The organism is Methanobrevibacter cuticularis (genome assembly GCF_001639285.1).
Lineage (GTDB): Archaea > Methanobacteriota > Methanobacteria > Methanobacteriales > Methanobacteriaceae > Methanobaculum > Methanobaculum cuticulare.
In genome coordinates, this window is sequence record NZ_LWMW01000136.1 from 1 (window position 1) to 57,671 (window position 57,671).

Below are 57,671 nucleotides of genomic sequence, written 5' to 3' on the forward strand. Positions count from 1 at the left end.
TTGTTTCATTAACAGTTGCATTTGCAGTATTGTTAGATCCTTCGATTGTGAAGTTTCCAGTAGCATTAGTAATGTTGTATTGTTCTAAATCAGCACGTATGTTGTATGTTCCTTTATTTGGTGCAGTGTATGTGAATATTGCAATACCGTTTTCATCAGTCACTTCAGAACCAATTAACTCATTATTAGTATAGAAATTAATTGTCTCACCAATAAGTTTTTCACCAGTACGTTTGTTTGTAGCTACTACAACAATAGTTACTTTATCTTTAGAAACACTAATAGATAAAACAAGATCAGATTGATAATAAATCCTACCACCAATAGTAGTATTACCATTATCAACGAGATTGTTAACAGTATTATTAGTGCCTAAGTCAGCATTGCCATTATTAGTCAAATTATCGATAGTATTATTTTCACCACTAGTAGACAAATCACCATTATTAGTAGCATTACCTATGGTGTTGTTATTGCCAATAGTAGCATTACCATCGTTAATAAAATCCCCACCAACATTATCAGTGATAATATTATTATCTAAATCAACTGTACCATTGTTGTAAATTCCTCCACCATTAGTTGCACTATTATTAATTATAATATTGCCAGAAATAGATATATTATCCTCATCTGAATTAGAAATAGCTCCACCATTATTAGTTGCAGTATTATTGGTGAAAATAGAATCAGTTATATTAGCAACAACTGAACTATTATCTCCATGATATGCATGAAGTCCTCCACCATTAGTTGCACTATTATTAGTGAATATAGCATTAGTTATATTAAAGTTAGAGTTAGAATCATTCCAAGAAGATAGATATAATCCTCCACCATTATTATCTGCTCTATTATTAGTGAAATTAGGGTTTATTAAATGAACATAAGTTGTAGCATTAAGTCCAGTAGTTAAATAAGCACCTCCACCATTATTAGCTGCTTTATTATTAGTGAAAATAGAATTTGTAACAGTAATATTCATAATACTTCTAGTTCCACCATTTACTTGAAATCCTCCACCATTAATTGCACTATTGTTAGTGAAATTACAGTTAGTGACATTACCAGTAGTTATGCCATCAGTTCCAGAAAGTACAAGGAATCCTCCACCATTACCAGTGCTAACTGCATTATTACCAATGAAAATAGAATTGGTTACATCAACAGTGGTTGTACCATTAGCTCCATTGATTATCATGAGTCCTCCACCAGAAGATGCATTGTTATTAGTGAAAGTAGAATTGGTTACATCAACAGTGATTGTACCATTAGTTCCAGTGGTTATCATGAGTCCTCCACCATTACCAGTTGCACTATTATCACTGAAAGTTGAATTAGTTAGACTAAAACTAATCATACGATTAGCTCCGGAAGCTACATAAACACCTCCTCCACCAGAAGATGCATTGTTATTAGTGAAAGTAGAATTGTTTATTGATAAATCACCAACAGAAAATATTCCTCCACCACTACTAGTTGCATAGTTTTTTGTAAATATACAGTTTATAAAAACCATTTGAGTACTAGTGTGTTGGTTCCAAATTGCTCCACCGTTACCTGTACTATTTCCATTTATGAATGTTATGTTTATGAAAGTAACATTCCGGTTGTTATTTATTGTGAATATTCGGCTATTTCCTTGTGCATCGATTATTACTTGATCTGTAGGTCCATTACCTTGTATAGTGATGTTTTTGCTGATTGTTATGTTAGTATCTTGATTAGTTTTGTTGTATGTTCCGGGAGCTAAATTAACTGTATCACCATCACCTGCATTAGTTATACCTTGTGCAATTCCACCTGTGCTGGTGTCATTGATGTTTTGATCAGCTGCAAAACTAGCTTGTAAACTAAGCATTACAAATAATGCAAGTGTTACTAGCAATATCATCTGAACAGATGTTTTTTTAAATTTGTTCATAATATTTTTCACCTCTTTTTTTGAACATTAAATTATTACTTTTTTTATGTTGAGTCGTGTTTTTTCTTAATTAATGTTCATATGATTGCCAGCTATTAATTAAAAGACTAAAAATATTTAATAATTCTACTAAAGTTATTTTTTCATGATACATGAAAAAACTTGTTAGTTACTAAAAGAACAGTTTGTGTGCTATTAAACTATTAATCTTTAATCACTGGACAATTATACTTATAGTAATTACCCATATATAAAGATATCAATTCTACAAACTCCATTACTAATTTACGAATAAATTAGAACTTAGATACAATTCCATGAACTCCCCCCCCCCCCCCTTAAAGTTTTAAGAACTTAAAACCATTATAACAAAAATTAAACACAAAAAATTGTCATGATCATGAAAATAAGCTATTTAACTCTTCATTTAATTTTCCACACATTTTCTTATTCAAGTGAATATCATGAAAAATCTTAAAAAAGAAATTATAATAAAACATTATAATCTTTAATAAAAATGATCAAAAAAGCACTAAAATCATTATATCAAATAATAATAGAATAAAAATAAAGAAAATATAATACATGAAAAAAAGAATAAATTAAAAATGAAAATTGAAGTAAAATTAAGTGAATTAAAGAAAAATTAAGTAAAATCAGATATTTTGTATATAATATCGATCATAATAGCTATTTTTTTTTATCTAATCCAGTAATATTCGTATTCCATCAAAATGAGTTTTATTTCTAAATAGTTAAGTTAATTAGAAGAGGTGTGATTTTTTCAACTATTCTTGCTTTTTCTATTGATCCACAATTCAATGCAATTTATCCTTGGAATCTTTTCAATTATTCAAAGAACACAGAAAAACAAGAGTAAAAAAAACTAAAAAATTAGAAATATGATAAAAAAATTAGAAAAAAATAGGATAATTAAGGTATAGATAATCTAAAATTAATTATTTATTAGTTATAAAAGCTCACCCAAATCATATTTATCTAAATCAATATCTTTTGCTAATACATCAGAAATTTCCACCCCAAAATTCTTAAAATGGATAGTTTCAAAATGTTCATTTAAAACTTTCTCATCCTGCCAATACTCAACCATAACAAATAAATCCTCATTCTCAACATCAGAATACAAATTATAATTTATTCAATATTGTTATAAGAAATTTATAATGTTATATTAAAAATTATAATTTATTCAATATTGTTATAAGAAATTTATAATGTTATAGTCAATTACTTAATAAATTTCATTAAATTAATAGTTTATATATAAGCAAATTGGATTCAATATGCAAAAAGTTTAGTAATAGACAATATATTAAAAATTATAATTTATTCAATATTGTTATAAGAAATTTTTAATTAAAGAATTTCTAAAAAATTTTTAAAGACTCTAAAGTTTAAGTTTGTGCCAATTTTTAATTGAAAAAAGTATAATTTAAGAATGTTATTTTTGATTATGAATTAATTATTGTTCTATGATATAAGTTATTATTTTGACATTAAATTAAATTTTAAATTGTTATTTTACAAATTAATTATTGTTTTAAATATTTTTCAAGTAAAATTGCAGTTCCAATAGCTGGGGCTACAACACATTCTTCATCAGTTAAAATGTCATTCATTGATTTAATATTGAGGTTGAGTTGTTTTGCTGCCTTTGATCCCAAAATGTCTTTTCCTAGACCTGTTGTTATGATCAGATCTAAGTTTTCTCTTTCTGATACTTTTTTTAATCCAATAGCTATTTGTTTAACTTGTTTTTCATGAATGTATTTTGAGATTTCTATTATTTCATCCATTGATAACATCTCTAAATCAGCACATAAAATACGAGATATTCTTCTTGCAGATTCTTTTATTGATTTTCCTTTACCATCACATGTATTACAAACATAATCTTCTTCAGTAATTTTTCCTAAAACTCTGAAAACATCGGCAGAGATAGCAAAAAGTTCTGAAGCTACTGTATAGTTATTTTTTTTCAAAGGAATTTCATCTACAAATGTAGCTAAGTCAGTTCTAAGTGTTCCAGTATAAACAAGTTCACCAGTGCCTAATCTTTCAAAATCAGATCTACCTTTAGCACATTCTTTTCCATTTTTTATGGGGATAATATCAGTAGTTGTGCTTCCAATATCTATAAAAATACAGTTAGAGCTTATTTTACTAGCTATTTGAGCAGTAGCTATCCAATTAGCAGCAGCTATTTCAAGAGGATTATTTTTAAGTTCATTGAAAGAAAGGACACCATTTATTCCAATGAAAGCTATTGGAAGATCAAAAATATCTTTAACTTTTTTAGCTATATCTAAAACACCTTCTTCCTTGGTGCTATAAGCATCTACAAGTTCAGCAGTCATAGAAATTCCAATCCCATCCAATGAATCTACATTATCTAACCTTTCAATTAAATTTAGTAATGTGTCTCCTAAATCCTCTTTATTACTCCACATAGGAAGATATTCAAAATCGGAAGTAATATTTTTTATTTCACCCTTGTGATCAAAGTCAACAATAGCTAAATCAGTATTTGCTCCACCGATATCAAAACCAGCAATCTTCATAAAAACATTTCCTGTATAAAAACAATAATAATTACTATAAAATTTCTATATCCAATTCATAACCATTTTTTTTGAACTTAACAATATTATCCAATTCAATACTATCCCTTATTGAATCAATAATTATTTTATTATCTAATAAATCAATTATTGCTTTTCCTATATTAAATTTAGTAATTTTATTCAACCCAACATATGGAGTTGTGAATCTTGAATTAATTTCTAAAAGATAAACATCATCATTTAAAATTAAATCAACACCAACAAATCCTTTGATTCCTGGAATTGATTCAACCGCCGTTTTAGCTATTTGAAAAGCTTTATCTTTTAATGGATGATCATAAGGAAGTTTCCCTCCAAGATATCTATGATCTTCGCCGTCCAAAAGATTATACTGTTTATTTAAACTAATAGGAATAGCTGTTTTTCCATCAGACAACAAACTAACACTGACTGCATCCCCGATTATAAATTCTTGAACTACTACAACAGAATTAACTGGATAAATATTTTTTAAATTGTTTACACCCTCCTCAGATGAAATAACAATTACATCTTCGCCATCTACTCCATTTAAAGGTTTAGCTATTATTTTAGCTCTGTTTTCATCATTATGATCTTGAACAGACTTTAAAATATTTTTAATAGCTATTTTCCACTTTTCTTCATTAGTAAGAGTGAATTTAAATGTTTTTGGCTGATTTACAATTCCTTGAAGATGTCTAAAAGTTTCATATTTATCAGAGCATAACATAGTAGCATAAGAATCAGAGCCATATACCTTAATTTTTTTATCCTCAAAAAACTTAGTAAAGTTATATAAGTGCATATCTTTTTCAGAAGAAATGAAAATTACTCCATCGAAATTATTTGCATTGTTAGATAGCCAATGATAAATATTTTTATTAACAAGAAGATTCTCATCAGTAATATTAGTATTGATCACATCATTATCAATAACATTATTATCCAAGACATTATTACCAATAATACCATCATGAAATACTTTATTATCAATAACATTATTATCCAAGACATTATTATCCAAGACATTATTATCCAAGACATTATTATCCAAGACATTATTATCCAAGACATTATTATCCAAGACATTATTATCCAAGACATTATTATCCAAGACATTATTATCCAAGACATTATTATCCAAGACATTATTATCCAAGACATTATTATCCAAGACATTATTACCAATAATACCATCATGAAATACTTTATTATCAATAACATTATTATCCAAGATATTATTACCAATAATACCATCATGAAATACTTTATTATCAATAACATCGTCGTCCATTAGATCATTATTAATAATAAGTGGTTTAAAACTATTATATTTATTAGTAATCCATTCAAAATCTTTAGAAACAAGAAAATGAAAATCAATGAGTTCTGATTCAGAAAAAGCACTCAAATCATCAAGAAGAGAATCAATCATAGTTACTGCTTCTGAAATAATTTCCTGATCAGTTATTCCTGAAGCTGTATAGTATTCAAATACTAAAATAGATTTAAGACTTTTATTATTCATAAAATCGCCATTAATAAATAAATTAACTGAATAATTAACTAGAACAAAGTTAGATAACGTTCAACCATATAATTAAGAAAATTAAATTAAATAATTAACAAACTAAAGTAATTAAATACTAAGCTAAATTGAAGAAAATAATTAAAATTATTAAAAAACTTATTATTACAATTAATAAAACTTATTATTACAATTAAGTATAATAAATTTTAAGATAATTTAACTTTAGTAAATAACAGTACCTTAAATTAAGTTGAATTAACTTAATTTATCAAATAAAATATACATTCCTTTAATATTCAAATCATCAAATGGAAATTTCATATAATCATTATCATAAGCTACTTTAATCAGTGAATTGTTTTTATTTTCAAACTCAGACACAGTTATATCTTCATCGATCATTTTTATTTCTGTAGTGAAGCTCTGCATGATAGTATCTGGACTTTTAATAGCTAACATATTATTATGATAGGTATTTTCAATTATATTTAGAATTTGCTCTCCAGAACTGCCATCCCCATAAGGATTTTTAGCTGATTTCATTTTATTAGAGAATTTTTTATCATTTAAAATAAGATTTGCTGTTTCAACTATTTCTTCTTTATCTGATCCAACTAAAATATTCCCCCCTGCAGTTACCGTTTCTGGACGTTCTGTGTTGTATCTTAGAGTTAAAGCAGGGATATTTAGAGTAATAGCTTCTTCTTGAAGACCCCCTGAATCAGTCAGAATCAATGATGATTTAGATAGTAATAGCAAGAATTCAAGATAACCAAGGGGTTTAATAAGATACACATGGTCTAAATCATCCAATGCATCATAAAGATCAAAATTCATTAAAGTTTTCTTAGTTCTTGGATGGATTGGGAATACAACATTGAATTCCTTTAGTTTAGCTATAGCATCGATTACATTTTTTAATCTCTCTTTATTATCTACATTTTCTGCTCTGTGCATGGTTAAAGTAAGAATGTTATTTAAATTAAGCAATTCCTTAAATTCCCTCAAATTCCTTTTTTTAGCTATTTTTAAGTTCCTAAAACAAGCGTCCACAATAGTATTTCCAGTTATAAAGATCTTTTTTCGTGCTATTCCCTCTAAAGATAAATTAATAGCTGATTTTTCAGTTGGAACAAAATATAATTTAGAACAAACATCTGCAGCTTTTCTATTAATTTCTTCAGGCATAGTTTCATCAAATGAACGTAATCCTGCTTCAACATGACCAACAGGAATGTGTAATTTTGAAGCTACAAGTGCCCCAGCTAAGACTGCATTGGTATCTCCTTGAACAAGTAAAATAGCTGGTTTTTCATCAATTAAAACTTTTTCAATTCCCTCCATCATTTTACCAGTTTGTGTACCATGGAATCCAGATCCAACACCAATATTGTAATTAGAAGATGGTAATTCTAATTCTTCAAAGAATTGATCTGACATTTCATGGTCATAATGCTGGCCTGTGTGAATAAGAATAAGCTCGTGTTCTCTTAGTCTAATTTCATCAATAATTGAAGCCATTTTGATAATTTCTGGTCTTGTTCCAAGTACAATAGCTATTTTCATCTAAATCTTCCGTGAATATTTATTATATTAATAATTTACACTAACTAATTTAAAATATCATAAACTTAATAATTATTTTCTACTTAAATATTCTCTATTTATATTGTTCATAATATTTAACATCTGATTTTCTATTGAGAATTCCATCCTATACTTAAGAAGATTTTGGATCAAAATTCTTCTAAATCCTTCACAAGCGTATTCATCATATTTAAAATTGATATTGTGATATTGTGTATCCATTAAAATAAGATTTTCTGAAGATAATGTCTTAATATTGAATTTTTCATTTGGATTGAAAAATTTCTCTACTTCTCCTACTTTCATTTTACCTTTTCCAACAGAATAGAAAATTCTCATTATCTTTCTAATCATGTTCCAGAGAAAACTTTCTCCATAAAAATCAATAAAAATTGGAGTGTGACTAAAATCATTAAAATTTTGAATATCAATTTCTTCTTTTGTCTTAGAATGATTTGAATCTTCCAAAACAAGTGAAGGATCAAAGCTAGTTGATTCATTAGGGACAATTAGATTAATCTCATCAATTGTTCTTATTGGGGTTTTTTGATCTCTTTTTGAAAAATTAGTGAAATCATGTTCTCCAACAAAGACCTTAGTTAATTCTTTCATAGCCTTAATATCTAAATCTTCCTCAAATAACATATAACGATAATATCTCCTTATTGCATATCTTGGCTTAAACCCATACCTAACAGGAGCTTTAGCTAATATCTGAATATCATCAGGCAACTTATGATTTATTTGATTGATTAAGATATCTTTTTCACTCATAAAACTGATTACATTACCCAAACTATGGACACCTCTATCAGTTCTTCCAGCTATTCCAAATTTAGAACTCTCCAAATCTTCAATATAACCTAGTTTTTTTAGAACATATATGATTTCTCCTTCAACTGTTCGAAGATTAGGTTGTCTTTGAAATCCATAGAAATTAGTTCCAATATAACCTATTTTTAAAGCTACTTTCTTCATAAAACCAACAATGAATCAAATTTAAAAAATGTAGAAATAATTATTGTAGAAATAATTATTATTTCTAATTAAGTAACATCTCATTATTTATAATCAGCTTATTATTATTTTTTATGACTAATATTAATTAGTTTATATGAATAACATTATTATGAATTATGAATTTATTTTATTATAAAATTATTATAAAAATATATATTATACTTAATAAATAAATAATTTGATTATTAAAATATTATATACTTAAAAAGTAATTCATGATATCTTATAAATGAGAATTATTAAATTTCTATTTATTATTTAAACCATTCTAATAAATAATTCATTTATTAATTCATAAACTACATAAAAACATTCATTTCATTAAATTCTAAAAAATAATTCATTTATTAATTCATAAACTACATAAAAACATTCATTTCATTAAATTCTAAAAAATAACTCATTTATCAATTCATAAACTACATAAAAACATTCATTTCATTAAATTCTAAAAAATAATTCATTTATTAATCCATAATCTATACAAAAACATTCATTTCATTAAATTCTAAAAAATAATTCATTTATTAATCCATAATCTATACAAAAACATTCATTTCATTAAATAAATGTTAATTTATTAAATATTGGGGATTATAAGTAAATATGATCCATTATTAAGTATATTATTCAAAACAATATGTTAGGAGAACCTTCTTTATAATTTTGGTGCTACTATGTCCTTTGAAGATAAAAAAATGTTAATTATGCCTGCTGTAGATATAAAAAACGGAAAATGTGTTCAATTGGTTCAAGGGAAACCAGGAACAGAACAAGTAATAATAGAGAATCCTGAAAATGTAGCTAAATCATGGGAAGATAAAGGTGCTGAAATAATCCATGTTATTGATTTAGATGGTGCTATAGAAAGTAAAGATAATCTTGAAACTATTAAGAAAATATTAAATGAAGTTTCAGTTCCTATTCAATTAGGAGGAGGAATAAGAAGTCCAGAATATGCAAAACAACTACTGAATCTAGATATAGACAGGTTGATTATAGGAACTATGGCTATTAAAAACCCTGAAATAATAGCTGAACTATCCAAAGAATTTGGAAAAGATCGAATTATGATTGCACTTGATAGTAAAGATTCAAAAGTAGTTATAAAGGGTTGGAAAGAAAAAACCGACAAAAAAGCTACTGAAATAAGTAAAAAATTTCAAGAAAAGGGTGCAGGAAGCATTCTCTTTACGAATGTGGATGTTGAAGGACTATTAGAAGGGTTTGATCTTCAACCTGCCATAGATCTCGTTAAATCTGTAGATATTCCTATCGTATATTCTGGAGGAATAACCACATTAAATGATATTAAGAAATTGTCCACAACAGGAGTTAAAGGGGTAGTAATTGGTTCAGCATTATATAAAGATAGAATTGATATTAAAGAAGCATTAAAATATCAAACAATAAAATAAAATCAAAGAATAAGATAATATCAAACAATAAAATAAAATCAAAGAATAAGATAATATCAAACAATAAAATAAAATCAAAGAATAAGATAAAATCAAACAATAAAATCAAACATCAGAACAAAAATTACAATAATGGTGGAAAAATGAAAGTGGTTATGGCGACTGGAACATTTGATATATTACATCCTGGACATGGATTATATCTAGAGGAATCTAAAAAATTAGGAGGAAAAGACTGTAAACTAGTTGTCATTGTAGCTAGAGATTCAACGGTTCGTGACAGAAAAAGAATTCCTATAATTGACGAAAATCAAAGATTAGAGATGATAAAAATGTTAAAACCGGTTGATAAAGCTTATTTGGGTCACAAAACAGATATGTTTAAAATAGTAGAAGAAATAAATCCGGATATCATAGCTATTGGTTCTGATCAAAGTTTCAATTTAGAGAATATAAAAAATCAGCTTGAAAAAAGAAACATAGAAGCCGAAGTTATTAGAATTTCAGATTATAGAAAAGCTAAATTAGATAGCACCTGTAAGATTATTAGAAAGATAAAGCAGACTGATTTCGAAGAAAAAAATTTAAAAGATTGTTAACTTAAAAGATTGTGACTTCAAAAACTTTCAAAATGTGTTTATTATTAATTTATTAGTATTTTACAGCAACAGAGAAATACTGTAGATTAGTTTCAATAATTCACCTTCCTAAAATTGATATTTTATATTATAAAACTTCAAATTTCCTATATCTCCTTTATAAGATATCTTAAATTTTATATATTTCATTTAAAAAATACATTGAGTTTCATAAGATTTCGAATTTTTTTGATTTTCATATTATAAATTAAAATTATCATAAGTTTTTAAAAAATAGCTATCTAGTTATAAATACATAGCAATAATTTAATAATAAACTTTAATAATAGTAAATGTAGTGATTATTTATTATAGTAATAACATAAAATAAGTAAATACTTTATAATTAATAAAATGATATGACATTGAAAATAAATTAATACTGCTAACTTAATTATCAAAGTAATATTTAATTATTTTCTTATTGAAATTCTATAATAAATTATTAAGTAATTAATTATTATCAATTAATTATTAAAACTTATTAAAAACCATTATTTAAATTACAATTAAAAACTTATTAAAAACCATTATTTAAATTACAATTAAAAACTTATTAAAAACCATTATTTAAATTACAATTAAAAACTTATTAAAAACCATTATTTAAATTACAATTAAAAACTTATACTGATTTATGGTGTTAAAAATGACAGAAATAGCTATTGTGGGCGGAAGTGGATATACAGGTGGAGAATTAATTAGAATATTAGAAAAACACCCCCATGTAGACATAAAATATATAACATCAAGAAAATATGCAGATGTACCTATAGAAAAAGTACATCCAAATATTAGGGACTTAAATCTTATATTTCAAGACTTAAATCCAAAGGAATTAGATGTAGATGTTGTATTTACAGCTACACCTCATGGAGCATCTATGAAAATTGTTCCTGAAATTTTAGAAACTGGAGCCAAAGTCATAGATTTAAGTGGAGATTACAGATTTAAGGATATGGCTACCTATGAAAAATGGTATGGTATGGATCATATAGCTCCATTAAAAGCTGTTTATGGACTTCCAGAGATATATAGGGAAGATATCAAAAAAGCTGATTTAGTCGCTAATCCTGGATGTTTTCCAACTGGAGCTATTTTAGCTACATTGCCCCTATCTAAAGAGAAATTGGTAGATAATGTAATAATTGACTCTAAAACTGGTATTAGTGGGGGAGGAGTCACTCCTGCAGAGAATTTTCATTTCCCTAATTGTAGTGATAATGTCATACCATACAATTTAACAAGTCATAGGCATATGCCTGAAATTCAGCAAGAATTAGGATTATATTCCAAGATTAAAGTCTCTTTCACTCCTCATTTAGTTCCTGTGATCCGAGGAATATTAACTACAAGTCATAGTTTCTTAAATATTTATGACAGTAGTGATATTGAATCTAAGAAGGAATATCTATTAAATCTTTACAAAAAACAATATAAAAATGAACCATTTGTTAAGGTACTTGAAAATGGGGAGATTCCAACCTTAAATGCTGTTCGAGGTTCTAACTTCGGCCATATTGGTGGTTTTGAAATTGATGAAAATGGAAGACTTGTAATAATATCAGCTATTGATAACCTTGTTAAAGGAGCTTCAGGTCAAGCTATTCATAACATGAATTTGATTTGTGGTTTTAAAGAAAATGAAGCCTTAGAGAGCTATGGAATGAGGCCATAAATGCCAAAATGAAGTGATTATAAAATTTGTTTATTATAATAATTAGTAAAATATAATTACTAATATAATTACTAATATAGTTAATAATTAAAATGATTACAGTGGGATTCTAATGAAAACAATTATAATTTATTATTCAGAAAGTGGAAACACAGAAATAGTTGCAAAAATACTTTCTAATAATTTAAATACTGAGTTAATTAAAATAAAAGATTTAAAACCCAGAAAAGGGTTTAGTGGTAGAATATTTTCTTCCATAGATGCTTTTAGAGAAATTAAAACAGAGATTAATCCTCCAAAGATTGATCTTAGTGATTATGGCCTAATATATTTTGGTACTCCAACATGGGCAGGTAATCCAACTCCGGCAATCATAACAATGATAGATAAGTGTGATTTGCAAGGAAAAGATATAGTTTTATTTGCTACCATGAAAAGATCTGGAGGAAAATCCACTATTAAAAGAATGCAAGAAAAAGTTGAAGCAAGAGGGGCTAGAGTAGTTGAATCTTTTACTATAAGAACAAAAGATAAAACTCCTAAAAAATTAGAAGAAGAAAGTGAAAATATAACCAAATTATTAGATTTAAGCTTATTTAAGCCCTAATTAAAATTCTCTACAAATAATTTATATACTTAATTCTTTAGAAATAAGTTATTCTTTAAAATAATTAAAATAATTGTAATTTCTTTAGAAATAAGTTATTCTTTAAAATAATTAAAATAATTGTAATTTCTTTAGAAATAGATTTATATATTTAAAAAATAATTGTAATTTCTTTAGAAATAAGTTATTCTTTAAAATAATTAAAATAATTGTAATTTCTTTAGAAATAAGTTATCATTTGATTGTTTAAATTGGATTGATTAAAAGTAATTTTGTATTTAATTATTTGAAAATAGATCATTCTTTAATTTATTATATGATGAATTATTATTTAGTAATTAGTTAAAAATAATATATTATTAAATTTAAAAATTAGCCAAAAATATGAAAAATAGAAATATGAAAAATACGGTGTTTTAATGTTAGAAAAATTTATGGAATCTTATAAGCTATTAATTATAATTCCAATGATAGTTGTGATTTTATCAGTTGGATTGATAGCTTTCAATGGATTAAATGAAGGGATAGAATTGAAAGGAGGTTCAATAGCTACAATAAAATTGAATGAACCTATTCCTTCTCCTGTTTTAGAAAATCAATTGAAAACTGCTTTAAATGTAGATGAAGTTGATATTTTAAATAATAATGGTAATGATGTAACCCTAGAAATAGGTACTGAAGTGAATCCAGCCTCATTTGCTTCGGCATTAAGTGGAAAAGGACAAGTGATTAGTTATAACTCAATTGGACCTGTTTTAAGCGATGAAGCACTGGGCCAAGTTTATTGGGCCATGTTATTTGCTTTTATATTTATGTCAATAACTGTTTTCATAATATTTAGAGAGATTGTTCCTTCAATCGCTATAATATTAGCTGCTGCTTCTGATATAATAATAGCTATTGGTGGAATGTCTTTATTCAACATCCCATTATCTATAGCTTCAGTTGGTGCAATTCTTATGTTAATTGGTTATAGTGTAGATACCGATATCCTTCTCACAACAAGAGTATTGCGAAGAAGAGAAGGAAAGGTAGTGGATCGTGCAAAGGAAGCTATGAAAACTGGACTGACCATGTCTATTACAGCTATTGCATCAATGGTAGTTTTATACGCAGTGACTGTGATTTTTATTCCCCAAGCCTCTACTTTAAGTAATATAGCTGCTGTTTTAATTTTTGGTTTATTGGCTGATATTTTAACAACATGGTTTATGAATCTTGGAATGATTAGATGGTATATGGAGTGGAGAACATGAGAAAAAGAGATTTATCCCAATTTTTCAAAGATAAAAGAGTTATATTATTAATAATATTAATTCTAGCTAGTGTAATTAGTATCTCCACAATTGGTATTCAAGAAGGTCTTGATTTAAAAGGAGGATCATTGTTACAGCTGCAACTTGAAAAGCCTGTTGATCAAGATACGATGAACGTTGTGACAACTGTTTTAGATAAACGTTTGAACATTTATGGAGTTAAAGATGTAAAGGTCAGAGCAAGTGGAGATCAAATTGTAATAGTTGAAATGGCAGGAGTTACGCCTGAAGAAATCGAGAGACTTATTGGATCTCCTGGAAAATTTGAAGCAAGAATAGGTAATGAAAGTGCAGAACCTGCATTAACGGGCTCTGATATAACAAATGTTGATATGTATGAGATAACAGGTACTTCCTGGACAGTCCCATTTAAAGTTTCACCAAGTGGAGCTCAACATTTTGCAGAAGCAGCTGAAGGGAAAGGTGGAGAAAAAGTTTACATGTACTTAGATGGGAAACTTATTGATGAAAATCCTCCAACACTCTCACCAGAGTTAGCTAACGGTAAAGGAGCCACTGAATTAACCGTTACAGGTGGAGCAAATACTGTAGAAGAAGCAGAAGCTCAAGCTATGGCAGTTTACACTGTTTTAAAAACAGGTACTTTACCTGTAAAACTTACAGTTATAGGTTCAAACACTATCTCCGCAGAATTAGGAGAACAATTCTTGAATGGAGCAATAATAGCAGGATTATTAGCAATTCTAGTTATTTCTCTCATCATATTCATTAGATATAGAAGACCTATTTTAGTTATACCTATCATAATAACAAGCGTTTCTGAAGTATTGATTGTTATGGGAATTGCTTCTATTATCCATTGGAACATAGATCTTTCAGCCATTGCAGGGCTTATTGCAGCAGTCGGTACAGGTGTAGATGATCAAATCATTATTACTGATGAAGTTCTAGGAAAAAATACAGATAACACCAAAAGAAGGAAAACTAGAACTAGAATGAGTGTAAAAAATGCATTATTTATAATATTTGCTTCTGCAGGTACATTAATTGCTGCAATGTTACCTCTTGCTTATGTAGGATTTGCAAGAGGAAGTAGTGGTATTGGAACTATATCAGGTTTTGCATTTACCACAATAATTGGAGTTTTAGTAGGAATCTTCATTACCAGACCTGCATTTGCTAAATTTTTAGAAATATTTATAAAGTAAATTCTTATGAATATTTCAATTTATTTTATTAAAAATCATTAAATCTTATCAAATTTTCTTTATTTTTATTTTCTATTTCTCAATATTAAAACCCACCCAAAACAACAATTTATTACATAATTTATAGTCTAAAAATTAGTTTAAAATTCTTAAATAAAATGAAAAAAGATGATAATCCTTCAATTTCAACTATTGAAAAATTAATAACCATATCTACAATCTTCAAAAGATAAACCAAGTTTTTTTTAATTAAAAAAAAATATTAAAGTGGCGAAAATATTGAGTGGGAAATAATTCCAAAATTAAAATTTTAAAAATCAGTAAAATCACGTTATTATTATTTTAAAGCATGAAAAAATATTATTATTTTAAAAAAATTAATTATATAAATTTAAATCATGACTTAAATCTTATAATAATATCAATATTCAAATAAATGAATTATAACATAGAAAAAATTTAATTTAATTAATTGATTTTAATATCAATCTTAAGGTCTATTAGAATTTTATCTAAAATTTAACTACTTAAATATATTTAATTCTAATAAATTAAGAAATAATATATGTTTATATTAGATTTAAACTCATAATATTAAGAATAAAATTTTATAAAAAATAATTATTTCCCACCCACTTATAAAATAAAAAAAATTTTAAATAAAAAATAATAGAAACCTTATCAATTCCATAAAATAAAAAATTTTAAATAAAAAATAATAGAAATCTTATCAATTCGATAAAATAAAAAATTTTAAATAAAAAATAATATATAATTTAAATTATGAAAAAACCTGAAATGAAAGTTGAAGCAATCAAAAATGGAACAGTTATTGATCACATAGCAGCTAATAAATCACTTCATGTTTTAAAGATTTTAAACCTACCAAATGGAGATACTAACGTTACAATAGCTATGAATGTCTCATCACATGCTGCTAAGAGAAAAGATATTGTAAAAATAGAAAATAGAGAACTTGATTCAAGTGAACTTGATCAAATTTCTTTGATTGCACCTGATGCCACAATAAATATAATAAGAGATTATGATGTGGTAGCTAAGGATAAAGTCCATTTTATGAAAGAATTAAATTCGATTATTAAATGTAGTAATCCTAAATGCATTACAAACACGAAAGAACCGATAAACTCCAAGTTTTATCTCTTAAAAACTTCTCCAATACTTCTAAGATGTCACTACTGTGAAAGATTAATTGGTGCTGAAGAACTAGATAAGCAATTTTAAAATCAAAAAATTCTCATTATTTTAAACTTTTATAGTCTATTAAGATTAGTTGATTTATTAATTCAACCATTATTTATATTAAAATAATTAAAAATAACTATTATTCAATCGACATATGTAATAACAGCTAATAATATTTATCATTCTGAAATATTATATCAATTAAACTATTTTTAAATATTTTTATTATATTTTAAAAAAGCAATCATCTGTTTATAAGATGAAGTTATACTTCCTTTAGCTATTTTACCATGGGGAGTTTTGACTTCACATGTGACTGACGGTATCTTCTTTAAGTTTAGAACATCTTCAAGAGCCCCAGGATATGATTTTCCAGCTTGATATTCATTTTTATAAGGATGCTTTGTTAATTTTGAAATAGCTATTGCCATCTTAGCACTTTTAAGTGTTGGGTTCTTAGTGCCTAAAATTATATTCTTACCAGGGAGTCCTCCAGGCATTGTGCAATGGAAATCCCCTACAGCTTGTATATTTTTAGATTTTGCAAATTTAACAACTTTGTTTGTAATACTTCCTTTTTTATTAGCTATTTTATTTAAGTTATTACCATTATAAAATCTAATATTTGCTGAAGTTGCCTTTGGTGCAATGAATGGGATAACATATATTGTTCCTTTTATTACCTTCTTTTTATTCAAATAATTAATAAGTTTCATGGCCGAAACTTGAGAAGATAGTTCAGATCCATGAACACCTGCAACAATAAGTGTTCTAGGCCCATTTCCATTCCCAAATTTTACAATTGGAGTTCCTGTTTTTGCAGCTTTAAGAACTTTGTTTGTGATATTAGATTTAGGGATATTTTTTTTGATTAATGAATTTTTAGTGACATCTGCTCCTGTACCCCATTTATATGAATAAACAGTGCCTGATGCGTGTGATACAGATGCAAATGATGTTTGAATAGCTATTAAAAGGATAGCTATCAAAATCAGTACAGTTACAATTTTTTTAAAATTAATCTTGAAAATAATTAGTAATGCCTCCTTTTATTATAATATTTAAAAACTTACTAATATTTATGAATTAAAAAGTATTTATTATTTTGCTAAAAGCATTGAAAACTATATTGAAAATAACTATCTAAAAATAAAATAATTAAAATAAATAAAAAAATAATTTAAATCAAAAATCAATATAAAAATAAAATAATTAAAATAAATAAAAAAATAATTTAAATCAAAAATCAATATAAAAATAAAATAATTAAAATAAAAAAAAATAATTTAAATCAATATAAATAAAAAATAAAATAATTTAAATCAAAAATTAATATAAAAAATAAAATAATTTAAATCAAAAATCAATATAAAAAAATAAAATAATTAAATAATAAAATTTCTAATTATTCAATTTTCTAATTCAGAAAGTAAATGTTTAGAAAGTCTTAAAGAAAGAGCTAAAATTACCAAAAGAGGAGGTGCTCCTGGAGCTTTCGGTATCACACTTGCATCACCAACATAAAGACCTTCGATTTCAGTTTTTAGATTATTATCAACAATTTCCCCAATAGCTGCTGTCCCTCCAGGATGAGCTCCTCTAAGGTTGGTTGAAACAATTGTCTTTGGATCCACTCCTGATTCAACTAAAATAGCTCCAGCTGCTGCTGATCCTTCAGCTATTAAACTAACATCTTTTATTGAGTTCTGTTTTATTACTTTTCCGTCTTTTACTTGACCAAATGTATCATCAGGTATTTTAACCATTATACTTAAAATATCTCCATCTTCTGCCCCATATTTTCTAAGTTTTTTAGCTACAAACTGAGAAAAATGAGGTGCGAGGACATAATTTTCTCCAACTACCAATCCTGTCATTAAAACATCTTTATTGAAACCTATATTCTTTAATACTCCACCTACAGTGACAAAAGGATCCAAGAACAATTTTTCCCCAGCAGGTAATCCAATTTTTTGAAGTAAAATAGCTGAATTAATAGCTCCAGCAGATAATACAACCAAATCAGAGCCTATAAATTTAGTCTCATCACTATTTTCTGATTTAACATAAACTCCCTTAATTTTATTGTCTTCCACAGATAGATCTACAACTTCAGTGCTGTCCAATAGCTCAGCTCCATTTTCAACAGCTATTTTGACAAAGTCAGCAGAACTCCATTTTGCATTCAATGGACAACCATAAGCACAGCTTCCACAAGGAACACAATCTTCATTTCTAATAAATTTTGGCATTTTAATAGGATTTAAATTGAGTTTTTCTGCTGCATCCATAAATTTTTGACTTCCTTTACCAAAATGATCATCATCCAACTCATGAATTGAGAGTAATTCTTCCACTTCATCAAGTTCCTTTGAAATTGGAATTCCTAGTGATTCAAATTCATCTTCCAGCAGCCTAACACCATTTCCAGCAGCCACAATAGTGGAACCTCCAACACAAGTAGTCTTTAATAGATCTACTCCCTCATCTGACTCATCATAATAATCAAAAGCATCTTTCGAATCTATTAGTGGACCTTTTTCAATCAATGTAACAGGAATATTAGCTAAAGCTAGTTTCATAGCTATTATAGCGCCACCTGCACCTGAACCAACAATAATTACCATTTTTACATCTCCAACTATGAATAAATGAATAAAAATATAAAGTAATGAATGATATAACTATTGTTATATAATCCCCTATTTAAATATATCGACTATCAATTAATAAATATTTATAATTATTAATTTATATTAGATAATTATTAATTTAATATAAAATTATAATTTAAAAAAAATGATTATAGTTTTAATTATTATAAGTTATTATAAATTATTTGAGTTATTATGAGTTATTGATTTAAAAATCTAATTAATTAATAATTTCTAAAAGCTACTAAAAATGAAAAATACGGTAAAAACTGAAAAAATAGAAAAATGAAAGCAAAGATTAAAATATTCTCTTCAAAAATAAAAATTAATGAATAAAGTTAGTTATTCAAATTATTCTGCATCCATCATTTCACCAGAAGTGATTTCGATTTGGCATCCTTTAGGACCACAACAAAAATGTTGTAAATCAAGAGTAATTTGCATATATTTCACCTCCTACAAAAACATATGTATTAACTATTTAATTAATATAAATAAAAATAAATAAAACTTTTTATTATATCTATTAAAAAATAAATAAAACTTTTTATTATATCTATTAAAAAATAAATAAAACTTTTTATTATATCTATTATTTTTTCTATTTCATATTATTCATTATAATAATTTTATAATTTTAATTGTAATAAATTAATATAATTAAATTAATATAATTAATACACTACTTAAATACAAATATTTTATATATTTATATTTATATAAATAATTTTTGATTTTTAGAGATTAGGATATTCAGATAAATTCAAAATCATATCTTATAATTTCATATATTGAAGGTTATATAGTTCTCATTAACACATGAAAATTTTAAATGATACTATTAAACCTTCATAAATTAGATAATCTATAACTAAGCCTATAAAATTATATTTGAAATGGTTCCTATTGTTAGTTGCAAATAATTAGCTGAACTTTTTAAAAATGAAGGGGTTGAATCTATATTTTCTGTAGTTTGTTTTTTGATCTCTTTAAAAGGTATCAATTCAGCTCTTGATCCATGAAAAGATTTATCTTTACCAGTAACTCCACAATAGTCTGCACCACAGTTAGAACAAGTTAATTCACCTTCATATGTTTTCTTTGGATTAAAAACTAGTGTTCCATGTGAATGACACAACGGACAATAGTTTTCCCAAGTTTTTGTATGATCCTTATAAGGAAGATTGTTAGAAGCACTTGGTTTAGCTATTACTGTGATAGTGCTGGCTGAAACTACTGATATGGATATCATAGACATTATAAATATTAGTGTGATTCCAAGAAATAATTTTTTGGAAATATTCTTCAAATTATCAAACTCCTTTCTTTTATTCTAATAATATTGAGAGTTTAGATTTTTTGCTTTGCAATAAAAATCAAACAAAATCTGCCACGATTTTTGAAGATTGAAACATTATAATCCCCTCCGACAAGGAATTTTTTTATATTAAAATAAGATAAAATAAGATTAATAAAATAATAGTTATAAATCATATAAATGAGTCATATGTCCATGGAACTATTAAGTTCTTGTTATAACTTATAACAGCCTCCAGATATCCTTAGTATTATCTTAATAATAGTTTAATAAGTAATTACTAATATTTAAATTTTGCCACAAAAATGGCTATTTAGACCCCTATTAAGTTATAACTTATACTTTTTAATTTGTTAATCAATATAATCTTAAATGATACTTTAAAAAAATTAAATATTAATAATTAGTGAACATACTGATATATCTAAACAAAATTTAAGGAAAAAGTTCAATAGATAACAGTGAAAATTATCATTATTCCAATATCATTAATTATTCCTGCAAAATCTACTAAAGAATTAATTAACCCCTTACAAAATCTACTGAAGTTAAAACTTTTAAGAATAAAAAGTTTGATAAGTTTTAAAATATATAAACACTATCAACGATCATTTGCATAATAAGCAAAAATATAAAAAATAATATGAAAGTTATATACAAAAAATGATACCAAAAAAATAATTAATTAATATGAAAACTACGAAAAAGGTAATTGATAGTAGAATTAAATAATAAACTAATTTGATAAGAAAATAACATAAAATATTACACTATTAATAAAAAAAATCAGGTAGGATAGTCATGGAAGAAAATTTAGATCTTTTTGAAAAAATAATCAATAAGGTTTCACCGAAAGTTGATTATGTAGATATTAGAGCAGGAGAAGGAAATAGTACCAATATAGTAATGAAAGATAATAAAATTCAAGAAATAAATACTGGTATCGATATTGGTGCAAGAATTAGAGTACTTAAAAATGGTGCTTGGGGATTTGCTTTCACTAACGATTTAAATAAGCTAAATGAAATATCTGAAACAGCTATTAGATTATCTAATGTTTTATCAAGTGATGTGGAATTAGGTGAAACAGAGATAGTTGAAGATAAAGTACAAAGTAAAGCAAAAATCCCAGTATCAGAAGTAACCATTGATGAAAAAAAAGAAATCATCACAGACGCAAGTAAAGCAGCCAATATTGGAGATGTTGTGAGTACAACCGTTAATTACTCAGATAATGAATCTCAAAGTATTTTTCTCAGTAGTGAGGGTAGTTCTATAGTCATGAATGAAACCAGAATTGGGTTATTCTTAAATGCAGCAGCATCCTCTGAAGATATTATTCAATTTGGTCATAGTAGTATTGGTGGTGCAAAAGGTTTTGAAGTTTTAAAAGAAGCAGATATCGAAAAATTTGGAAGAAAAATTGGAGAAAAGGCTACAAGGCTTTTAAAAGCAAAAAGCCCTCCTTCTGGTAGATTTCCAATAATAACTGATTGTGAACTAACTGGTGTTTTCATACACGAAGCATTAGGCCATGCTGCAGAAGCTGATTTAATATTACAAAATGATTCTATTTTAAAAGGGAAAATGGGAGAACAGATTGGTTCTGAAATTGTAAATATAATTGATGATGCAAGTTGTGATGGTTTTGGTTATTATGCTTACGATGCAGAAGGAGTAAAAAGTAAAAAGAACCAATTAGTGAAAAATGGAAAATTGGTATCTTTACTTAGTTCAAGAGAGTCAGCTTCAAAATTAAATATGACATCCTCTGGAAATTCAAGATCAATAATAAGTGAGCAACCCATTGTTAGAATGAGTAATAGCTATTTAGAACCAGGAGACATGAGTTTTGAAGAATTATTAGAAGATATAAATGAAGGAATTTATCTTAAAGGCTCAAGGGGAGGGCAAGTAGATACAGGGAAAGGAATTTTCCAATTCAATGCAGCAGAATCTTTTAAAATAGATAATGGGGAAATAACAGACCATTATAGAGACGTTTCTTTATCAGGAAATGTTATGGAAACATTGAAAAATGTTGATGCTTTAGGATCTGATTTTAAATTAAATACTGGTTTTTGTGGAAAATCAGGACAAACTGCTCCAGTTGGAGATGGTGGTCCCCATACGAGAATTTTAGACGCTACAGTAGGTGGCAGTAATTAATTCATAATGTCCAATTTTAATTTGATACTCAGAAAAATAATGATTTAAAAACATATAGAAACAATTTTAAAACATATATGGGAAAATAAGTAGTAAAATAATAATAATCATCAAATTTGTTATATAAGATTTATATCAATATATTGGAGAAATTATTATGCTAAAAAAAGAAGATGGAGATTATTTAATAAAAACAGCGCGATTAGCTATTGAAACATACCTCAAAAAAGGCATTAAAATTGATGTTCCAAAGGATTGTCCAGATTATCTAAAGAATGAAATGGGAGTTTTTGTAACTTTAAATAAAAATGATCAACTAAGAGGATGTATTGGATATCCTGAGCCAATAGCTCCATTAATAAATGCAACCATAGATGTAGCTATATCGGCAGCAATGAATGATCCTAGATTTCCTAATTTAAATTTAAGTGAATTTAAGGATATTGATGTAGAAATAACTGTTCTAACAAAACCAGAAGTTCTTACTGTAGCTAATCCTTCAGAATATCCAAATAAAATAACTATTGGAAAAGATGGTTTAATTGTTGAAAATAACTTTAATAAAGGATTACTTCTTCCACAAGTAGCTATTGAACATGAAATGACTAGTAAAGATTTTTTAGCTAATACTTGTATCAAAGCAGGTTTAAATCAAAATTGTTGGCTCGAAGAAAATACAAAAATTTCTACATTTAAAGGTCAAATTTTTAAAGAATAAGGATAAATCAATTGTACTGAAAAAAATAAAGATAATAAAACACACTATGAACAAAAATAGTGAAACACAAAGACGAAAAAAATAGAAAAAAGTAAAAAATAAATGTAAAAATAAAAGTAAAAAATAAATGTAAAAAATGAATGTAAAAATAAAGGTAAAAAATGAATGTAAAAATAAATGTAAAAATAAATGTAAAAAATAAATGTAAAAATAAAAGTAAAAAATAAAGGTAAAAAATGAATGTAAAAATAAATGTAAAAAATAAATGTAAAAATAAAAGTAAAAAATAAAGATAAAAAATAAAGGTAAAAAATAATAGTACTTTTTAATAAGCTTATATTTAACAAGATATATTTAATACATTTTAAGTTAATATGTGATAATATGATTATACCAACAATCCCTACTCCTGATGAACTTTTAGATAAAGGATTTAGACGAGGGAAAAAAGCAGCAGACTTAGCTAGAACATCAAAAATTCCAAGAAGATTAAAATCCAAGAGAATCGAAGAAATTAGAGTTATAACTGCTTGTCAAGTAATAAAAGATAGATTAAAAATGATATTGGATCGGGTTCCAGATATTGAAACTCTTCCAGAATTCTACCAAGACTACATAGATATAACCGTTGGTGTAGATGAGATGAAGAAATCTCTTGGTGCATTAAATTGGGCGTATGGAATTATAACTCAGCTAGAAAAAGATTATGCTAGTAAAATTAGACGATCTTTACCAGAAAATGCTTCATCATATCAAAAACAAGCATATGGTAGAATAGCTTCTGTTGTAAACAAAATCAAAAAAGATCTTGATTTTTTAGACTTTGCAAAAGCTAATCTTAGGAATATGCCCACCATAGACTTTGAAGCAACCACAATAGTTATAGCAGGATTTCCAAATGTAGGAAAATCAACACTGCTTCGCCAAATCACAAATGCTTCTCCAGAAGTAGCTGATTATCCATTTACAACCAAAGGTATTCAAATTGGACATCTTGAGAGAAACTGGAAAAAAATACAAATAATCGATACTCCTGGCCTTTTAGATCGTCCAATATTAGATATGAATGAAATAGAGCTAAATGCTATGGTGGCTCTTGAACACTTAGCTGATGCAATTCTATTCATAATTGATGTTTCAGAAACCTGTGGATATCCTATTGAAAATCAATATAACCTATCTGAAGAAATTAAAAGGATATTCAATGTGCCAATGATTTATCTCTTCAATAAGATGGATATATCCCAAATGAATAAAAAAGAAAATGATAAAAATACTGATAATGAAATTGAGTTAAAAAATGTCATTGATAGTTCTAAAAATGATTACGATGCGAATATCAGCTATTTGAACCAATATCTTAATAAAATCGATGAATATTTATTTATATCTGCTTATGAAGGAAAAGGAATCGAAGAAATATTAAAAAAACTAGAAAAAGTTGAAAAAATAGAAGAAGATAATTCTCAAATGGAAAACGAATATGAATATTGATTTAGAAAAAAATAATTTGATTATAACCATAATTTATAATAACATTGAATAATAAATATAATTAATACGATTTTTGTTAATTTAAAAGATATTTATATTAAAATAGAATATTATAAAAAATGGCTTAAAATCATAGAAAAAAGATAGATAAAAATGTAGATAATAAAAGATAGATAATAAACATAGGTATGAACAGATACATAGACAAAATTAAAAATTATTTCAGGAGAGAATTTAAATGAGGGATAAACGTACTCTAGAAAAAGGAGTTGCAGATAGTAAAGAAATGATGGATAAACATATGGAAAAAGGAAAAAATGTTGCTGGAAAAATGGCTAATGATTTTGGAAAAACAATGGACGATATTTTAGTAAACTTAAAATCTTTCCAAAAAGATTTTGACTCTAAAATAAGTGAATATAGAGAAATAACTCCTAGTAAAATAGATTTAGATCTTATTGACGGAGGAGAAAATTTATATGTGAAAGCAGATCTTCCTGGTGTTAATAAAGAAGATATCGATGTTGAAATTGTAGAACAAGAATTAACTATCATTGGATTATTTGGTGATGGTAATCAAAAAGAGGATTCAGCTTGCAATAAAGAAAACTGTGAATTCTTAATAAAAGGAAGAAAATATGGCCCAGCTAGAAGAAGTATTAGGTTACCTACTAAAATCAAAGAAAATGAATGTAAAGCCGAATTCAGTAATGGTGTCCTGTTATTAGAACTTCCTAAAGTTGAAGTCAAAAAATTAAAAGTTGATATTAAATAATATCCACTTAGAAAACTAAAATTATATAATAGTTGTAAATCTAACTATTATTTATATTATTTCTTTTTATAATTCTTTTATATTATGCCATTAATGCTTGTTTTTAATATTCCAGTAGTCCTTACTCTTAATATTATATTCTTAATAAAACATTGATTACTATATAGAACATTGACTATTATATCATAATTAAAATACTACTTTTTACAATACTTCATTATTAAATCAAAATAAGGCAATATAATAGATGTTAATGAATCAGTATCTTACTTTACCTATATGTCTTGTACTTCCCGGATCTTCACCATTATAATGAGCCAAATAATAAACAAACCATTCTAAAGGAATTACTAGAATAAATGGAGATAAAAGGTTGTTAATGTTAGAATAATCTTGTAATTTGAAAACAATAGTTTTTGCACTTAAATTTTCAGAAAAATCAATAGCTTTTTGAGTTATTTCATCAGAATCATAATCAGAATCTAAAAAAATTATTGGAACATCTTTTTCTGCTCTTTCTATTAATCCATGCCTAAATTCAGAAGAGTAAATGGGACAGGAATGTTTTAATGCTCCTTCCATTAACATAGTCATAGCTAATTTGTAAGCTAAACCATAATTTGGACCACTTCCTAAACAATAAAAAACATCCTCATCCTTTAAATCTTGTGCCAATTTCTTATTTTCTTCCTCTGTTTTTTTAATAATATCTTCCATTAAATCAGGAATAGAATGTAATTCTTCTAAGAGTTCATCAGCACGATCATAATCAGAAGCTGAAAATAATATTTGATAAAGTGAAGAAAGCTGAGTTACATACGTTTTTGTTCCAAGTATTGCTTCTTCACGGCCACATCTAGTTACAATAGAATCATTAGCCTCTTTTATCATAGAACTATCTCCTTCATTAGAAATAGCTATGGTATAAATTCCCAATTCATTAGCTTTTCTAAGAGCTGCTAAGGTATCAGCAGTTTCACCAGATTGAGAAGTAAAAATAGCTGCAGAGTTTTCATTATCAAGTTTTTTATTGTAAAAAAATTCATATCCTGTGAATACATCAATATTTAAACTAGTTACCATTTCAAGTGCATCTTTAGCAGTATAAGCTGTTGAAAGAGAACTTCCACATCCAACTAAATAGATTCTATTTACTGCAGTTAATCTTTCAGAAATTTTTTCCATGTTACTTAATTCTAACTGAAAAGTTTTTCTAATTGAATCAGGTTGTTCAAACAACTCACTATACATTTTATAATCCATTGTACCCCAACTAGTTACTATTTATAGATAATCTAAATTACTTTTAATAATATAAGTAATTGAAAAGATCTTTTAAAAAATATGGATAAATAAAAAGAAAGTTAGAAAATATTCTAAGAAATTTGAATAATCTTTTAAAACTTATAATATCCATTGATCTTATAAAATATTGTCTTTTATTATATTTAAATTATACTTGTTCATATATAATGATATTTTAGTAAACTTTAGAATCATGGCAATAATGAATTTATATAACAAAATTTAAAAGTATTGAAATAATTAATTCTAAAATAGTCTCATCTAATCCGAAATCATATTAGTATTAATTAATAATAAATTTTTGTTATTCTAATGTATAAATAATTAATAAATCATAGTATTAATATTAATAGTTAATGACTAATTATAAAAGCAATTATAAAATACCTAATTATATAAAATCATCCACTATTATGAAAGTATTCATTATTAATTCTTATTATATATTATAATCATTATAAAAAGATATAAAGAATATTAAAGATATTAAAAAGAAATATTATCTATCTTTATCAAATAGTTGATTAAAAAAATATGAAAATATATTAATTAATATTCTTTATTAAAAATCAGCTGAAAAAATCTAAGTTAAAATACTAAAATCATACACAAATCTAAGTTAAAATAATAATATCATATACAATAATAAATAATTGTTAGAAACTATTAAAAGGAGATATAATGAGTATTGATTTAAAGTCAATTGGTATGGAGAAAGGACAACAATATGAAACAATAATAACCACTGAAAATGCAGAAGGAATAAAAAATTCTGCACCCATTGGAGTTATATGTAAGGATAATGATGAATTTCTATGTCGTATATTTAAAGGTAGTGATACATTAAATAATATCATCCTAAAAAAGGAATTCGTTGTAAACATCACATTGAACCCCATTTTATTTACTTTATCCACAATCAATAATGTTCCTCAAGAATACTTTACAGAAGAATCAGGAATAGCTATTTTAAAAGATGTTGATGCTTATTTAAAATGTGAAGTAAAAGATATAAAAAAGGCCATTAAAGATACTGATCCTGTTAGAAAGTCTGAAATAGGAATAATAACATCTAAAGTGAAAGAAATTGTACTGAATAACAAATGTGCTAAAGCTCCAAATAGAGGATTTTATTCACTAATAGAATCATTAGTAAATTTTACAAGAATAGATATAGTGGATAACCAACAACAAGACTATTTTTTAGGAAAATTAAAAGAATCTACGAGAATCATTAACAAAGTTGGAAGTTCAGAGGATAAAAAAGCTATTGAATTATTAAGGAAAGCATTGAAGAGTAAAGGTTATAATATTAAATAGCTTACTCAAAAAACAAAAACCTAAAAAAATTATAAAAATACTAACCTACTCAAAAAACAAAAACCTAAAAAAAAATTATAAAAATACTAACCTACTCAAAAAACAAAAACCTAAAAAAATTATAAAAATACTAACCTACTCAAAAAACAAAAACCTAAAAAAAATTATAAAAATACTAACCTACTCAAAAAACAAAAACCTAAAAAAATTATTTTAAAAAATATATTTTAATCTTTATAATTATTTTTAAAAATATATCTAAAGATATATAGTTATAATATAATAACAATTACTAAAAAAATAATTACTAAGAATAATTGATTGAAAGAATGTTTAGGAGCCATTAGCTTTATGAAAGTTCGAACAAGAGATTTTATCTATACAAATGATGATTTATTCTTCGCATCTACTAATTACATACATCCAAAAGAGAGATTTATATCATTTTTAAGATATATTCCCAATAAAAATGGAGATAGAGAAAAAAATGGAAAAAGATATTCCAAAGTCACATCAGATAAAGCATATGAATATCTTCGAAAGAATCATCCAGAATACCTTTATTTTTGTGATATTAGTCAAGTAGAAATGATGGGAGTTCCAGTAGATAAAGTTAAAGAAATTATAAAACCTGAAGAAAGATTAAAAGAAATTAGGGAGTTAAATAAAAAAATTCCCTCAACCAATGTCCTAATAAAGAAATTATTGGATTTGGCAGATTTTTTTCATTATAAAGCTAGGATACCCTATGATCATCTTGGAATTTCGGGTTCTATTCTTCCAAATCTAGAGAAAAATCCCATTTCAGACATAGATTTCGTTGTATATGGCTTAAATAATCATAGAATAGCTATGAAAACCTTTAAAAAATTTAAAGATAAAGAAGTAGAATTAAAAATTCCCAATATGCAAACAAGCACAAAAAAGATAACTTTAAACCAGATAAAAGATAGCTATTGGGAAAAAATTTATCAAAAAAGAATGAAAGATTCTAGCCTATCAAAAAATGAATTTTGTTGGTATGAAAATCGTAAAAATAATAGAGGAATAATCGATGGAACTTTGTTTGATATATTAGCTACTCGTAATTTAGATGAAATCCATGGAAAATGGGGAGACACTAGATATGAACCTATTGGAATAGCTGAAATCGAAGCTACTATTAAAGATGCAATAGCTTCATATGATAATCCTGCTAAATACAAAATCGAAGATGTGAAGATTGTTAATGGTCTTGCTGGTAAAAAAGTTCTTATAAATGAAATTGACTCATTTACTCATACTTATGCAGGGCAAGCAGGAGAAAAAGAAAGAATCATTGCCAAAGGAAAAGTTGAAAAAGTTATAAAGAAAAATAAAAAAAATAGCTATCGATTGATTGTTGGAACAACAAGAGAATCCATTGATGAATTTATTAAATTGAAAGATAATCCTTTAGGATAATTATTTTAATAATATCCATATAATAATCATTAACATAATAAAGATTCTACTTAATCATTATAAAATTCTTCTATAATAAACCTTATCATAATAAAGATTCTTAATCATTATAAAATTCTTCTATAATAAACCTTATCATAATAAAGATTCTTAATCATTATAAAATTCTTCTATAATAAACCTTATCATAATAAAGATTCTACTTAATCTAATTGTAGTAATTTTTTATATCATTTTTATATTGTATTTTTATTTATTAATTTAATATGTTCTATGAATAGTTATGTAACAAGACTATCATTATAAAGAATAAATACCAAACAATAGAAATGTAATATAAAGATAATATAAAAATATAATAACAATCAACTATATTAATAGCATTAATAAATAATAAATAAAATAAATGTCAGAAATAGGAAAATAACATTACAAATTATAGTATTATGTCAATTATTTTTCACATAGAGGAGATTTAATGAGTGATAATGAAATAAACATTGGACTTATTGGTTTTGGAACAATAGGTGCTGGAGTAGTAGAAATATTTAATAAAAACCAAGATATAGTCAATCAAAAATGCGAAAAACAAGTGAACCTTAAAAAAGTAGCTGATTTAGATATAACAACAGACAGAGGAGTTAAAATAGATCCTGAAATCTTAACTACTGATGTTAATGATATATTAGAAAATGATGATATTGATATTGTTATAGAGCTTATGGGAGGATATGAACCTGCTCGAACATTTATATTAAAAGCATTTGACAATAAAAAACATGTTATCTCAGCAAATAAAGCGTTAATAGCTAAACATTGGGAAGAATTAATATCTACTGCAGATAAAAACAATGTTAAGTTTTCATTTGAAGCAAGTGTTGGGGGAGGAATTCCTGTACTTCAAACTCTAAATGAAAACTTAGCTGCTAATAGGATTGAAGCTGTTTATGGAATCATGAATGGAACAGCTAACTATATATTAACAAAGATGAGTGAAGATGGATCTCAATTCGCTGATGTTCTAACAGAAGCACAAGAAAAAGGATATGCAGAAGCAGATCCTACATTTGATATAGAAGGACATGATACAGCTCAAAAATTAATCGTACTTACTAAGCTTGGTTTTGGAGAATATGTTGAACAATCAAAGTTCCATGTTGAAGGAATCAGTAATATAACTCCTGAAGATATAGAATTCGCTAAAAACGAATTAAATTATGCTATAAAGCTATTAGGAATAGCTAAACAAAGCAATGGTGGATTAGAAATTAGAGTTCACCCTACTTTTATTCCAAAAAGTCATTTATTAGCATCAGTTGATGATGTGTTCAATGCAATATACATACAAGGTGACTTTGTAGGTCCAGTTATGTTATATGGTCAAGGAGCTGGAAGAATGGCAACAGCAAGTGCAGTAGTTGGTGATTGTATTGATCTTATATTAAACAAAAATAAGAAAATTAGCTATGGTCCTAATATTTCCCAAGTGGAAAAAATCAAGAAAATTTCCGAAGTTTCATCAAAATACTATATCAGTCTTAAAGCTCTTGATAGACCAGGAGTACTTGAAACAATAACTGGAATATTAAACAAGAATGGAATAAGCATTGAATCAATAGCACAAAAGACGAATTCAGAAACACAAGCTGTTCCCATAATTATTGTTAGCCACGAAACTAAAGAAGAAAATATGCAACAAGCAATAGCTAAAATCAATGATTTAACTGATGTAAAAGAAAAAATTAGATTAATTAGAATATTAGAAGAATAACATTATTAAATTAATTTTAGCTATTAAAATTCAATAGTAATTTTTTTACTTCTAAACATTCATTTTTATTATATTTTAAAGTTTGACTCATTACAAAAAGTAAAATTTTAAAAAATTTTAACAAAAACATTACTCAAGATTCTTTATATTAGTAAAAATTATTATGTAAAAATTATTACTAAGAACTATTGGTAATCATTAGTTAATAATTATTATAAAAATATTTATTAATTGCTGCTGTAGTTCCAGTATAATTATAAAAAATGATTATTGTATAATCAAGGATATTATTAGCAAAAAAGAAAAAGTAAATCATTTAAATAAGCTTACAAAATTAAATTTGTCAACATCAAAGAGTCCCTTATCACTTAATTTTAAACTCGGAATAACTAAAAGGCTCATGAATGATAAAGTCATGAAAGGGGCTTCTAAAGTACAGCCTAGTTCATTAACTGCCATAGTAATTTCTTCAAGTTCACTTGAAACAGTGACTAATTCTTTATCACTCATGAGTCCAGCTATTGGAAGTCTTAGTATTTTTTCAACTTTTTCTTCCTTATTACCAGATACAACAGTTAATCCACCTTGATTTTCATGAATCAAGTTAACTGCCTTAGCCATATCATCACCATTTGTTCCAACCACTACTATATTATGAGAATCATGAGCTACACTTGAAGCTATTGCCCCAGTTTTTAGATTAAACCCTCTAATAAATGCATTAGCTATGTTATTATTCCCATATCTTTCAACAATAGCTAATTTTAAGATATCTTTATCAATATTTTCTTTAACAAGATTTTCTTCAATATTTAAACTTTCTTCAAGTTTGTTTGTTACAATCTCTCCATCTATTGCTTCAATAATTCGAACATTTACAGAAGATTTGAATTTATCAGAAGTTTTAGATTCATCAGGAGATATAGGATCATCTAAAGCAATATCAAAATCACTGGGAAGTGTTTCATTTAAAATAAAAGTATCTTTTAAACTCGGCTTTTTAGCATTAATAAAAGAGATTCCTTCTTCAGCCACCAATTTTCCATCTATAAATGTCTTTTTAACATCTAAATTTTGAATAGTATCAATTAAGACAAAATTAGCTTTTCTACCAGAGGCTATTATCCCAGTATTAAGATTATAATGCTGTGAAACGTTTATTGTGACCATTTTAATAGCTTCAATTGGATCAATTCCTAAAGAAATAGCTTTTTTGATTAATAGATTTAAGTGTCCCTTTTTAAGATCTCTAGGATCTTTATCATCACTTACAAGGAAATCGAATAGAGGATTCTTTAAAATGTTTTCAAAATCCTCAGCAGAAACAGAACCAAAAAAATCTTGATTTGTAAAGAGATTAATTCTATCTTTTATACTGAAAAGAGCCTCCATATTCTTAGCAGAAGATCCCTCTCTTACCATTATTTTCATACCAAGTTTCTTTTTTTCAATAGCTTCATCAAAATTCATACATTCATGATCTGTGGATATTGTTACTCCTTCAATCCCATTTTGAATATAATTTTCTAAATCCTTACCTGATAACATAGGAGCATGACCATCGATTGGTTTTTGATGTTTTTTAGCTATTTTTAACTTTTCCATTACATTATCATCATTATTTATAACTCCAACATAATTCATAACTTCTCCTAATGATACAATTTCATCTTTTAACATGATTTCATCAAGAGCTAAGTTATCAATAGAAAATCCTGATGTCTCAAATGATGTAGCAGGAACACAAGAAGGAGCAGAGAAATAGAAATCAAATGGAACTTTAGATGCATCATTTATCATGAAATCAACACCTTCAATTCCCATTACATTAGCTATTTCATGAGGATCAGCTATTACAGAAGTTGTACCATATGGAACTACAGCTTTAGCAAAATTAGAAGGAGTTAGCATTGTACTTTCAATATGAATATGGGCATCTATAAAACCTGGAACTATAATTCCATCAAAGTCTAGTTTTGAATTCCCATCAATTCTATTAACTTCTTTAAAATAGCTATTTTCTATAATGATCTCAGCAGGATAAATTTCATTACTTTCAACATCTAGAATATTGGCTTTAAAATTTTTAATTCCTTCACTATCAATAATATTCATTTTATCTCAAATAAAAAATTGTTAAATTAAAAAATTACGATGCTATTTCTCTAATTCAGAATATAAAGTTGGTAAAAATGCCCCTATATCTGTTACAACACTTACAACTTGGGCACTTCCCCTATCTGAAAGCTTTGTAACTGTAGCAGGGTTGATATCAACACATATACTTTTGACTCTAGAAGGCAATATGTTTCCAGTAGCTATTGAATGTAACATAGTAGCTATCATTATAACCATGTCTACTTCTTGAGCATATACTCGCATAGCTTCTTGAGCTTCAATAACATCAGTTATAACATCTGGAAGTGGGCCATCATCACGTATAGAGCCTGCAAGAATATAAGGAACATTATTCTTAACACATTCATACATTATGCCTTTTTTTAATATGCCAATTTCAACAGCTTTTTCTATAGAGCCTGCATTATTTATTGTATTAATAGCTCTCATGTGATGAGTATGACCTCTACTTACAACTTCTCCAGTCTTTATGCAAACTCCTAGTGATGTTCCATAAAGAGCATTTTCAATGTCATGAGTAGCTAATGCATTACCTGCAAAAATAATGTCAATGAACCCTTCTTTAATCATTCTAGCCAAAAGATCTGCAGAACCAGTATGTACAATAGCAGGTCCTCCAACAATAGCTATTTTCCCACCATTAGATTTTATTTCTTTTATTTCGGAAGCTATATTCTTGATTATATTCATCAATGGTTTTTCTGAGGAAACATCACTGTTCATGAATTCAAAAACCCCTTGTTTACCTCTTGGACGTTCTGGAGGAGTTACACGTATTCCTTCCCTACCAACAACTATTAACTCTCCTTTTTTAATTTTCCCAATTGCTTTACATGATGCTTTATTATTTTTTTCATCAACAACAATCATACAGTCCATTTCAATTTCATCAACAAGTAACCAAACACCTTTATAAAGAACATGAGTTACATGGTTAGTGGTTGAATAGAAATTATCTGGAGCAACCTTATCTTTTGGAGAAGCTACAATTTTCACTTCTTTTATTTCTGATATTGATGCACCAATTTCGCTTAATTCATCTAATATTTGATTTAATAAAGAGGGTGAATCTGCTGAGACAATTATCTTAGCTCTACTTACATCTGATTTTTTTTTCCCTATGTCAAACTCAAGTATCTTAAAATCTCCACCTTTATCCATAATTATGTCCAAAGTCTTTGGAAGAATTAGAGAATCGATAATATGACCAGAAAGTTCTATTTCTCTTTGATTCATTAGGTATACCTCCTTAATAATAGCTATTATAAATATGCATCAATAATCAATATTAATTAAAATATATTGAATGTAATATTTAAAGTTTTGCTAATTTAGATTCTTATTTTAAAGTACTTGACTAAGTACAATTATTAATTAATTAAACAGATGATTAATATTTATAATAAAAAATAAAGAATATTTATTTTTAAATTTGGATAAAAATTATTAAAAGAACCTTATTTTCAAAAATATAAAGAAAATTATTAATGAATTCAAATATATTGGCTTAATTAAATATTTGATTAAATACAATGCCTATATGAATTTTAATAGTTATAAAAAATTTTTATTTTTATAATATTAAAAATCTTTAATTTTTTAATATTTATAATAGTTATCTTAATTATTTTAATTATTTTAATTAAAGAATATATTATCCAAAATAAACTAAATAATATCTAAAAATTCTTAATATGATATTTTAGTCTAATGTATTAATTAAAAAAGAGATTATCCAAAATAAACTAAATAATATCTAAAAATTCTTAATATGATATTTTAGTCTAATGTATTAATTAAAAAAGAGATTATCCAAAATAAACTAAGTAATATATAAAATATTTACTATTTTAATTAATTAAAGTTAAAAAATCATAAACTATTTTAGCTGCTGTTATTGCTGATCTATCCCCAAGTGTATTAGTAGATAACTCTACTAAATCAAAACCAATAATTTGTTTTTTAGTTAAAATTCCAAGGAGTTGATTCATATCATTTGGAGAAATCCCATTTGGAATAGGATTTCCAACAGCAGGGACATAAATAGGATCAAAAACATCTAAATCAATACTAAGGTAAATAGGCCCATTAATAGATGCTAATTCATCTTTTACATGTTCATTTGCATAATTTAGGTAATTTGATGTGAAAACTTCAATATTATCATTAGAAAGACCATAATTATCTTCTTCAAGAGAAGCAGAGCGGATTCCAATTTGAACTATCTTTTTTGGAGAAAGTTCATGAATTCTTCTCATTACTGTTGCATGAGAACATTTTTCACCCTGATAAGTATCAATCATATCCATATGAGCATCAAAATGGACAATTGTAATATCATTAATGTCATACTCTTTTGATAGAGATTTAAGTGGAGATAAACTAATACTATGTTCTCCTCCTAAAATAATAGGGAATAATCCTAGAGATAATAATTCATCAACAGCTTGTTCAAGATTTTCAGATGTTTTCCTGCAATTTCCATGCACAACATTTAAATCTCCAAAATCATAAAAATTAGTAATCAATTCGCGATTATAAGAAATATCATATTTTTCAAAGCTATTAGAAGCTTCCCTTATAGCTATTGGGCCTAAACGAGATCCTGAATGATAAGAACTAGTACTATCAAAAGGAACTCCAATAATTCCCCAATTAGATAAATTATTAGGATTAGCCTTTGTTAAAGCTTTAATATCTTCCAAATCATAGTAATGTTTTGAAAAAGCAAATTTTCCAGGATCATGTGTATTAAATAGCATCAAAAAACCTTTAAAATTATATAGATGGATATATTTTTATATTTATTTCATGTATTATCTATTCTTATATATTTTGATATTATTATAGATTCCTACTATTCTTTATATTTCTATAAGATATTAACTATCAGTAGTTCGCAAAGTAAAGTATTATATTGTGTGGTGTAGTATTATTAAGTTATGAAACAAAAAAACACACCACATAAAATACTATTGAATGATGAGGTATTGAATCTTTCGGTGAATGTGATTAAAGATATGTTAGAGTTGAAATCAGCTCCTAATGCTATGTATAATGATAAAACGATTGTTTATCATCTTTTTAATGCCGATACTTCTCGAACTAGTGTTAATAATGTTAGTAGTTTTTGTATTGATGCTCCTTCAGAAGGAATAATTAGCTATAAGCTTCATAATATTAATTCAGATAGAATTCAAGATGAATTTAAATGAAAATTTAAAGATTCATGAAATTAAAACCATACATAAGAAACAAAACACCTTTGGTATTGATTTTGTCGATATTCCTTATTATGGTGAGGAAAAAGGGAGTTGAAATACCATAAAAAGGAAACCTAAACAAGGAACTAGTCGATTTTACGCTTATACCCCCATATAAATAATATTAAGAAACAAACGCTACACCTTAGCTGTGAAACATGTTAAAAAGGAGAAACTTTAAAGGACACAACAAATTTTTTAATAAAAGAAATTGAAACTATCTGATTTAAAATTAAAGCACTTTATCTTGACAAAGAGTTCTATACTGTAAAAGTGATAAACTATCTTTAAAATAGATTTTTACAAACCAAATGATCAAAAAAACCCTCAAATACCTATTTATTATAACTTTTAGCTAACTTTTTAGGTTTATGAAAGTTAAATATACTAATTGGATTTATTAGTTATTAATTAACTATTATATATTGAAAATTATCAATAATGAAATACTAACTACAGAAATAATACCTAAAGCTAACCCATAATAAGATTTAATAAAAAAATGAATAAAAAAAAGAAAGTTGAGTAAAAAAAAGATTTATAAATATATAAATCATATTTTCTACTCATAACAAAGGCCTAATTATAACAAAGGATCTAAAATATTATTAGCATCGTCTAAGTTACCAATAGCAGTTTCTATGTCTACTCCTGTTTCGCTTGCAGTTATTACAGCATTTGTTACAGCAGTTACATTACCACTTAAAGTAGAATCTGAAGTTCCTGCACTACCTGCATCAGTAGATATATCAGTTAATGCAGTTTCTACTGGAGTATGATACCTATTAGCAGCATCTACTGCTCTTTCTGCTTCATCATGTACAATGGTTGCATTACTTAGTGCTTGATTGTATGATGCTAATATGTCAGCTATAGTTGTTGCAGAATCTGCTAATGATTTTGCACCTGTTACATTATCGGCTGCTGCATTTAAACTATCATAGCCAGCATTTACATCAACTGCAGTAGTTGTTGCTTCATCCAATAATTGATTTGCTGTGTCGTTTGCTGATATTGCATTTGATTGCCCTGATCCTGTACCTGCAGCAGTAGCTAATGCATCTGTTGCATTATATATAGCTTCGAAATTAGTTAATAATGTTCCTAATCCAGTCATCACTATGGATGCATTGCCTTTTACATTATTTACAGCGTCAAGTAAAGCATCTATAAGTTCTTGTCCTTTAGCTATTGTTGCATTTGTTGCAGAAGCATTACTACGATTAGTAGCATCATTTACAAATGCCCCATAACCTTTATTGTAAGCTTCAGTAACATTACCTGTTATAACATCAGTGATATAGTCAGTAATAGCAGTATTATCCCACTCAAAATAACCAGAATTAGCATAGTCACTATCTGCGAAGTAGCTGTTCATAACTACATTTGTGTAATTAGTTAGGTATGTGTCACTAGCTATTTTAAAGAAAGTATCATTACCCATGTTTGTACTGTTTTCTTCAGCTAAAATTTTAGTGAAATTACTAACAAATGAGTCGATAAAAGCATTGTACAAATCAGTATTAGTATTAGGATCGTTAGGATCGAGTCCTAAAGCTATTGCAACATTTTCAGCTATTGTTTGAGGATCTATAGCATTAACATCGTTTATATTACCATTAAATAATTCTGTGTTGTATATGTCATAGATAGATTCTGTGAAGTTCCCTAAAATACCATCTACAACAGATTTAGCGTTATTATAAGATCTATTAGCCAAAGATTCCTTCCATAAAGCATCGCCAAGAGCATATTCTGCTTTTGTGAGTCTATTTTGGTAGTAGTTTAAGAGGTCGATTGCTGAACTTAATTCAGTGTTCAGTTGTGTAACACTGCGTTTACTACTTTCATAGTTATATCTTGCATTGTTGTATTCATTTTTAGCAGATCGTGCTTTATTTTTATAGGTTTTAGCTGTTTTTTTAGCTTTCAATGCTTTATTTTTATTAGTTTTTGTAGGTTTTGCTTTATATTTTTTAAGAGCGGTCACATATTTATTATATGCACTCTTATACTTTGTAAAAGCTTTTTTATAAGCATTGTATTTAGCTGTTCTTGTGTTAAGAACTTTTTTCTGATCAGATAATGCATTAGCCTGTTTTTTTTCTAAAGTTTGAACATTTTTATCTTTATCAGCTAAGGTCTTATTTTCCTTTTGAACAGTTTCATTTGCTTTCGTTGAATCCTTTTCCGCAATGGTAAGGTTATTTTCTAAATCTTCATATGTACTATTCCATTTATTAGAGGTATCATAGGTTGTATCTGCTGCCATTACACTACCAGAGATAGCTACAGTAGCTATCATTGTAAACAACACAGCGAGGATTAGTAACATAGGACGATTCTTAAGTTTAAACTTATTCATTTTATACATCCCTCACAATTTATTGATTTATTTAATCTATGTTTTTTTTACATGAGTGATGGAAGAATAGTTGTCATACATGCTTAATGCTATAAACAAGTTTTTTAAACAAATTTCTTCCATCACTTTTTTAGCTACAAAATAATAAAGAGTCATCCCTTATTGTTATAAAATTTTAAAGTTGTTATAAAGATGGAATACTCAGTTTGTAACTGAATATTCCCTTTGTAATCAAACATATAAAAAGTTAACTAAAAATGAGTATATATAAAAAAATAATATATATATATATATATATATATATATATCATAAATAAGTAAATAAAAAACCATTAAAAATAGATATTGTAATAATTACCAAAGTTTTGCAACAGATAATATGATTGGAATATCTTCCAATATTCCATATAAACTCTTTAAATTTTATTTAATTGTTTTTTAATAGTTTTTTATGAAAGTTTAAAAATGAGTATACCTTACAATTTTTGAGTTAATACACTTAATATACTATGAAAAAAAATAAATTGGGTAGGAAATAATTATTTTTGTTTAGAGAGTATATATACTAAAATATACAATGTTTAAAAATATTTGATATAAAAAATTTTGTATAATTATATTAACTAAATTCTTAATATTGTTCAACAATATTAGAATTATTTCCCATACAATAAAATACTAAAAAGTAAATAATAAAAAATATAATTAAAAAATAATTAAATAAAAAAATGAAACCCCAATGAAAGAAAAGAATAAACAATATTAATAATTAATGTATTCTAACTATCCCATTTTTATTGTCAAAATGTTTATCAAAGGTAGCTATCTCTTCTATTTCCAAATATTCCATCAACACAATATATATATATATATATATATATATATATATATATATATATACAATCATTAAAAGGGATTCTTTGGGGATAATATGATTTCAAATATTTTAAAGCTACATCATGATAGTCACCATCATATAAAATCTTTAGATTATTAATCATGAAATTATAAACTTTTTCTGTCAATTCTATATTTTGTTTTAATCTAACATTCAAAATATTCAAAACTTCAGTTACAACTAATTTAGAAGTCACTTTCTCTTTATTTTGAATATCTTTCCATATATTAACTGCTCTATTGTAATTATCATGTTTTTTTAAAGATAAAGCTATTATGAAATTCGCATCCAAGAAAATCATTATTCCCACTTTCTAATTCTAGCATCATTAACAGCTTCAACTACATCAAATCCTTCTGGTGCTTCCATTATTCCAACTATAGAATTTAACTCTTTTTTCGTGGGATTAGAATTATAAGTATCTTTATTAGCTATAAAATGCTCAGGTATTTTATTTTTCCTTTTAGATTCTATTCCTTTTTCTATAATATCATTTAAAACCTTGGTTTCAGTCATATTTTCTCTTTTAGCTATCCTACTAATAGCTTTTAATAAATCTGGTTTAATTTTAATATTATTTGTTGTAATTACCATATTATCTACCAATTATATTTTATAATATATTAATATACTATTACAAATATATACTTTTTTATCAAATACATTATAAAAACAATGCTAATTATCACCATATATCCTTTAAACTCCTATTCAAGTTCTAATTCAGTTTTACCCATTATTTAACAAGTTTATAATTCTAAAAACTACTTTAAATCCATAAAACTATATAATACATCAACCATTTTATTTTCCAGCAAAAACAATCAAAATCATAGTGCCTTAACAATTTATATATATCATAAATAAGTAAATGAAAAAACTAATTGATGAAAACAAAGAAAAAAACAAAAATATAAAGATAAAAACTACTAAAAAACAAAAATATAAAAACACTTTATGAACTACTAATAATAGAAATAAAAATGGAAACAAAATAAATTAAAAAAAATTATATTATAAATAATGATTACAATTTACAGTGAAAAATAGAATTATTTAGTTCTCATTATTTTCATTTTTCCTAAAGCTACAATATATTCTAGCTCTATACCCTCTGATATTTGATCTTTTAGATCATCCGGCATAGGAAGTTCAAAGGTTTCATAGCTTTCCATATCCATTACCTGAACCTCACTCCCCATAATAGCTAATACTTGTCCAACTCTTTTATCAATAATTGGAATATCAACTTTAGTATCTACTGGTTTAACGATACTTCTTTTCTGATTATCAAAAATACCCACAGCTTCAAGCCTTGCTTTAGCTGCTCCGTGTTTTCCTGGAGATGATGTTGTTAGACTAGTTATCTTAGAAGCTTCTCCACCTAATATTACATATTTACCTACTTTTAAAGTTTTTACTTCAACAACTTTTTTTGACATTAATTTTCCTCCACATATGATAGAATTATTGTAATCTCATAACTATATAATCTATAACAGATCAAATATGAGAATTTGGGCTTTATCCAGAATATCAATCCATTTTAATCTTAATTAATTCTTAATAATATCTAGATTAATACTGTATTAATAATAATATCTAGATTAATACTATATTAAATAACTTTTTATATAAATGTTATATATTCTTTAGCTAATTTTCAATATAAAAATTCCATGTAAAACATGAATTTAAATAAAAGATGATACTTCTACATTCGCAAAATGTTAAATAAAAATATACTATAAATTATTTGTTAAACTAGAATATATAGCTATTGAAAAAAATAAATAAACAGGTGAAATTTCAAAAGGCTTTTATTAAAAATTTAAATACATGTAATAACAAAATAATACATATAATTAACTCAAATAGGGGGAGGTGATTATGTGAAATACACATGTGGTGAAAGTCCAGGTCATGGAGAGTATAGATGTCTGACTAATAACTGTCCAGAAATTATAAGTTTAGATGATACAAGTGATAAACTTCCACCATGTAGATTATGTAATAAGTGTAATTGGGAAAGAGTATAACTTTTCCAATTTATTTTTGCTATAATTTAAACCTAATATCTAAATATTCCAAATTAATCCCAATAGAACAAAATATTCCAAATTAAAACTCAATTTTAATGGAGGTGATTAATAATGGACAGAAGTCCTCTTAATTCTAGCTATTTAAAATCTGTAGCATATGATATGAATTCTCAAACATTAGAGATTGAATTCCACAATGGTAGTATTTGCCAATATTTAGAAGTACCTTCAGTCACACATAGTACTTTAATGTTATCATCATCCCAGGGTACATATTTTAAGGAAAATATAAAAAATAGCTATTCTAAAAAAAAAATAAGATAATGAAAACTATGTTATAGATAAAATAAAGAAAATAAATAGATTAAAAAGAAAAGAAGACTAAAAACTGATATGAAAAATATAATTTCTAAAATTATTTTAATGATATGAAATTATAAAGATATTTCCTTATAATTATTACAAAAACCGTAAAAAATAAATAGAAGTTAATATAATATTAATAGTATATGTAATAATAATTTTTTCAACTGAATGAAACCATGAAAAACTTCTTCTCTCTATAATATAAATTATATTATTGAATAACAACACGTATTTCTTGAAAAAAATTATTACTAAAATAGTAGAGATCATAGAAAAAGGTTGAATATCCTACCCACTTACTTTTTTCTACTCTACCCTCTTTTTCTTACTTTCCATTAAAAATATGAGATATTATGATTTATCAAAGATAAAAGATTATACAAATATCCATTAGTCTGATTATTACTTGATAAAACATTATGTGATTTGTTATTTATCAATGAAAAATATATTTTTAATTCTAATATTTTATTTCAAAGTTATTACATTTTCCATTGCTTTATATTAATTCTAACATTTTTTTATTTCAAACTTATTACCTTTTTCTATATATTTTATATTAATCATGAATTAATAATAATTAATAATAAATAATAAATAACGAATGATAATTTATTATATTGATTAAATAGATAACTAATGTCTTATTTTAAGAGTTGAATATTTAATATCTATAAAAATTTTCTATTTTCATAAAATTAAAAATCTTTGATTTTTATAATAATTATAAATATTTTTAATTAGTACTTAAAACATAATATTAATAATTATTAATTCTAATTATATTTAAAAAGATTCACATTACAGTGAAAATCGTGATAAAATGAAAGTAGCTATTGTATCAGGAAAAGCAGAAGGACCTAATAAACTTAATTCATTTGATAATGCTTTATTAAAGGCAAGGATTGGAGATGTTAATCTGATAAAAGTTTCAAGTATGGTAGAAAAAGGTACTGAAATCACAGATTTACCTAAACTAAAACCTGGAGCTATGGTAAACTGTGTTCTTTCAAAAATAACATCAGAAAAAAAAGGAGATTTAATTTCAGCAGCCATAGTTATAGCTATTGGAGATAATCTAGGTTGTGTAGCTGAAAATGCAAGAATAAATACCTCTCCTAAAGAAGTAAAAGAAGAAGCAATAGATATGGTTAAATATATGATGGATAAAAGAAATGAAAAAATCAATGAAATGGTTGTTGAGGAGATAAATCACAAAGTAGAAGAAATAGGCACCGTTGTGGCTTCTTTAGTTTATTTAAATGAAGAGATAATAGCTATCCAATAACATTATCTTTAAATAAAGAGATAATAGCTATCAAAAAACATTATCTTTAAATGAAGAGATAATAGCTATCCAATAACATTATGTTTAAATAAAGAGATAATAGCTATCAAAAAATTATTTTATTAAAGCTCTATTAATTATAATATTATTAAAAAATCTAAGTAAAAATACTTTATAATTGTGAATATTTAAATAGCTATTCTCAAAAATATAATTAAATCAATATAAAAGGATGATAAAAAAATGGATCAAAAAGATATTGAAATATGCGAAAAAATTTCCAAAGAAATCATCAAAAATGTGGAAAACAGATTAGAAAAGCATTTTGGAAATAAAGAATCTGGAAAGTTTGTTAAGATAGGAGCAGACGGTACACCAACAAATTATATTGATTTAGTAGCCGAAGAGGAAGTTATTAAAGTTCTTAAAAATGCAGATTTCGTTTCCTTATTGATTAGTGAGGAAATAGGAGAGATGAAGTTAGGTAAAGGATTAGAAAGTTTTGTGAGAATATCTGAAGAATCAGAAAAACTTTTAGATAAAGAAACTAAAATTGAGGATGAACCAAGATTCATATTTTTAGTTGATCCTCTTGATGGAACAAGTAATGCTATAAAAAACATACCTGCTTATGGGATTTCAATAGCTGTAGTTGAAATCCCAGATGGAAAAATAGCTACTCTTGAAGATGTTAAATTAGGTTTTATTAAAAATTTCGCTAACGGAAACTTTTATGAAGCTGTTAAAGGGAAAGGCTCCAAAATAAACGGGAAAAAGATGGAACCTACAACTGAAACTAACTTAAATAAGATATCAATCGGAGGATTTGTAAAATCAAGTAACTTGAAAATTCCAAATCTACTTAAAAAAGTTAGAAGGATGAGAATTTTAGGATCAGTTGTTTTAGAATTAGTTTATATAGCAAATGGAAAGTATGATGCATTTTTTGACTTAAGAGGCAGTAGAATAATAGATATTTCTGCTTCAAAGCTAATTGCTGAAGAGTCTGGAGCTATTGTAACCGATGAATATGGAAATAAATTAAATAACAAACTAAGTATATATGAAAAAACTATTGTAATTGGAGCTAGTAATAAAGAACTCCATGAAAAAATTATAAAATTCATTAATAACGATGAATCGAAGCCAATGAAAAAAATTGGAGTTGTAAGTAGGTTAGATAATTATGATGCTATTTTATTTGCTGCTAAAATAATACAAAGACTAAATGATAAAGATATATCTATTTCAATTGAGCCATCCTTAGTTACTAAATTAGAAGAAATAAAAAAAAGTGATAACTTAGAAAATATATTAAAATATATCTCAAACACAAAACCTAAAGTTTTTGAAGAGTTAGCTGGTCTCAAGCTCAATTTAGATTTCACCAAATATGCAAAATCTATTTCTAAATTTGATTCAGACATTGTAATCACTCTTGGGGGGGACGGAACTATTTTAAGGACACAAAATCAGCTAAGTGATAATGAAATTCCAATTTTAGGAATAAATATGGGAACTGTGGGTTTTTTAACAGAAATAGATACAGAACATGCATTTAAATCATTAGAATCTATTTTACAAGGAAATTATTACAGAGAAAAGAGAACACAGCTTAAAATTTCTCATGGATCTCATATATTTACTGCATTAAACGAAGTTGTCATAATGACAGAAAAGCCCGCAAAAATGTTAAATTTTGAAGTTCGAGTAGATGGAGATATCATAGAAGAATTTAGAGCAGATGGTTTGATATTATCCACCCCAAGTGGGTCAACTGCATATTCCATGTCAGCAGGAGGGCCTATTGTGGATCCTAAAGTCAGAGCTTTCATAATAATACCAATTTGCCCATATAAACTAGGTCTTAGACCAATCGTTGTTTCTGATTCTAGTGAAATTGCAGTTAAATTGATGAAAAAAGGTAAAAAAGCAGTTTTTGTTATGGATGGACAGATAAGTGAAGAAGTAGATTATCTTGAAGAGATAAAATTTGTAAAATCTGAAAATGATGTATATTTCATTAGAACTTTAAATGAAACATTCTACAATAGAGTTAAAGAGAAATTAACTGATGGTGGAATTGATTTAGGCAAGTGCTAATGAGTAATGATTGTATTAAGTGATGAATTATGGATGTCCTTATTATCGATTTAACTCATGGTGGAGTTAAAATAGCTATTGAACTAAAAAAAATAGGAAATTTTAAACATATATTTGTCTATGATATATACAATACTTTAAAAAATCCTGACAGAAATTTACTGGAGTCTTATGATATAGAACTAGTAGAGGATATGGAATTATTAAATAACTGTAATAATTTATTAGTAATAAATCCAATTCATTCACCATTCAATATCACTGAAGAGCTAAAAAATACTGACTCCACGAAAAAAGGAAATATAAAAGAAATAAGCCATCATAAAGCTATTAATCTAGCTTTAGATAAATGGAAAGTTAGAGTTAGAAATCAGAATATTCCAATTGTTGAAGTTACTGGTGTAAAAGGTAAAACTAGTGTAGTGTCTATGTTAAAAGACATTTTAATAAAGGAAGATCCTCTTGTTTTAAGTAGCCTAGGAGCATGTCTTTATAAAAATGAGAAAAAAATATTATTAAAGAAAAATATCAGTATCACACCTGCAAGTACTTTAGAAACAATTAAAATAGCTAAAAAAATAGCTAATTCTGATTGTAGTGCAATAAATGATTTTAACGACTCTTATGATTGGGATAATTATATCCTAAACTATAATTCATGTCTATTTGAAAGTTCATTAGGAGTTACAGGAATAGGAAACATTGGAATATTAACAAATATCGTAGAAAATTATCCAATAGCTAGGAATAAATCAAATGCACGAGAAGCAAAAAAACAAGTGTTTAATTGTGATTTTGTAGTTGCAGAAGCTGAAACAATAGCTAAATATTATCCTAAAGAATATATTGAAATGAATGATAAAATAAATATATTTTCTTTATCCAAAGAAACAATGATAAATGATAATGAAGATAAATATAATTATAGGAAGAATGATTACAATATTGACAACTATGATATTAAAAATATAAGTAATTTAGTCATAGACAATATAGAGTACGGGTTAGATAAAACAAATTTTGATATAAGCTATAAAAATTTGAAAACTATTTATGGGGATGTTTTAAATGGTTCTATGAAAATTGAAACATTTGCTCCAGGCAAACATCATGTTTTAAACGTTTTAGCTACTATAACTGCTTCACTATCGTTAAAAATTGATAAAAACATTATAAAAAATTCATTATTAAATTTTAAGGGAATAATTGGAAGAAGTTCCCAGAAGTTCTTGGATGGGTCTAGGATAATTGAAGAAATTAATCCAGGTATAAATATTAAAGCTATTGAAAGTTCAATTGAGATGATAAGAGATTTGAATGATTATTCTATTATTATAGGTGGAAAATACGGAATCACTTGTGAAGAAATTGATGATAAAAAAGCAGCCATTCTTTTAGATGATTTTATTGATAAGAAAGATATGAATCTAATATTAACTGATGAAGTTGGAAAAGAAATTATGAAGAGTATGAAAAATGTAGTAGAATATATTCAAGATCCATTTGAAGCTCAAAAAATAGCTATTGCAAATAATAAAGATATACTATTCATTTATCGTTCGAATTATTCCCAATTAAATAAAAGATAATTTGATTGGCCAACATTAAATCAAATGATCAAAATATAGTTAATATAATAGTTTTAACAATTAAATTATCTAGATATATTTCATGGATATTAACAATTCAAAGAAAAACTTATAACTTAAAACATCCTATCTAAAAATGTATAAAATTCTAAAAAACATAATTAAAAACAATTCTTTAAAAGGAATTGGAGATGATTTATTGATTGTTGGGAGTAGAGGAAGTAAACTAGCACTTGTACAAACTAATTACATAAAAAAGCGTTTAAGTGATCTAGGAAATAAGAAATTAGAAATCAGAATTATTAAAACCTCTGGAGACAAGATAACTAGTTCACAATTATATAATATGGATTCGAAAGGACTGTTTACAAAAGAATTGGATAGAGCTGTTCTGGAAGAAGAAATTGATTTCGCTGTACATAGTTTGAAAGATGTCCCAACTGATTTAGATGAAGATCTTGAAATAGCTGCAATTCCCATCAGAGAATCTCCAAATGAAGTATTAATTTCAAATTATGAATGGGAAGATCTTAATAAAAGCTCAACTTTAGCTACCAGTAGTTTAAGACGAGAAGCCTTCTGCAACCATTATAAAAAAGGCTTGAAGCTAAAACCAATAAGGGGAAACATTAATACTAGGCTTGATAAAGTTTTAAATGGTGAGATCGATGCTACAATAATGGCAGAAGCAGGATTAAAAAGATTAGGTCTCACAAAATACATAAAAAATAGATTTCCTTTAGATTATATAACGCCTCCAGCTGGTCAAGGAGCTTTAGCTATTATAACTAGAAAAGATTCTAATATTAAAAATAAAATACAAAAGTTAGATCATTATGAATCTCACCAAGAAGTTTTAGCTGAAAAAACAGTTCTTGAAGAATTGGGAATTGGTTGTCAATGGCCTTTAGGTGCAATAGCTAGGATAAAGGATAAAGAAATAGAACTTTATTCCATTTTATTAACTCAAAAAGGAGAAATTCTTTATAAAAATACATTAACTGGACCTATTAAAGATAGTGAAAATATAGGAAAGCAATTATCTAAAAATATCGAAGAATATATCTAAATTAATAATAGTAATAATAAATAATCTAATACTAAATAATCTAATACTAAATAATCTAATACTAAATAATCTAATACTAAATAATCTAATACTAAATAATCTAATACTAAATAATCTAATACTAAATAATCTAATACTAATTTAATACTAGCTAATCTACAAAAAATAAAAATAATTAAGACAATATAAAGATAATTAAAATAATAAGAATTTAATAAATTAGTTAAATTACCAAAAAATAATTAAAAACAAAGAAATTAGGATAATTAAAATAGTTAAGTACCACAAACAATAAAAATATAATAAGAATAATAAAGCTAATAAATATTAGAAAATTTATAGAAATTACGGAATTTAATAGAAACTAATAAATAAAAATAATATTATCAATAATCAAAGGTTGAAAATTAATTGGAGGATTAATTGTGAAAATGGTAAATGTAGGAGTTATAGGTGTTGGAGCTATGGGATATAACCATGCTCGTGTTTATTATAGATTAGAAAATGTTAATCTCATAGGAGTTTCAGATGTAAGTGAACGCACTCTAAATAAAGTATCTAAAAAATATGATGCAATAGGATATAATAATTATGATGATCTACTTAAAAATCCTGAAATCGAAGTAGTTAGTATTTGTGTTCCCACTACCCATCATTTTAAAGTGGTTATGGATGCAATAGAACATGGGAAACATGTCTTAGTTGAAAAACCAATAGCTTTTACATTAGAAGAAGCTGAAGGAATGATAGCTTATGCTAAAAAGAAAGGAGTTAAGCTTGGAACTGGCCATGTAGAACGATTTAATCCTGCTGTACAGAAAGCAAAAGAATTAATTGAAAATGATGTTATAGGTGACATTGTTTCAGCTTCTGCAAAAAGAGTAGGGCCATTCCCTCCAAGAATAAAAGATGTCGGAGTAGCTATTGATTTAGCTATTCATGATTTAGATGTTATGTATTATATATTTGATGAAGAAGTAACGCAAGTTTATGCAACTATGGGCAGTATTCTTGAAAAGTGTGAATACGAAGACCATGCTGAGATAATGACCAAATTTGAAAATGGAATCACAGGAATATTAGAAGTTAACTGGCTTACACCTTATAAAAAAAGAGCTTTGGAGATTACTGGAACTGATGGAATAATAGCTATAGATTACATCGATCAAACCATCGATGTTGATGGAAAATTTGCACAAGATGTTCAAATAGAACATGAAGAGCCTTTAAAAGACGAAATAAAATCATTTATAAATTCCATAATAAATGATGAAGAACCAGAAATTACTGGAGAAGATGGTCTTAATGCTCTTAAAATGGTTTTAGCCGCAAATAAATCCTCAAAAAAACAAGTTCCTGTTAGTTTAGACGAAATCCGTAGGGTAAAATAGATATAATCTAGGTAACATTTTAGATAAAGTATAATAAAATGAATAAGGTGTAAGTATGAACCAAAAATTGATAAAAAAAGCTAATGGTCTTAGAAGCCATGGTTTTACTACTGGAGAAATAGCTGATGAACTTAATGTATCAATGGATACCGCTAGATGGTTAACTCTTCAAAAACCAGATGAACGAAAAGATAAAACGGAAGATACTCCATTAGATTTCGCTATTAATTGGAATAGTTTAGGAGGTAGTTCTGCAAGACTTAAATATGTTTCTGCAGCCTTGAGTGACATGACTTTGGTTTATGGAAAAGCTGAGGTTGTTGTAGGAATAGCTGTTAGTGGAATTCCATTTGCAACAATGATCGCCGATTTTTTAGAAAATGAAAAAGGTTTTGAAACATCTTTATCAGTTTTTCACCCAATTAAACACAGGAAAGAAAATGATAAAGAGCAAGAAGGAGCTATTAGTGAAAATTTTGCACCTGTCCATGGAAAAAAAGTTATAATTGTGGACGATGTTATAACTAGTGGAAGAACTTTAAAAGAAGTAATAAAGGCACTTAAAGATCGAGGTGCAGATCCAATAGCTGTAACTGTTTTAATCGATAAAGTAGGCATCTCTCAAATCGATGATGTTCCAGTAGAATCTTTAATCAAAGTAAGCAGATTAGATTAATTATCATCTTAGTTATCTAATCAATCATCATTTTATATCTTAATAGAAACATTACTATTTTTCTAATTATTCTTCATTAAATTTGAGATGGTTCTTTGATTAAGTTCTATATCTTAAAATAGCTGCAATTCCACCAAATGCTTTAAAAAGTTGCATTCCTTCTTCAGTTTCTGTGGAAATTATCTCAATATCAGAACCAAGTTCTTCAGCCATTTTAACAAAATCATCAACAAGATCTCTAGCTTCAGAGACCTTCATTTTTTCTCCACAATCTTCACATATATTTTCCTTGTCTTCTTTTGGATCTTTATAAGTTACTTGAACTTCACGACCACAATTTACACATCGTAATGTTTTTCTTGATTGAACTAGATCTTCGGATATAAGAAGAATATCTACTGCACCCATTTGAAGATTTTTACGAACTTCATCTTCACCATAAGATCCTAAACCATTTTCATTAATTAATTCATGGAGAAACTTTTGTACAAGTTGTTTTTCTTTCATTACATCCAGTTCTTCAAGAACATCCGAAGATTTATCAATTACTTCCCTTATTCCAAATTCCCCAGTGTAAGATGTATCTACAGTAGTTAAAACTTTATTTTGAAGTTCATATTGCAGATAATCTCCTTTTAGAAATTCTTCTTTAGTATGGCCTGGACCACCAATGATAATCCCTTTAAGATCCTCAATAGGCAAAAATATTTCATTCATATGCTCACCAATACGTTTTTTGAATTCATGAGCAGCTAAATCAATAAGACGATCAAATCTTCTTTGTGATTGACCTCCTGCCTTATGTTTACCTGGAACACCACTGGTTAATGTTTTTAAAATGTCTATTCTTTTTCCTTTAAGTGATGCTAAAGTGGCTTCCTTTCTATCCAATACAGCTAAACCAAAAACTTCTTTAACATCGATCATGTGCTGTAATGGCTCTAAAAAGAACTCAGAATTACAATGATAAGTATAAGTTTGAATTGGTTCTGGTGGTTCAAATACATATGTTTCCATTTTTTCAGTCCCAGGACCTCCTTTTGGAATCATTCCAACAAAAAGAACCAACCCTCTTTCAGGTGGCTTAGGAAATAGACGTAACCTCTGTACAATAACTTCAATAGCAGATTGAACATTTTTTTTTGTCTGTTTGCTTTTAATATTAGCACTTTGACTTAATTCTTCACGCATATGTTTTGTCACGTCACTGACTTGACGATCAGGAGGTATATAAACTGATACAAGTTCAGTTCCTCGTCCTTTCTTTTCTGATAACTCTTTAAGAGTTCTTTTAAATTCATATAATTCTTTTGAAGATGTTTCAGACAATATATTCACTCCTTAATCAAAATAATTCTTAATATGGTTTAATAATTCAACATTATTATAATATATGATATAATCAACCAATTCCATTCATCTAACTAAATTTATAATTAAATAAAATAATCAACCAATTCCATTCATCTAACTAAATTTATAATTAAATAAAATAATCAACCAATTCCATTCATCTAACTAAATTTATAATAATATTTGTTATATTTGTTAACTTTTTATAGTTTTATAGATATTCATCTTAAAAAAATCATCTTAATAAAACATAATATAGCTAACTATATTTTCTAGATATTTCTAATAGTTTATGTATTAAATTAATAAAGCAAAAAATTTATACAATATTATATTTATAAAAACTTCGATATATAATTATAGATATTTTTCATGATTAAATTAAAAATTATTGAATAAAAAATATGAATTTTTTAATAAATATCATGAAAATAATGAATTTTATTATTTTAAAGCAAATGTCAAATAAATTAATGAATTAATTATAAATCATAAAATTGAATAATAAAGTACAAAATAAATTTAAATAATGTTTCAAAAATTAATGAATTAATCATAAGATCATAAAATTGAATAACGAATTACAAAATAAATTTAAATAATATTTCAAAAATAATTATAAAATGAGGATGACTCATAATTATTTTTGTTTGATGAATATATAATCTAAAATGAACAATTTCCAAAAAAATTTGATAGAAAATACTTTTGTATAAATATTATACTTAAATTTAAATCATTGCTCACTGAAGTCGTAATTATGGGTCGTCTTCAACTAGAAAAATTAAAATAATAATAAAAAATTATTAAAAATAAGATTAATTATTAAAATAAAAAATATGATAAATTAATTAATATAATAACAAATATAGTAATTATAGATTTAATAATGGATATTTGGTGAATTTATGAGAATAGTAGTTGCAATTGGCGGATCAATACTAATGAAAGAATATGATTATAAAAAATTTCAGGAATATGCAGAAATATTGAGATTTTTAGCACAAGAAAACGAGATATTTGTGGTTGTGGGTGGTGGAAAACCTGCTAGGGATTACATAAGCATAGTTAGAGATCTTAAATGTGGTGAAGCTAAATGTGATGATATAGGTATTGAAGTTACAAGATTAAATGCTAAACTACTTATTCTTGCACTTAAAAATGATGCATACCCTTCAGTTCCTCATAATTTCCAAGAAGCAGAAAAATATTCTGCTAGTGGAAAAATTGTGATTATGGGTGGAACAGAACCTGCCCACAGTACTGATGCTGTAAGTGCTATCTTAGCAGAATATACTAAAGCAGACTTACTAATAAACTTAACTTCTGTAGATGGAATGTATGATAAAGATCCAACTAACAATTCCGATGCAAAACTTATTGAAGAAATTACTGCTACTGAAATGTTAGAATTCATTAAAAATAAAGATGTTAAGGCTGGAACCTATGAATTCTTTGATATGACAGCTATACAAATGATTAAAAGATCATCTCTTGAAACTGTAATAGCTAATGGAAATGATCCTAAAAATTTACTTAAAATTCTTAAGAAAGAAAAACTAGGAACTAGAATCATAGCTAAATAATAAAAATAATAAGAAAATAATTATAGGCAAATAATAAGAAAAATTATAAGAAATAAGATATATAAATAATAAGATACTAGTTTCTAAAAATTAAACTTTAAATAAATTATTAATTATGTATTATTAAATAAATTATAACAATTTATTAAATAAATATTCATTTGAAAATTATAAAAAGGTGAAATTATGGTCGATATACATAAACATTGCCCTGTTTGTGGTACTCCAATACCACTAGATGAAATTACTTGCTCTAATAAATGTCAAAATGTGTTAATGGAAAATCAAGCTAAAATGAAAAGAAGTAGGATACTTTTATTCATAGTGATGATTATTTTTATTATTGTATTTGTATTCATGATGTTCTTTAATAAATAAACAATAATTTAGTGATAAATAAATGAATAATCATAGATATCTGGAAAATACGATGTGTCTCTAATCATATTCATATATACTCACTAAATCATTAGTCTTTTAAGTAGCTATTTAATTAATAATAGAATATAATAAAAAAGAATAAAAGGTTTAAAATGTTATTATCATCTACCAACACATTAGAAACTAAAACAATCACAAACTATCATGGATTAGTTACTGGAGAATCTTTAATTGGTTCTAATGTATATAAAGATCTATTTTCAGGAGTTCGTGATGTTGTAGGTGGAAGAACTGCTGCTTATGAAGTAGAACTCCAAAAAGCAAGAGAATTAGCTTTAGATATTATGAAGGATAAAGCAAAAAAACTTAATGCAAATGCAATTATTGGATTGAAAATATCTTACAATAATCTTGGTGGGACAATGGGAAATACAATACTTGTAACCACCTATGGAACCGCTATATCTTACAAAGAAGATTATATATCCTTAAAAACGGATTAGTAACTAATTTAAAGAAAAACTACACATCATTAATGATTACTTTATTATTTTAAGAATAGTTAGATATGTCCAATGACTAATTATACTACTTACCACATTAATTAGGAATTAATATAAATTTAATTAGTTATATTAATTACTATTTGTTTTAATGCATTGAATAGCTAAAATACATTATGATAGGTTATTATTATTCATAAATGCCTTAATGCATTGAATAGGTAAAATACATTATGATAGGTTATTATTATTCATAAATGTTTTAATGCATTGAATAGCTAAAATACATTATAATAGGTCATTATTATTCATAAAAATGTGAAAACATGATTTTAGCAGAATATAGGAAAGAAGAGATTAAAAAAAAATTAATAGCTATTTTTTGCATAGTTATTGGTACTTTAATTGGAATAATATCCTTATTCTTATTTTATCTATTTGATATATCTATTTTTGGATTTAATATAGGCCTAATTTTATGCCCTGTAATGGCAGGATATGTTGAAACATATCTTGCAGAACGGTACTATGGAAAAACCACTGGAGCAGTTAGTGCATTTATATTATTCATTGTAACTGTTCTTTATGGATTTATCTTTATTAACACAGGATTGGGATTTAACATAATTTCAATTGGAAGTGCTGCAGTCATTTTACAAGCAGCTTTCCCCACATTAGTAAATTATTTCATAATTGTAGTTATACTTGGAATAATATCATATTTTTTAGGAATTTTCATAAGATTACTTAACTTTATCCATATACTCACGAGAAAGGCATATTTTATATTAATTGGAAAAGAATATGTTAAAAAAAAAGGTAAAATGGATTATAAAGAAGAAAAAAGGAGTGTAGATATAAATAATCTAGGAATTCTATTTTTAAGTACAACAAGTGAACCAAATAGAGAAATTAAAGAATTTAGTGGATTTTATGAAGGTGAAATATTGATTCAGCACTCTAAAAAATTAATTGACAGTACTCAAGACCATGGAAATGTTTCATTACTTAAAAGTCTTCAAAAAGCACAAGAACAGGCCATTATAAATTTAAGTGATTCTGCAAAAAAAGACAAATGCAATGCCATATTGGATTTAAGCATAGAATTCAATAGATTAGGTGGTTTAAAAGAAGACTCCATTTATGTTGTGGCTCGTGGAACCGGTGTTAGATTAGAATAATTAAAATTCAAAATAAAATAAACTATCAACCCTGAAATTAAAAGCTTATTTAGAGATATTATCCTAAAACTCCCTATTTCGTAATTAAGAATTAACTATAAGATGTCCAATATACCCAATTGGATCTAATCCCAAGAGTTTAATTCCTATGAAAAACATTAAAATGGCAAAAATGAGTTTTAATAACTTTTCGGGAGATCTATAGACTAATTTTGCACCTAGGTATGCCATAGGAATAGAAAAAATAGCTATTATTCCAAAATTAATTAAACTAATATATCCTAAATAGTAAGGCAATGTATTAATTTTTAATCCAGTTAGAATATAAGAAGCTGTTCCCCCAATGGCAGTTAAAAATATGAAAATAGAAGAGATTCCGATAGATTCTTTTATTGAAAATCCTAAGAAGAATATAAGAGCAGGGACTAAAAGTATTCCTCCACCAATGCCAAGTAGGCCTGAACTGAAGCCAATACTTACTCCTAAAATAGCTCCAATTACCATAGAAAATTTTAATTTGCTAGATTGTTTTTCTGAATCCTTATTTGCTACCATATAAATAGAGATCAATGCCAAAAAAATTCCTAAAATTGATTGCAAAATAGCTGCAGGAAGTAAAGAAGAGGTGATTCCTCCTAAAACTCCTCCAAGCATCCCAAAGATACCTAATATTATTCCTGGTTTTATTATCTTTTTTAATCTATTTTGATGAGTGTAAGCTCCAGCTAATGAGGTAGGAATAATAATAGCTAAGCTTGTTCCTAAAGATATTCTTAGAGCTAGGTCTGTATCAATTCCAGTAGATGTAAGTAAAAAGAATTGAAGAGGAACCATGAGAAAACCTCCACCTACACCAAGTAAACCTGATGAAATTCCTGCAAAGACTCCAATAAACATTAAAAGTATTATATATTCAATAGAAAAAATCAAACACCTCACTTAATAAAAAAAACCATTTAAACAAATTACAATTAATAAATAGAATTTTATAAGGATATCTTTTATGAATCATAATGATTAATAAAATATTATTTTGTATAGATTAAACATATACATTATATTATATTGTAAATAATTTTTTATTGATAACAATGAATCTAATTAATAATAATGATAATAATGATAATAATGATAATAATGGTATACCAAATTAATAACAGCATATCTTAATATTAAATAATACAAAATACAAATATTGATTATAAATATTAGACTATAAATATTTATTACAATTTTAATTATTATAATTATTATTATAATCATTATGAGTTAGAGAGTTATAATACATTCTGACCATTACAATTATGAAATCATTATTATGAAATTTTAAAATATTCTTTAGTATACTATAAAATTTTTAAATTAGACAATTAAATTTTATATTTAGTGTTTAAAATAGTAATATGAATATCCTAAAATAGTAATATGAATATGTTAAAATAGTGATAGAAACATATTAAGATAGTAATATGAATAATATGAATATCAAAAGATTTTACAAGTGTTAACTGGGTCTTAAACATGAAAATAAGTAGATATACAATAGCTGGTATCATATTTCTATTATTATCAATATTAATATTCTTTTCTAATTCTTTAGACTTTTTTATAAGACCAATTACTGAATTATTTTTGATGGGGTCTTCAAAAGGTAAAGATATTTTATTTTTTGCAATCATAGGTTTATTTTTAATTTTTAGTCAGATATTTGAATATAATAACAATTTCAAGGAAAATTCAATTGTTAAAAATCTAATATCATTTAGAATATCAAAGATTCTTAAATTTAATAATAGATTCTATCTTAAGAT

47 protein-coding genes (1 of these 47 running past the window's edge) are annotated in these 57,671 nt (G+C 26.1%); 28 read left to right on the forward strand and 19 right to left on the reverse strand.

Annotated elements, in window-relative coordinates; all coding sequences use genetic code 11:
- The 6 genes from MBCUT_RS08810 to truA all read right to left on the reverse strand — a co-directional run.
- The coding region (locus MBCUT_RS08810; protein ID WP_394327060.1) for a beta strand repeat-containing protein at positions 1 to 1,924 on the reverse strand (1,924 nt) is incomplete at its 3' end.
- Between the two features lie 970 nt (positions 1,925 to 2,894).
- Positions 2,895 to 3,071: a putative quinol monooxygenase gene (locus MBCUT_RS10615; protein ID WP_169805434.1), complete on the reverse strand. Its 177-nt coding sequence runs from the start codon at positions 3,069 to 3,071 to the stop codon at positions 2,895 to 2,897.
- A 406-nt stretch (positions 3,072 to 3,477) separates the two neighbouring features.
- Positions 3,478 to 4,506, reverse strand: coding sequence for a hydantoinase/oxoprolinase family protein (locus MBCUT_RS08815; RefSeq protein WP_067260312.1), 1,029 nt, complete (start codon positions 4,504 to 4,506; stop codon positions 3,478 to 3,480).
- Between the two features lie 34 nt (positions 4,507 to 4,540).
- Positions 4,541 to 6,058 (reverse strand): ATP-grasp domain-containing protein, encoded by a 1,518-nt coding sequence (locus MBCUT_RS08820; protein WP_067260313.1) that lies wholly within the window; start codon positions 6,056 to 6,058, stop codon positions 4,541 to 4,543.
- A 258-nt stretch (positions 6,059 to 6,316) separates the two neighbouring features.
- A complete protein-coding gene (gene wecB, locus MBCUT_RS08825) occupies positions 6,317 to 7,627 on the reverse strand; it encodes a non-hydrolyzing UDP-N-acetylglucosamine 2-epimerase (RefSeq protein ID WP_067260314.1) in 1,311 nt (436 codons plus the stop codon).
- 72 nt (positions 7,628 to 7,699) lie between these two features.
- Positions 7,700 to 8,626 carry a tRNA pseudouridine(38-40) synthase TruA gene (truA, locus tag MBCUT_RS08830; protein WP_067260315.1) on the reverse strand — a complete coding sequence of 309 codons (927 nt, stop codon included), beginning with the start codon at positions 8,624 to 8,626 and terminating at the stop codon, positions 7,700 to 7,702.
- A 719-nt stretch (positions 8,627 to 9,345) separates the two neighbouring features.
- Between truA and hisA the strand changes: the two genes are divergently transcribed.
- From hisA to pyrI, 7 genes are all read left to right on the forward strand, one after another.
- Positions 9,346 to 10,086 (forward strand): 1-(5-phosphoribosyl)-5-[(5-phosphoribosylamino)methylideneamino]imidazole-4-carboxamide isomerase, encoded by a 741-nt coding sequence (hisA, locus tag MBCUT_RS08835; RefSeq protein ID WP_067260316.1) that lies wholly within the window; start codon positions 9,346 to 9,348, stop codon positions 10,084 to 10,086.
- Positions 10,087 to 10,229: 143 nt separating this feature from the next.
- Positions 10,230 to 10,685: an adenylyltransferase/cytidyltransferase family protein gene (locus tag MBCUT_RS08840; protein WP_211263799.1), complete on the forward strand. Its 456-nt coding sequence runs from the start codon at positions 10,230 to 10,232 to the stop codon at positions 10,683 to 10,685.
- 688 nt (positions 10,686 to 11,373) lie between these two features.
- Positions 11,374 to 12,402: an N-acetyl-gamma-glutamyl-phosphate reductase gene (gene argC / locus MBCUT_RS08845; protein WP_067260317.1), complete on the forward strand. Its 1,029-nt coding sequence runs from the start codon at positions 11,374 to 11,376 to the stop codon at positions 12,400 to 12,402.
- A gap of 112 nt (positions 12,403 to 12,514) precedes the next feature.
- A complete protein-coding gene (locus MBCUT_RS08850; RefSeq protein WP_067260318.1) occupies positions 12,515 to 13,009 on the forward strand; it encodes a flavodoxin family protein in 495 nt (164 codons plus the stop codon).
- 419 nt (positions 13,010 to 13,428) lie between these two features.
- A complete protein-coding gene (locus MBCUT_RS08855) occupies positions 13,429 to 14,265 on the forward strand; it encodes a protein translocase subunit SecF (protein ID WP_067260319.1) in 837 nt (278 codons plus the stop codon).
- The gene (locus MBCUT_RS08860) at positions 14,262 to 15,494 is read left to right on the forward strand and encodes a preprotein translocase subunit SecD (RefSeq protein ID WP_067260320.1); all 1,233 of its coding nucleotides are present in this window, start codon (positions 14,262 to 14,264) and stop codon (positions 15,492 to 15,494) included. Before MBCUT_RS08855 ends, MBCUT_RS08860 begins: the two co-directional genes overlap by 4 nt.
- A gap of 783 nt (positions 15,495 to 16,277) precedes the next feature.
- A complete protein-coding gene (pyrI, locus tag MBCUT_RS08865; RefSeq protein ID WP_067260321.1) occupies positions 16,278 to 16,739 on the forward strand; it encodes an aspartate carbamoyltransferase regulatory subunit in 462 nt (153 codons plus the stop codon).
- 173 nt (positions 16,740 to 16,912) lie between these two features.
- On the opposite strand, the gene MBCUT_RS08870 is transcribed toward pyrI, so the two are convergent.
- The 3 genes from MBCUT_RS08870 to MBCUT_RS08880 form a co-directional block, all read right to left on the reverse strand.
- Entirely contained in the window at positions 16,913 to 17,689 is a 777-nt protein-coding gene (locus tag MBCUT_RS08870; protein WP_245634981.1) for a succinylglutamate desuccinylase/aspartoacylase domain-containing protein, read from the reverse strand.
- Positions 17,690 to 18,109: 420 nt separating this feature from the next.
- Positions 18,110 to 19,327 carry a GMC family oxidoreductase N-terminal domain-containing protein gene (locus MBCUT_RS08875; protein ID WP_067260323.1) on the reverse strand — a complete coding sequence of 406 codons (1,218 nt, stop codon included), beginning with the start codon at positions 19,325 to 19,327 and terminating at the stop codon, positions 18,110 to 18,112.
- 904 nt (positions 19,328 to 20,231) lie between these two features.
- A complete protein-coding gene (locus MBCUT_RS08880) occupies positions 20,232 to 20,663 on the reverse strand; it encodes a hypothetical protein (RefSeq protein ID WP_067260324.1) in 432 nt (143 codons plus the stop codon).
- Between the two features lie 810 nt (positions 20,664 to 21,473).
- On the opposite strand from MBCUT_RS08880, the gene MBCUT_RS08885 reads away from it, so the two are divergent.
- The 4 genes from MBCUT_RS08885 (at position 21,474) to MBCUT_RS08900 (ending at position 25,828) form a co-directional block, all read left to right on the forward strand.
- On the forward strand, positions 21,474 to 22,841 hold the full coding sequence (locus tag MBCUT_RS08885; protein WP_067260325.1) for a TldD/PmbA family protein: 1,368 nt from the start codon (positions 21,474 to 21,476) through the stop codon (positions 22,839 to 22,841).
- A gap of 157 nt (positions 22,842 to 22,998) precedes the next feature.
- Complete coding sequence (locus MBCUT_RS08890; protein WP_067260326.1) at positions 22,999 to 23,559, forward strand: TIGR00296 family protein; 561 nt, start codon at positions 22,999 to 23,001, stop codon at positions 23,557 to 23,559.
- A gap of 384 nt (positions 23,560 to 23,943) precedes the next feature.
- The gene (locus tag MBCUT_RS08895) at positions 23,944 to 25,053 is read left to right on the forward strand and encodes an NOG1 family protein (RefSeq protein WP_067260327.1); all 1,110 of its coding nucleotides are present in this window, start codon (positions 23,944 to 23,946) and stop codon (positions 25,051 to 25,053) included.
- Positions 25,054 to 25,291: 238 nt separating this feature from the next.
- Positions 25,292 to 25,828 (forward strand): Hsp20/alpha crystallin family protein, encoded by a 537-nt coding sequence (locus tag MBCUT_RS08900; protein WP_084270785.1) that lies wholly within the window; start codon positions 25,292 to 25,294, stop codon positions 25,826 to 25,828.
- Between the two features lie 258 nt (positions 25,829 to 26,086).
- On the opposite strand, the gene MBCUT_RS08905 is transcribed toward MBCUT_RS08900, so the two are convergent.
- Positions 26,087 to 27,091, reverse strand: coding sequence for an SIS domain-containing protein (locus tag MBCUT_RS08905; protein ID WP_067260328.1), 1,005 nt, complete (start codon positions 27,089 to 27,091; stop codon positions 26,087 to 26,089).
- A gap of 723 nt (positions 27,092 to 27,814) precedes the next feature.
- Between MBCUT_RS08905 and MBCUT_RS08910 the strand changes: the two genes are divergently transcribed.
- The 3 genes from MBCUT_RS08910 (at position 27,815) to MBCUT_RS08920 (ending at position 31,667) form a co-directional block, all read left to right on the forward strand.
- A complete protein-coding gene (locus tag MBCUT_RS08910; RefSeq protein WP_067260329.1) occupies positions 27,815 to 28,453 on the forward strand; it encodes a DUF447 domain-containing protein in 639 nt (212 codons plus the stop codon).
- 351 nt (positions 28,454 to 28,804) lie between these two features.
- Positions 28,805 to 29,896, forward strand: coding sequence for a DNA polymerase subunit beta (locus MBCUT_RS08915; protein ID WP_067260360.1), 1,092 nt, complete (start codon positions 28,805 to 28,807; stop codon positions 29,894 to 29,896).
- 478 nt (positions 29,897 to 30,374) lie between these two features.
- A complete protein-coding gene (locus MBCUT_RS08920) occupies positions 30,375 to 31,667 on the forward strand; it encodes a homoserine dehydrogenase (protein WP_067260330.1) in 1,293 nt (430 codons plus the stop codon).
- A gap of 312 nt (positions 31,668 to 31,979) precedes the next feature.
- Here MBCUT_RS08920 and ade read toward each other — a convergent pair whose 3' ends face one another.
- From ade to speB, 3 genes are all read right to left on the reverse strand, one after another.
- Positions 31,980 to 33,782, reverse strand: coding sequence for an adenine deaminase (ade, locus tag MBCUT_RS08925; RefSeq protein WP_067260331.1), 1,803 nt, complete (start codon positions 33,780 to 33,782; stop codon positions 31,980 to 31,982).
- A 42-nt stretch (positions 33,783 to 33,824) separates the two neighbouring features.
- Positions 33,825 to 35,042 carry an ornithine cyclodeaminase gene (locus MBCUT_RS08930; RefSeq protein ID WP_067260332.1) on the reverse strand — a complete coding sequence of 406 codons (1,218 nt, stop codon included), beginning with the start codon at positions 35,040 to 35,042 and terminating at the stop codon, positions 33,825 to 33,827.
- 614 nt (positions 35,043 to 35,656) lie between these two features.
- Positions 35,657 to 36,568, reverse strand: a complete 912-nt coding sequence (gene speB, locus MBCUT_RS08935) for an agmatinase (RefSeq protein WP_067260333.1) — start codon at positions 36,566 to 36,568, stop codon at positions 35,657 to 35,659.
- Positions 36,569 to 36,748: 180 nt separating this feature from the next.
- Here speB and MBCUT_RS08940 point away from each other — a divergent pair, with 180 nt between their 5' ends.
- Positions 36,749 to 37,021: a hypothetical protein gene (locus tag MBCUT_RS08940; protein WP_157082561.1), complete on the forward strand. Its 273-nt coding sequence runs from the start codon at positions 36,749 to 36,751 to the stop codon at positions 37,019 to 37,021.
- Positions 37,022 to 37,652: 631 nt separating this feature from the next.
- Here MBCUT_RS08940 and MBCUT_RS08945 read toward each other — a convergent pair.
- From MBCUT_RS08945 to MBCUT_RS08960, 4 genes are all read right to left on the reverse strand, one after another.
- Positions 37,653 to 39,434 carry a hypothetical protein gene (locus MBCUT_RS08945; protein ID WP_157082562.1) on the reverse strand — a complete coding sequence of 594 codons (1,782 nt, stop codon included), beginning with the start codon at positions 39,432 to 39,434 and terminating at the stop codon, positions 37,653 to 37,655.
- 812 nt (positions 39,435 to 40,246) lie between these two features.
- Positions 40,247 to 40,633 (reverse strand): PIN domain-containing protein, encoded by a 387-nt coding sequence (locus MBCUT_RS08950; protein WP_067260336.1) that lies wholly within the window; start codon positions 40,631 to 40,633, stop codon positions 40,247 to 40,249.
- Positions 40,633 to 40,926 carry a hypothetical protein gene (locus MBCUT_RS08955; protein WP_067260337.1) on the reverse strand — a complete coding sequence of 98 codons (294 nt, stop codon included), beginning with the start codon at positions 40,924 to 40,926 and terminating at the stop codon, positions 40,633 to 40,635. The genes MBCUT_RS08950 and MBCUT_RS08955 overlap by 1 nt, the downstream gene beginning before the upstream one ends.
- Before the next feature lie 458 nt (positions 40,927 to 41,384).
- Positions 41,385 to 41,774, reverse strand: a complete 390-nt coding sequence (locus tag MBCUT_RS08960) for a translation initiation factor IF-5A (RefSeq protein WP_067260338.1) — start codon at positions 41,772 to 41,774, stop codon at positions 41,385 to 41,387.
- Between the two features lie 450 nt (positions 41,775 to 42,224).
- On the opposite strand from MBCUT_RS08960, the gene MBCUT_RS11015 reads away from it, so the two are divergent.
- From MBCUT_RS11015 to MBCUT_RS08995, 8 genes are all read left to right on the forward strand, one after another.
- Positions 42,225 to 42,371: a hypothetical protein gene (locus MBCUT_RS11015; protein WP_157082563.1), complete on the forward strand. Its 147-nt coding sequence runs from the start codon at positions 42,225 to 42,227 to the stop codon at positions 42,369 to 42,371.
- 114 nt (positions 42,372 to 42,485) lie between these two features.
- On the forward strand, positions 42,486 to 42,698 hold the full coding sequence (locus tag MBCUT_RS08965; protein WP_067260339.1) for a KTSC domain-containing protein: 213 nt from the start codon (positions 42,486 to 42,488) through the stop codon (positions 42,696 to 42,698).
- An 865-nt stretch (positions 42,699 to 43,563) separates the two neighbouring features.
- Entirely contained in the window at positions 43,564 to 44,028 is a 465-nt protein-coding gene (locus tag MBCUT_RS08970) for a pyruvoyl-dependent arginine decarboxylase (RefSeq protein WP_067260340.1), read from the forward strand.
- 243 nt (positions 44,029 to 44,271) lie between these two features.
- Positions 44,272 to 46,131 (forward strand): bifunctional NADP phosphatase/NAD kinase, encoded by a 1,860-nt coding sequence (locus MBCUT_RS08975; RefSeq protein ID WP_067260341.1) that lies wholly within the window; start codon positions 44,272 to 44,274, stop codon positions 46,129 to 46,131.
- A 29-nt stretch (positions 46,132 to 46,160) separates the two neighbouring features.
- Entirely contained in the window at positions 46,161 to 47,720 is a 1,560-nt protein-coding gene (gene cfbE, locus MBCUT_RS08980; protein ID WP_067260342.1) for a coenzyme F430 synthase, read from the forward strand.
- Positions 47,721 to 47,919: 199 nt separating this feature from the next.
- The gene (gene hemC / locus MBCUT_RS08985; RefSeq protein ID WP_067260361.1) at positions 47,920 to 48,789 is read left to right on the forward strand and encodes a hydroxymethylbilane synthase; all 870 of its coding nucleotides are present in this window, start codon (positions 47,920 to 47,922) and stop codon (positions 48,787 to 48,789) included.
- A gap of 425 nt (positions 48,790 to 49,214) precedes the next feature.
- Entirely contained in the window at positions 49,215 to 50,180 is a 966-nt protein-coding gene (locus MBCUT_RS08990; RefSeq protein WP_084270786.1) for a Gfo/Idh/MocA family protein, read from the forward strand.
- A 55-nt stretch (positions 50,181 to 50,235) separates the two neighbouring features.
- Positions 50,236 to 50,856: an orotate phosphoribosyltransferase-like protein gene (locus MBCUT_RS08995; protein WP_067260343.1), complete on the forward strand. Its 621-nt coding sequence runs from the start codon at positions 50,236 to 50,238 to the stop codon at positions 50,854 to 50,856.
- Positions 50,857 to 50,955: 99 nt separating this feature from the next.
- On the opposite strand, the gene prf1 is transcribed toward MBCUT_RS08995, so the two are convergent.
- A complete protein-coding gene (prf1, locus tag MBCUT_RS09000) occupies positions 50,956 to 52,185 on the reverse strand; it encodes a peptide chain release factor aRF-1 (protein WP_067260344.1) in 1,230 nt (409 codons plus the stop codon).
- 932 nt (positions 52,186 to 53,117) lie between these two features.
- On the opposite strand from prf1, the gene pyrH reads away from it, so the two are divergent.
- The 4 genes from pyrH (at position 53,118) to MBCUT_RS09020 (ending at position 55,860) form a co-directional block, all read left to right on the forward strand.
- Positions 53,118 to 53,795: a UMP kinase gene (gene pyrH / locus MBCUT_RS09005; protein WP_067260345.1), complete on the forward strand. Its 678-nt coding sequence runs from the start codon at positions 53,118 to 53,120 to the stop codon at positions 53,793 to 53,795.
- A gap of 186 nt (positions 53,796 to 53,981) precedes the next feature.
- Positions 53,982 to 54,173: a DUF2116 family Zn-ribbon domain-containing protein gene (locus MBCUT_RS09010; RefSeq protein WP_084270787.1), complete on the forward strand. Its 192-nt coding sequence runs from the start codon at positions 53,982 to 53,984 to the stop codon at positions 54,171 to 54,173.
- 155 nt (positions 54,174 to 54,328) lie between these two features.
- Positions 54,329 to 54,679, forward strand: a complete 351-nt coding sequence (locus MBCUT_RS09015) for a heavy metal-binding domain-containing protein (RefSeq protein WP_067260347.1) — start codon at positions 54,329 to 54,331, stop codon at positions 54,677 to 54,679.
- A gap of 326 nt (positions 54,680 to 55,005) precedes the next feature.
- The gene (locus tag MBCUT_RS09020) at positions 55,006 to 55,860 is read left to right on the forward strand and encodes a heavy metal-binding domain-containing protein (protein WP_067260348.1); all 855 of its coding nucleotides are present in this window, start codon (positions 55,006 to 55,008) and stop codon (positions 55,858 to 55,860) included.
- An 84-nt stretch (positions 55,861 to 55,944) separates the two neighbouring features.
- On the opposite strand, the gene MBCUT_RS09025 is transcribed toward MBCUT_RS09020, so the two are convergent.
- Positions 55,945 to 56,790 (reverse strand): sulfite exporter TauE/SafE family protein, encoded by an 846-nt coding sequence (locus MBCUT_RS09025; protein ID WP_067260349.1) that lies wholly within the window; start codon positions 56,788 to 56,790, stop codon positions 55,945 to 55,947.
- Between the two features lie 591 nt (positions 56,791 to 57,381).
- Here MBCUT_RS09025 and MBCUT_RS09030 point away from each other — a divergent pair.
- Positions 57,382 to 57,671, forward strand: the 5' portion of a protein-coding gene (locus tag MBCUT_RS09030) for a hypothetical protein (RefSeq protein ID WP_067260350.1). 949 nt of this gene lie beyond the right edge of the window; the window shows 290 of its 1,239 coding nt (coding positions 1-290); the start codon lies at positions 57,382 to 57,384; its stop codon lies off the right edge, out of view.

Bases quoted from the DNA above. Each gene is read 5' to 3' on its own strand.
- ade (WP_067260331.1), bottom strand. From the start codon at position 33,782: ATGAATATTATTGATAGTGAAGGAATTAAAAATTTTAAAGCCAATATT.
- MBCUT_RS08855 (WP_067260319.1), top strand. From the start codon at position 13,429: ATGTTAGAAAAATTTATGGAATCTTATAAGCTATTAATTATAATTCCA.
- pyrI (WP_067260321.1), top strand. From the start codon at position 16,278: ATGAAAAAACCTGAAATGAAAGTTGAAGCAATCAAAAATGGAACAGTT.
- MBCUT_RS08955 (WP_067260337.1), bottom strand. From the start codon at position 40,926: ATGGTAATTACAACAAATAATATTAAAATTAAACCAGATTTATTAAAA.
- MBCUT_RS08860 (WP_067260320.1), top strand. From the start codon at position 14,262: ATGAGAAAAAGAGATTTATCCCAATTTTTCAAAGATAAAAGAGTTATA.
- MBCUT_RS08850 (WP_067260318.1), top strand. From the start codon at position 12,515: ATGAAAACAATTATAATTTATTATTCAGAAAGTGGAAACACAGAAATA.
- MBCUT_RS08975 (WP_067260341.1), top strand. From the start codon at position 44,272: ATGGATCAAAAAGATATTGAAATATGCGAAAAAATTTCCAAAGAAATC.
- hisA (WP_067260316.1), top strand. From the start codon at position 9,346: ATGTCCTTTGAAGATAAAAAAATGTTAATTATGCCTGCTGTAGATATA.
- MBCUT_RS08965 (WP_067260339.1), top strand. From the start codon at position 42,486: ATGGACAGAAGTCCTCTTAATTCTAGCTATTTAAAATCTGTAGCATAT.
- MBCUT_RS08885 (WP_067260325.1), top strand. From the start codon at position 21,474: ATGGAAGAAAATTTAGATCTTTTTGAAAAAATAATCAATAAGGTTTCA.
- MBCUT_RS08905 (WP_067260328.1), bottom strand. From the start codon at position 27,091: ATGGATTATAAAATGTATAGTGAGTTGTTTGAACAACCTGATTCAATT.
- argC (WP_067260317.1), top strand. From the start codon at position 11,374: ATGACAGAAATAGCTATTGTGGGCGGAAGTGGATATACAGGTGGAGAA.
- MBCUT_RS08930 (WP_067260332.1), bottom strand. From the start codon at position 35,042: ATGAATCAAAGAGAAATAGAACTTTCTGGTCATATTATCGATTCTCTA.
- speB (WP_067260333.1), bottom strand. From the start codon at position 36,568: ATGCTATTTAATACACATGATCCTGGAAAATTTGCTTTTTCAAAACAT.
- MBCUT_RS08910 (WP_067260329.1), top strand. From the start codon at position 27,815: ATGAGTATTGATTTAAAGTCAATTGGTATGGAGAAAGGACAACAATAT.
- MBCUT_RS08900 (WP_084270785.1), top strand. From the start codon at position 25,292: ATGAGGGATAAACGTACTCTAGAAAAAGGAGTTGCAGATAGTAAAGAA.
- MBCUT_RS08945 (WP_157082562.1), bottom strand. From the start codon at position 39,434: ATGAATAAGTTTAAACTTAAGAATCGTCCTATGTTACTAATCCTCGCT.
- cfbE (WP_067260342.1), top strand. From the start codon at position 46,161: ATGGATGTCCTTATTATCGATTTAACTCATGGTGGAGTTAAAATAGCT.
- MBCUT_RS08995 (WP_067260343.1), top strand. From the start codon at position 50,236: ATGAACCAAAAATTGATAAAAAAAGCTAATGGTCTTAGAAGCCATGGT.
- MBCUT_RS08920 (WP_067260330.1), top strand. From the start codon at position 30,375: ATGAGTGATAATGAAATAAACATTGGACTTATTGGTTTTGGAACAATA.
- MBCUT_RS08895 (WP_067260327.1), top strand. From the start codon at position 23,944: ATGATTATACCAACAATCCCTACTCCTGATGAACTTTTAGATAAAGGA.
- MBCUT_RS08940 (WP_157082561.1), top strand. From the start codon at position 36,749: ATGAAACAAAAAAACACACCACATAAAATACTATTGAATGATGAGGTA.
- MBCUT_RS09020 (WP_067260348.1), top strand. From the start codon at position 55,006: ATGATTTTAGCAGAATATAGGAAAGAAGAGATTAAAAAAAAATTAATA.
- truA (WP_067260315.1), bottom strand. From the start codon at position 8,626: ATGAAGAAAGTAGCTTTAAAAATAGGTTATATTGGAACTAATTTCTAT.
- MBCUT_RS08815 (WP_067260312.1), bottom strand. From the start codon at position 4,506: ATGAAGATTGCTGGTTTTGATATCGGTGGAGCAAATACTGATTTAGCT.
- MBCUT_RS08960 (WP_067260338.1), bottom strand. From the start codon at position 41,774: ATGTCAAAAAAAGTTGTTGAAGTAAAAACTTTAAAAGTAGGTAAATAT.
- MBCUT_RS09010 (WP_084270787.1), top strand. From the start codon at position 53,982: ATGGTCGATATACATAAACATTGCCCTGTTTGTGGTACTCCAATACCA.
- MBCUT_RS08950 (WP_067260336.1), bottom strand. From the start codon at position 40,633: ATGATTTTCTTGGATGCGAATTTCATAATAGCTTTATCTTTAAAAAAA.
- MBCUT_RS08970 (WP_067260340.1), top strand. From the start codon at position 43,564: ATGAAAGTAGCTATTGTATCAGGAAAAGCAGAAGGACCTAATAAACTT.
- MBCUT_RS08875 (WP_067260323.1), bottom strand. From the start codon at position 19,327: ATGGTAATTATTGTTGGTTCAGGTGCAGGTGGCGCTATAATAGCTATG.
- wecB (WP_067260314.1), bottom strand. From the start codon at position 7,627: ATGAAAATAGCTATTGTACTTGGAACAAGACCAGAAATTATCAAAATG.
- MBCUT_RS08915 (WP_067260360.1), top strand. From the start codon at position 28,805: ATGAAAGTTCGAACAAGAGATTTTATCTATACAAATGATGATTTATTC.
- pyrH (WP_067260345.1), top strand. From the start codon at position 53,118: ATGAGAATAGTAGTTGCAATTGGCGGATCAATACTAATGAAAGAATAT.
- MBCUT_RS08890 (WP_067260326.1), top strand. From the start codon at position 22,999: ATGCTAAAAAAAGAAGATGGAGATTATTTAATAAAAACAGCGCGATTA.
- MBCUT_RS09015 (WP_067260347.1), top strand. From the start codon at position 54,329: ATGTTATTATCATCTACCAACACATTAGAAACTAAAACAATCACAAAC.
- MBCUT_RS08840 (WP_211263799.1), top strand. From the start codon at position 10,230: ATGAAAGTGGTTATGGCGACTGGAACATTTGATATATTACATCCTGGA.
- MBCUT_RS08820 (WP_067260313.1), bottom strand. From the start codon at position 6,058: ATGAATAATAAAAGTCTTAAATCTATTTTAGTATTTGAATACTATACA.